55 protein-coding genes are annotated in these 56554 nt (G+C 60.8%); 28 read left to right on the plus strand and 27 right to left on the minus strand.

From position 1 onward, the window contains the following. Positions 1-126: 126 nt before the first annotated feature. Positions 127-882: a hypothetical protein gene (locus tag CAF63_RS08590; RefSeq protein WP_085684416.1), complete on the minus strand. Its 756-nt coding sequence runs from the start codon at positions 880-882 to the stop codon at positions 127-129. A 348-nt stretch (positions 883-1230) separates the two neighbouring features. Between CAF63_RS08590 and CAF63_RS08595 the strand changes: the two genes are divergently transcribed. Together CAF63_RS08595 and CAF63_RS08600 are read left to right on the plus strand one after the other, a co-directional pair. Then, positions 1231-1548, plus strand: a complete 318-nt coding sequence (locus CAF63_RS08595; RefSeq protein ID WP_085610837.1) for a hypothetical protein — start codon at positions 1231-1233, stop codon at positions 1546-1548. Positions 1549-1801: 253 nt separating this feature from the next. Continuing rightward, positions 1802-2431 carry a flavin reductase family protein gene (locus CAF63_RS08600; RefSeq protein ID WP_011335689.1) on the plus strand — a complete coding sequence of 210 codons (630 nt, stop codon included), beginning with the start codon at positions 1802-1804 and terminating at the stop codon, positions 2429-2431. Positions 2432-2435: 4 nt separating this feature from the next. Here the strand turns inward: CAF63_RS08600 and CAF63_RS08605 are convergent, their stop codons facing one another. Both CAF63_RS08605 and CAF63_RS08610 read right to left on the minus strand, forming a co-directional pair. Beyond that, entirely contained in the window at positions 2436-2678 is a 243-nt protein-coding gene (locus tag CAF63_RS08605; RefSeq protein WP_007960172.1) for a hypothetical protein, read from the minus strand. A gap of 43 nt (positions 2679-2721) precedes the next feature. Then, positions 2722-3075: a putative quinol monooxygenase gene (locus tag CAF63_RS08610; RefSeq protein WP_085684418.1), complete on the minus strand. Its 354-nt coding sequence runs from the start codon at positions 3073-3075 to the stop codon at positions 2722-2724. A 336-nt stretch (positions 3076-3411) separates the two neighbouring features. Here CAF63_RS08610 and CAF63_RS08615 point away from each other — a divergent pair, with 336 nt between their 5' ends. Next, positions 3412-4353 carry an AraC family transcriptional regulator gene (locus CAF63_RS08615; RefSeq protein WP_085684420.1) on the plus strand — a complete coding sequence of 314 codons (942 nt, stop codon included), beginning with the start codon at positions 3412-3414 and terminating at the stop codon, positions 4351-4353. A gap of 165 nt (positions 4354-4518) precedes the next feature. Here the strand turns inward: CAF63_RS08615 and CAF63_RS08620 are convergent, their stop codons facing one another. The 6 genes from CAF63_RS08620 to CAF63_RS08645 all read right to left on the minus strand — a co-directional run bounded on the left by CAF63_RS08620 (position 4519) and on the right by CAF63_RS08645 (position 11943). Next, positions 4519-5574: an ABC transporter ATP-binding protein gene (locus tag CAF63_RS08620; RefSeq protein ID WP_085684422.1), complete on the minus strand. Its 1056-nt coding sequence runs from the start codon at positions 5572-5574 to the stop codon at positions 4519-4521. A 16-nt stretch (positions 5575-5590) separates the two neighbouring features. Beyond that, positions 5591-6439: an ABC transporter permease gene (locus CAF63_RS08625; RefSeq protein ID WP_007960165.1), complete on the minus strand. Its 849-nt coding sequence runs from the start codon at positions 6437-6439 to the stop codon at positions 5591-5593. Continuing rightward, positions 6436-7344, minus strand: a complete 909-nt coding sequence (locus CAF63_RS08630; RefSeq protein WP_085684424.1) for an ABC transporter permease — start codon at positions 7342-7344, stop codon at positions 6436-6438. Before CAF63_RS08630 ends, CAF63_RS08625 begins: the two co-directional genes overlap by 4 nt. A gap of 192 nt (positions 7345-7536) precedes the next feature. Further along, the gene (locus CAF63_RS08635; RefSeq protein ID WP_085684427.1) at positions 7537-8640 is read right to left on the minus strand and encodes an extracellular solute-binding protein; all 1104 of its coding nucleotides are present in this window, start codon (positions 8638-8640) and stop codon (positions 7537-7539) included. 217 nt (positions 8641-8857) lie between these two features. Then, complete coding sequence (locus CAF63_RS08640; RefSeq protein WP_178081282.1) at positions 8858-10306, minus strand: aldehyde dehydrogenase family protein; 1449 nt, start codon at positions 10304-10306, stop codon at positions 8858-8860. Next, on the minus strand, positions 10306-11943 hold the full coding sequence (locus CAF63_RS08645) for a 5-guanidino-2-oxopentanoate decarboxylase (RefSeq protein WP_085684431.1): 1638 nt from the start codon (positions 11941-11943) through the stop codon (positions 10306-10308). The genes CAF63_RS08640 and CAF63_RS08645 overlap by 1 nt, the downstream gene beginning before the upstream one ends. 240 nt (positions 11944-12183) lie before the next feature. On the opposite strand from CAF63_RS08645, the gene CAF63_RS08650 reads away from it, so the two are divergent. Continuing rightward, complete coding sequence (locus CAF63_RS08650; protein WP_085684433.1) at positions 12184-13062, plus strand: LysR substrate-binding domain-containing protein; 879 nt, start codon at positions 12184-12186, stop codon at positions 13060-13062. Between the two features lie 122 nt (positions 13063-13184). On the opposite strand, the gene CAF63_RS08655 is transcribed toward CAF63_RS08650, so the two are convergent. Both CAF63_RS08655 and CAF63_RS08660 read right to left on the minus strand, forming a co-directional pair. Beyond that, positions 13185-13799, minus strand: coding sequence for an NAD(P)-dependent oxidoreductase (locus CAF63_RS08655; protein WP_085684435.1), 615 nt, complete (start codon positions 13797-13799; stop codon positions 13185-13187). Between the two features lie 46 nt (positions 13800-13845). Continuing rightward, positions 13846-14724 carry an MBL fold metallo-hydrolase gene (locus CAF63_RS08660; RefSeq protein WP_085684437.1) on the minus strand — a complete coding sequence of 293 codons (879 nt, stop codon included), beginning with the start codon at positions 14722-14724 and terminating at the stop codon, positions 13846-13848. A 115-nt stretch (positions 14725-14839) separates the two neighbouring features. On the opposite strand from CAF63_RS08660, the gene CAF63_RS08665 reads away from it, so the two are divergent. Together CAF63_RS08665 and CAF63_RS28810 are read left to right on the plus strand one after the other, a co-directional pair. Then, positions 14840-15745, plus strand: a complete 906-nt coding sequence (locus CAF63_RS08665; RefSeq protein ID WP_218191761.1) for a LysR family transcriptional regulator — start codon at positions 14840-14842, stop codon at positions 15743-15745. A gap of 86 nt (positions 15746-15831) precedes the next feature. Then, positions 15832-16008: a hypothetical protein gene (locus tag CAF63_RS28810; RefSeq protein WP_007953274.1), complete on the plus strand. Its 177-nt coding sequence runs from the start codon at positions 15832-15834 to the stop codon at positions 16006-16008. Between the two features lie 100 nt (positions 16009-16108). Here the strand turns inward: CAF63_RS28810 and CAF63_RS08675 are convergent, their stop codons facing one another. Beyond that, positions 16109-17005: a helix-turn-helix domain-containing protein gene (locus CAF63_RS08675; protein ID WP_085684444.1), complete on the minus strand. Its 897-nt coding sequence runs from the start codon at positions 17003-17005 to the stop codon at positions 16109-16111. 178 nt (positions 17006-17183) lie between these two features. On the opposite strand from CAF63_RS08675, the gene pobA reads away from it, so the two are divergent. Together pobA and CAF63_RS08685 are read left to right on the plus strand one after the other, a co-directional pair. Continuing rightward, the gene (pobA, locus tag CAF63_RS08680; protein WP_085684446.1) at positions 17184-18377 is read left to right on the plus strand and encodes a 4-hydroxybenzoate 3-monooxygenase; all 1194 of its coding nucleotides are present in this window, start codon (positions 17184-17186) and stop codon (positions 18375-18377) included. A 75-nt stretch (positions 18378-18452) separates the two neighbouring features. Further along, complete coding sequence (locus tag CAF63_RS08685; protein ID WP_085684449.1) at positions 18453-19970, plus strand: MDR family MFS transporter; 1518 nt, start codon at positions 18453-18455, stop codon at positions 19968-19970. Between the two features lie 150 nt (positions 19971-20120). On the opposite strand, the gene CAF63_RS08690 is transcribed toward CAF63_RS08685, so the two are convergent. The 4 genes from CAF63_RS08690 to CAF63_RS08705 form a co-directional block, all read right to left on the minus strand. Further along, positions 20121-20969 (minus strand): cache domain-containing protein, encoded by an 849-nt coding sequence (locus CAF63_RS08690; RefSeq protein ID WP_085684451.1) that lies wholly within the window; start codon positions 20967-20969, stop codon positions 20121-20123. A gap of 124 nt (positions 20970-21093) precedes the next feature. Beyond that, entirely contained in the window at positions 21094-21969 is an 876-nt protein-coding gene (locus CAF63_RS08695) for an ATPase (RefSeq protein WP_085684453.1), read from the minus strand. 116 nt (positions 21970-22085) lie between these two features. Beyond that, positions 22086-23078, minus strand: a complete 993-nt coding sequence (locus tag CAF63_RS08700) for an NAD(P)-dependent oxidoreductase (protein WP_085684455.1) — start codon at positions 23076-23078, stop codon at positions 22086-22088. 53 nt (positions 23079-23131) lie between these two features. Continuing rightward, positions 23132-24025, minus strand: a complete 894-nt coding sequence (locus CAF63_RS08705; protein WP_085684458.1) for a LysR family transcriptional regulator ArgP — start codon at positions 24023-24025, stop codon at positions 23132-23134. 96 nt (positions 24026-24121) lie between these two features. On the opposite strand from CAF63_RS08705, the gene CAF63_RS08710 reads away from it, so the two are divergent. The 10 genes from CAF63_RS08710 (at position 24122) to CAF63_RS08755 (ending at position 38110) form a co-directional block, all read left to right on the plus strand. Further along, positions 24122-24523, plus strand: a complete 402-nt coding sequence (locus CAF63_RS08710; RefSeq protein ID WP_085684460.1) for an ACT domain-containing protein — start codon at positions 24122-24124, stop codon at positions 24521-24523. Positions 24524-24528: 5 nt separating this feature from the next. Beyond that, a complete protein-coding gene (locus CAF63_RS08715; RefSeq protein WP_085684462.1) occupies positions 24529-25131 on the plus strand; it encodes a LysE/ArgO family amino acid transporter in 603 nt (200 codons plus the stop codon). Between the two features lie 176 nt (positions 25132-25307). Continuing rightward, positions 25308-25904 carry a superoxide dismutase gene (locus CAF63_RS08720; RefSeq protein ID WP_003227660.1) on the plus strand — a complete coding sequence of 199 codons (597 nt, stop codon included), beginning with the start codon at positions 25308-25310 and terminating at the stop codon, positions 25902-25904. A gap of 352 nt (positions 25905-26256) precedes the next feature. Then, on the plus strand, positions 26257-28308 hold the full coding sequence (locus tag CAF63_RS08725; protein ID WP_007953246.1) for a bifunctional diguanylate cyclase/phosphodiesterase: 2052 nt from the start codon (positions 26257-26259) through the stop codon (positions 28306-28308). 195 nt (positions 28309-28503) lie between these two features. Then, entirely contained in the window at positions 28504-29850 is a 1347-nt protein-coding gene (locus CAF63_RS08730) for an imelysin family protein (protein WP_085684464.1), read from the plus strand. Between the two features lie 287 nt (positions 29851-30137). Further along, entirely contained in the window at positions 30138-31565 is a 1428-nt protein-coding gene (locus CAF63_RS08735; protein WP_085684466.1) for a di-heme oxidoredictase family protein, read from the plus strand. A gap of 26 nt (positions 31566-31591) precedes the next feature. Further along, complete coding sequence (locus CAF63_RS08740; protein WP_007953243.1) at positions 31592-32656, plus strand: imelysin family protein; 1065 nt, start codon at positions 31592-31594, stop codon at positions 32654-32656. Positions 32657-32670: 14 nt separating this feature from the next. Next, positions 32671-33771, plus strand: a complete 1101-nt coding sequence (locus tag CAF63_RS08745; RefSeq protein WP_007953242.1) for a DUF1513 domain-containing protein — start codon at positions 32671-32673, stop codon at positions 33769-33771. A gap of 147 nt (positions 33772-33918) precedes the next feature. Further along, positions 33919-35067, plus strand: a complete 1149-nt coding sequence (locus tag CAF63_RS08750; protein WP_085684468.1) for an efflux RND transporter periplasmic adaptor subunit — start codon at positions 33919-33921, stop codon at positions 35065-35067. Between the two features lie 13 nt (positions 35068-35080). Beyond that, positions 35081-38110 carry a multidrug efflux RND transporter permease subunit gene (locus CAF63_RS08755; protein ID WP_085684470.1) on the plus strand — a complete coding sequence of 1010 codons (3030 nt, stop codon included), beginning with the start codon at positions 35081-35083 and terminating at the stop codon, positions 38108-38110. 84 nt (positions 38111-38194) lie between these two features. On the opposite strand, the gene CAF63_RS08760 is transcribed toward CAF63_RS08755, so the two are convergent. From CAF63_RS08760 to colR, 5 genes are all read right to left on the minus strand, one after another. Further along, positions 38195-38422, minus strand: coding sequence for a hypothetical protein (locus CAF63_RS08760; protein ID WP_011335717.1), 228 nt, complete (start codon positions 38420-38422; stop codon positions 38195-38197). A 2-nt stretch (positions 38423-38424) separates the two neighbouring features. Continuing rightward, a complete protein-coding gene (locus tag CAF63_RS08765; RefSeq protein ID WP_085684472.1) occupies positions 38425-39138 on the minus strand; it encodes a lipopolysaccharide kinase InaA family protein in 714 nt (237 codons plus the stop codon). 4 nt (positions 39139-39142) lie between these two features. Then, positions 39143-39811 carry a class I SAM-dependent methyltransferase gene (locus CAF63_RS08770; RefSeq protein ID WP_085684474.1) on the minus strand — a complete coding sequence of 223 codons (669 nt, stop codon included), beginning with the start codon at positions 39809-39811 and terminating at the stop codon, positions 39143-39145. A gap of 160 nt (positions 39812-39971) precedes the next feature. Next, positions 39972-41246 carry a HAMP domain-containing sensor histidine kinase gene (locus tag CAF63_RS08775; protein WP_085684476.1) on the minus strand — a complete coding sequence of 425 codons (1275 nt, stop codon included), beginning with the start codon at positions 41244-41246 and terminating at the stop codon, positions 39972-39974. After that, positions 41236-41919 (minus strand): two-component system response regulator ColR, encoded by a 684-nt coding sequence (colR, locus tag CAF63_RS08780; protein ID WP_085684478.1) that lies wholly within the window; start codon positions 41917-41919, stop codon positions 41236-41238. Before colR ends, CAF63_RS08775 begins: the two co-directional genes overlap by 11 nt. 218 nt (positions 41920-42137) lie before the next feature. Between colR and CAF63_RS08785 the strand changes: the two genes are divergently transcribed. After that, complete coding sequence (locus CAF63_RS08785; protein ID WP_085684480.1) at positions 42138-42881, plus strand: phosphatase PAP2 family protein; 744 nt, start codon at positions 42138-42140, stop codon at positions 42879-42881. 75 nt (positions 42882-42956) lie between these two features. Here the strand turns inward: CAF63_RS08785 and groL are convergent, their stop codons facing one another. The 4 genes from groL to CAF63_RS08805 form a co-directional block, all read right to left on the minus strand. Beyond that, positions 42957-44600, minus strand: a complete 1644-nt coding sequence (gene groL / locus CAF63_RS08790; protein ID WP_085684482.1) for a chaperonin GroEL — start codon at positions 44598-44600, stop codon at positions 42957-42959. Between the two features lie 51 nt (positions 44601-44651). Further along, a complete protein-coding gene (locus CAF63_RS08795; protein ID WP_007916610.1) occupies positions 44652-44945 on the minus strand; it encodes a co-chaperone GroES in 294 nt (97 codons plus the stop codon). A gap of 259 nt (positions 44946-45204) precedes the next feature. Beyond that, positions 45205-45681, minus strand: a complete 477-nt coding sequence (locus CAF63_RS08800) for an FxsA family protein (RefSeq protein WP_085684484.1) — start codon at positions 45679-45681, stop codon at positions 45205-45207. 65 nt (positions 45682-45746) lie between these two features. Then, positions 45747-46478, minus strand: a complete 732-nt coding sequence (locus CAF63_RS08805) for a HugZ family protein (protein WP_085684486.1) — start codon at positions 46476-46478, stop codon at positions 45747-45749. A 166-nt stretch (positions 46479-46644) separates the two neighbouring features. Between CAF63_RS08805 and CAF63_RS08810 the strand changes: the two genes are divergently transcribed. Then, positions 46645-47403, plus strand: coding sequence for an SDR family oxidoreductase (locus CAF63_RS08810; protein WP_011335726.1), 759 nt, complete (start codon positions 46645-46647; stop codon positions 47401-47403). A gap of 129 nt (positions 47404-47532) precedes the next feature. Here CAF63_RS08810 and apbC read toward each other — a convergent pair whose 3' ends face one another. Then, positions 47533-48627 carry an iron-sulfur cluster carrier protein ApbC gene (apbC, locus tag CAF63_RS08815; protein ID WP_064383825.1) on the minus strand — a complete coding sequence of 365 codons (1095 nt, stop codon included), beginning with the start codon at positions 48625-48627 and terminating at the stop codon, positions 47533-47535. A gap of 155 nt (positions 48628-48782) precedes the next feature. Here apbC and metG point away from each other — a divergent pair, with 155 nt between their 5' ends. The 8 genes from metG to CAF63_RS28815 all read left to right on the plus strand — a co-directional run bounded on the left by metG (position 48783) and on the right by CAF63_RS28815 (position 55812). After that, positions 48783-50834 carry a methionine--tRNA ligase gene (gene metG / locus CAF63_RS08820; protein ID WP_085684488.1) on the plus strand — a complete coding sequence of 684 codons (2052 nt, stop codon included), beginning with the start codon at positions 48783-48785 and terminating at the stop codon, positions 50832-50834. A gap of 131 nt (positions 50835-50965) precedes the next feature. Continuing rightward, positions 50966-51535 carry an electron transport complex protein RnfA gene (locus tag CAF63_RS08825; RefSeq protein ID WP_085684490.1) on the plus strand — a complete coding sequence of 190 codons (570 nt, stop codon included), beginning with the start codon at positions 50966-50968 and terminating at the stop codon, positions 51533-51535. Then, complete coding sequence (gene rsxB / locus CAF63_RS08830) at positions 51532-52746, plus strand: electron transport complex subunit RsxB (protein WP_085684492.1); 1215 nt, start codon at positions 51532-51534, stop codon at positions 52744-52746. The genes CAF63_RS08825 and rsxB overlap by 4 nt, the downstream gene beginning before the upstream one ends. Next, the gene (locus tag CAF63_RS08835; RefSeq protein WP_085684494.1) at positions 52733-53716 is read left to right on the plus strand and encodes an RnfABCDGE type electron transport complex subunit D; all 984 of its coding nucleotides are present in this window, start codon (positions 52733-52735) and stop codon (positions 53714-53716) included. The genes rsxB and CAF63_RS08835 overlap by 14 nt, the downstream gene beginning before the upstream one ends. Further along, positions 53713-54318, plus strand: coding sequence for an RnfABCDGE type electron transport complex subunit G (locus CAF63_RS08840; protein WP_085684496.1), 606 nt, complete (start codon positions 53713-53715; stop codon positions 54316-54318). The genes CAF63_RS08835 and CAF63_RS08840 overlap by 4 nt, the downstream gene beginning before the upstream one ends. Then, positions 54315-54896 (plus strand): Rnf-Nqr domain containing protein, encoded by a 582-nt coding sequence (locus tag CAF63_RS08845; protein ID WP_085684498.1) that lies wholly within the window; start codon positions 54315-54317, stop codon positions 54894-54896. Before CAF63_RS08840 ends, CAF63_RS08845 begins: the two co-directional genes overlap by 4 nt. Beyond that, a complete protein-coding gene (gene nth, locus CAF63_RS08850; RefSeq protein WP_085684500.1) occupies positions 54893-55531 on the plus strand; it encodes an endonuclease III in 639 nt (212 codons plus the stop codon). The genes CAF63_RS08845 and nth overlap by 4 nt, the downstream gene beginning before the upstream one ends. A 107-nt stretch (positions 55532-55638) precedes the next feature. After that, positions 55639-55812 carry a PA3496 family putative envelope integrity protein gene (locus CAF63_RS28815; RefSeq protein WP_178081279.1) on the plus strand — a complete coding sequence of 58 codons (174 nt, stop codon included), beginning with the start codon at positions 55639-55641 and terminating at the stop codon, positions 55810-55812. An 88-nt stretch (positions 55813-55900) separates the two neighbouring features. On the opposite strand, the gene CAF63_RS08855 is transcribed toward CAF63_RS28815, so the two are convergent. Further along, a complete protein-coding gene (locus CAF63_RS08855; RefSeq protein ID WP_007953203.1) occupies positions 55901-56527 on the minus strand; it encodes a response regulator transcription factor in 627 nt (208 codons plus the stop codon). Positions 56528-56554: the final 27 nt, after the last annotated feature.

Below are 56554 nucleotides of genomic sequence, written 5' to 3' on the forward strand. Positions count from 1 at the left end.
GGAGGAGGGGCGAAATCTCCCACGGATCTGTACTGCGCCAACAGTCAGAATCGAGCCTTGTCCCTCCTCCTCCCTTCAAGTACCAGCATACAAGCGAGCTTGCTCGCGATTGAAGTCACCTCGGTATCAGGTCAACTCGGCAACCTGCTGTTTGCCATAACGCTTCTGCGCATACGACGCCCCGACGATCATCACCAGCAGAATCCCCGCCAGCACCGCCGACGAACCGATGGTGCCGAAATCCAGCCCACCCTTCTCATGGGACTTGGTCATCAAGTCGCCCAAGGTCGCGCCAAACGGCCGGGTCAGCACGAACGCCACCCAGAAAAGCGCCACCGACGAAATCTTCGTGAAGTACTTGAGCAGCACGACCACGCCAATCGCCGAGCCGATCAACAGTGCGCCACCGGCAAAGCCCAGGCCCGAGTCGTCCGCCAGGTAATCGCCGAGTGCGGTGCCCAGGGTGTTGGAGAACAGGATCGCCATCCAATAGAACATCTCGCCGCGAAAGCTTTGCACCTTGGTGACGTTGAGCGAGTCACCGCTCAGGCGCCATGCCGCGAAAATCGCCAGCAGGATCGCGATCAGGATCATGGAGCCGGTGGCGTAACCCAGTTCCAGCGTGCGGTCCATGAAGTCGGACATGGTAGTGCCGGCGGTGCTGGTCGACAGGATCACGATCCAGTACAGCAGCGGCTTGTAGGTCTTGGCCATCAACTGCGTGATCAGCGTCAGGGCAAACACGCTGATCAGGATCAGCGAGCTGATGGCGTAACCGACGTTAAGGGTCATCGACAACAAATCCCCCGCGGTTTCCCCCAGGGTCGTCGCGCAGATTTTCATGACCCAGAAGGCCAGGGTGATTTGAGGCAGTCTATTCATCGCAGGCAACGCTCCAGTGTGTGACGGCCGGTTGTTGGCTTTATGGCCGTGGGCAGACTGGCGTTGCGCGGGTGAAAAACCGGTCGGGAATGTATGAAAAATCTGTCACACACCCCAAAAACGAAAATTAATCACCGGTTAATACCCCTGCGGCATCCTGCACCTACCTGATCGATGACCTGCGCGACGCTCGCTCCGACGACGAAAGCGATTTGAATGCGCCGCCCTTAACATCAAGTTAATCGATTGTTTTTAGCATTATTTTGCGCTTTTTAATCAATTTAGTTGGCGTAGCATGAACCCCATGCGAAACACATCGCCAACGAATTTCGAATCTGGAGAACGACCATGAAAACCAAACTGATTCTCGCCCTGACCCTGTCCGTACTGGCCGCCAACACTTTCGCCGCCGACGGTTCGGACAAAACCAAATCCGCCGACTTCATTTCCGGCGCCAGCGCTGCCATCGAAACCAGCCACACCGGCACCTACGCTGCCGACGGCTTCGACAAGACCAACGTCGGCAAAGCCGTTGCTGCCGATGGTTTCGATAAAACCGGCACCGCCAACGCCATCGCTGCAGACGGTTTCGATAAAACCGGCACTGCCAACGCCATCGCCGCCGACGGCTTTGATAAAACCGGTACCGCCGCTGCCATCAGCTGATTGCCAGAATGCAGACACCAAAGCCCGGCCATTGCCGGGCTTGTTTGTGTCTGCAGACATGGCATTCACAAACACCACAAATCCCTGTGGGAGCGAGCTTGCTCGCGAAAGCGTGGGATCATCCACCGCAGGCGTTGCCTGACACACCAACTTCGCGAGCAAGCTCGCTCCCACAGATTTTGCATTCGGCTGGAAATAAGTGGATCGTCCTTGCACTATTGGCCGCTGACAAACGCCTTCAGGACCACCCGCCATGCCCGACGACATCCATTTCTACGAACCGGCCAACGGCCACGGTCTGCCCCACGATCCGTTCAACGCCATCGTCGGCCCGCGCCCCATCGGCTGGATTTCTTCGCAGGATGCCGAAGGCCGGCTGAACCTGGCGCCCTACAGCTTTTTCAACGCGTTCAACTACATTCCGCCGATCATCGGGTTCTCCAGCGTCGGGCGCAAAGACAGCCTGAACAACATCGAGCAGACCGGCGAATTCGTCTGGAACCTCGCCACCCGCCCGCTGGCCGAGCAGATGAACCAGAGCTGCGCGATGGTCGGGCCGGAGGTCAACGAATTCGAACTCGCAGGGCTGACGCCGGTGGCGTCGAAGGTGATTGCCGTGCCACGCGTGGCCGAAAGCCCGGTGTCTTTCGAATGCAAGGTCACCCAGATCATTCAGTTGCAGCGCGCCGACGGCGAGACCGTGCCGAGTTGGCTGGTGCTCGGCGAAGTGGTCGCCGTGCATATCGCCAAGTGGCTGTTGAAGGACGGGATCTACGACACCGCCGCCGCCGAACCGATACTGCGGGGCGGCGGACCGGCGGACTATTTCCAGCTGGGGCCGGAGGCGCTGTTCAAGATGTGGCGCCCGGGGGCGACGAAGTAAGCGCTTACCAGATCAGCTCGGCGTCGTCGGTGACGCCCTTGAGCTTGTCCAGTTCGTTGATCGCGGCTTCATCGGCGGCGATGGCGCCGGGGAAAACCTGATCGTTCAGCAGTTTGTGAAAGCGCGGTGCGCCGCCGTCGACCAGGGCCTTGACGGCGATTGCCGCGTGATAACCCTTGTTACCGCCCAACTCGACGGGGACTACAGCGGAAACCGCTTCGAAGTGTTCGAACTCTTTACGTGCCATATCGCAGGTCCTGGCTCAGTCGGATAAGCCCGACATTAAACATTCAACCGGCGAGTTTGTGTATCGGCGCAGTGCATTGGCCTACGGCCTGTGCGGCCGAGACTTCCTTGAACGTGTGGAAATCCAGGCTATTGACCACCAGGTCCTGCACCAGCTCGGCAAAGATTTCCATCGACGGGCTGCTGAAATAGGCGGTCATCGATTGCTGGTTGATCCAGAACCCGGAGACCAGCCACAACTCCGGATCACACTGCGAATGCTGCAAGGAAAAGCTCAGGCAACCGGCGGCGGCACGGGACGGCTCGATCAGCGCGCTCAGGCGCATGCCGAGTTCCGCCGAGCGCCCGGCGCGCGCTCGAACGAAGGCCATATGACTGACGGGAATCTGCTTGGACATGTTCAACCCTCCCAGGGAGTCGCGTGGCAGCCGGGGACGGGCTGCGACAGGATCCAAGGTTAAGGGCCGGGCACTGCTCGCCGTTAGTCGATTCCTGCCGCCGCGTTGCACAATCCTGCGAGACTGCACTCAGGACCTGTAACAACCTGTAAAACCCGGTCACAGTCCTGTCATATCGGTTTCGAGCAATCATGACGCTCTGCATCCTGCTATGGCTGGCCGGCAAATCAACCCCATGCAGGATCAGGCAAGCATTTCGCAGGATGTGTCTACCGCTGCGGATTGCACAAACTTATGCTTTGCCCCACTCCACCGCCCTTGCCGAGGATGCCGCGCATGACGTCATTCGATCGTTTTCAAGTTTCGCCCGATGCCGACATGGAAGCCGACATGGAAAAGCAGCGCGCGGAACTGGCAGCCATCATTCGCCGCAACACGTCCGAAGATGGCAGTTATGCCACCGCCGTCGGCTCGCTGTTCATGTCGCGCCACACCCAGTCCCATGACTTCGCCCCGGTGCTCGCGCAACCGGCGCTGTGCATCATGGCCCAGGGGCGCAAAGAGGTACGGCTGGCGGACGAGTTCTTCAATTACGACCCGCTGAATTATCTGGTGGTGTCGGTTTCGATGCCGTTGAGCGGGCGGGTGGTGAATGTCTCGCCTCTGGAACCGATCCTCGCCGTGCGCCTGGACATTGATCCGGCGGAAATCACCGCGCTGATCGCCGACGCCGGCCCGATGGGCGTACCGACCCGGCCGACCGGACGCGGTCTGTATGTGGAGAAGATCGACAGCGCGATGCTCGATGCGGTGCTGCGTCTGGCCCGTCTGCTCGACACGCCGAAAGATATCGCCATGCTCGCGCCGCTGATCCGCCGGGAAATTCTCTATCGCCTGCTGCGCAGTCCGCAGGGCCATCGGCTGTACGAAATCGCCATCGCCAACAGCCAGAGCCACCGCATCAGCCAGGCGATCAAATGGCTCAACGGCAACTTCGAACAGCCGCTGCGCATCGATGATCTGGCGAAGGAAGTGAACCTCAGCGTCTCGACCCTGCATCACCGTTTCAAGGCGATGACGGCGATGAGTCCGTTGCAGTATCAAAAGCAGCTGCGCCTGCAAGAGGCGCGGCGTTTGATGCTGACTGAGGGGCTCGAGGCTTCGGCGGCCGGATACCGCGTGGGTTATGAAAGCCCTTCGCAGTTCAGTCGTGAGTACAGCCGGTTGTTCGGCGCGCCGCCGTTGCGGGATCTGGCGCGGTTGCGGCTGACGGTCTGATCTGGATTATTGCGTCGCGGCTACTGGCCTCTTCGCGGGCAAGCCCGCTCCCACAGTGACTGGTGTCTACTACAAAGCTTGTGTACGACGAATAACCTGTGGGAGCGGGCTTGGTCCGGGCGGCGATCCGACGAAGAGGTCGGCAGAGCCAGCATCAAATCTGGATCAGGCGCCCAACACCCGACACGCCTCACTCGGCAACGTCACCGACACCGGATGCCCGATTCCCAGACCGAAGCCCTGACACGGCGTGCTCAGCGCCGTGAAGGTTACCCCGGAGCATTCCACCGTGGTCTCGATGGTCGCGCCGATGTCGCGCACAAACGTCACCTTGCCCAGCAGACGATTACCTGCTGTGGCCTGCGGCGCCGACAGTTGCAGGTCTTCGGGACGAATCAGCATCTTCACTTTCTGCCCGACCACGATGCTGCTGCAGATCGGCACTTGCAGCGCATCGCCGCCCGGCAGCACGACCTTGCCATCGCCCAGCGCGGTGGCCGGGAATATGTTGCCGGAGCCGATAAAGTCCGCCACAAGCTCGTTGGCCGGATGCCGATAGATTTCAATCGGCGTACCCACCTGCTGCACCCGATGCTCACCGAGGACTACCACGATGTCAGCCATGGTCATGGCCTCGCGCTGATCGTGGGTGACCATGATCGTGGTGATGTTCAGGCGTTGTTGCAGCTGGCGGATTTCCACCTGCATCGACTCGCGCAACTTGGCGTCGAGCGCCGACAGCGGTTCGTCCAGCAGCAGGATTTTCGGGTGCGAGGCAATCGCCCGGGCAATCGCCACTCGCTGACGCTGGCCGCCGGAGAGCTTGGCCACCGGGCGATCGATCATCGGTTGCAGCTGGATCAACTCCAGCAACTCCACCACTCGCGCCTGTTGATCGGCCTTGCTGACGCCGCGCAGTTTCAGCGGATAGGCGATGTTTTCGCCCACGGTCATGTGCGGGAACAGCGCCAGCGACTGGAACACCATGCCGAAGTTGCGCAGGTGCGCCGGGGTGTGGCCGATGTCCTCGCCGTCCAGGCGAATCTCGCCGCCGGTGAGGGTTTCCAGCCCGGCGATCATTCGCAGCAACGTGGTCTTGCCGCAACCCGACGGGCCGAGGAAACACACCAGTTTGCCCTCGGGCAAATGCAGATTGACGTCTTTTACCGCGCAGGCCGAGCCGTAGTGTTTCTCGACGTTTTCCAGAATCAGACCAGACATAAATCACCTCAAGAAATCAAAAGGACACGCCGCCTTCACCGACCAGCTTCTCCAACGCCCAGATCAGGACGAAGTCGATCAACACGATCAGCACGGCAAACGAGAACACAGTAGGGTCGAGCGATGACACGGTGCGGCTGTACATCCAGATCGGCACGGTCATGACGTCGATGGTGTAGAGGAAATAGGTCACGGTGAATTCGTTGAACGAGACGATAAACGCCAGCAGCATCCCCGCCAGAATCCCCGATTTCATCAACGGCACCACCACATCGACAATGGCGCGCAGCGGCGAGGCGCCGAGCATCTGCGCCGCTTCTTCGACTTCGCTGCCGATGGAAAGCATGGCCGCCGTGCAGTTCTTCACCACGAACGGCAGCGCCAGAATCACGTGGGCGATCACCAGCCGCGAAGTGGTCATGTGGAACGGCAGGCTGTCGAACACCAACAGCAAGGCCAGCCCCAGCACCACCATCGGGAACACCAGCGGCAACGACATCAGTTGCAGCGCCACACCCTTGCCACGGAACTCGCAACGGGTCAGCGCGTAAGCCGCCGGCACCGCGATCAGCGTGGCGAAAATCATCGTCAGGCACGACACCAGCAAACTGGTGCCCATGGCCTGGCCGAGGCTCAGCACATCACTGGCATCGGGCGAGACGAAGGTGTGCCACGCCGCCTTGTACCACTGCAGGCTGTAGCTGCTCGGCGGAAAGTCGAGGTTCGACGCGCCGCTGAACGACATCACGATCATGGTCAGGATCGGCAACACCGCCAGGAACAAAATGATCCCGGACAGGATGCCGGCGAACTTGCCGGTGTCGCCCGGCAACAGCGACTGACGCTTCTTGATCAGGGCACTCATTGCGAAGCCTCCAGCAAACGGCGACGGCGGCCGGTGATGTATTCGGACAAGGTCATGATGGCGAGCGTGGTGACGATCAGCACCACCCCGGCGGCGGACGCGGCAGGCCAGTTCATCAGCGGGGCGATCTGGTCATGCACCATCACCGCGAGCATCGGCACGCGCCGACCGCCGAGCAGCAACGGCACCACGAAGCTGCTGGCGTTGTAAGCGAACACCAGGGTCGCGCCAGTGATGATCCCCGGCAGACTCATCGGCAACACAACCTGGCGAAACACTTGAAAACGACTGGCGCCGAGGGTCGCGGCAGCTTCTTCGTAGCTGCGGGAGACACCGCGCATGGCGCTGGCAATCGGCAGCACGGCGAGCGGAAACGCGGTTTGCACCAGGCCCATCAACACGCCGTTCTGGTTGTACAGCAACATGATCGGGCGCTTGATCAGACCGAGGCCCATCAGGGTCTGGTTGAGCATGCCGCCGGGGCCGAGGATCACCAGCCAGCCGTAGCTTTGCAGCAGCAGGTTGACCAGCAGCGGCAACAGTACCGCCGCCAGAAAAATCCGCCGCACGAACGGCGAGGTCAGTCGCGACATGGTGTAGGCCACCGGGATCGCCAGCACCACGGCGATCACCGCGCTGATCAGCGCCAGACGCAAGGTCAGCAGCAACGATTTGAGGTAGTAGGGTTCGAGCAACTGCGCGTAACTGGCCAGGCTGAAACCGGACCACTCCGCGCCCTTGGTGCCGACGCTCATGCGCAGCACCAGCAGGCTGGCGGCAATCAGCACGCCGAGAAGCAGCATCGACGGCGTGAGAAAAAACCACGCCCGCGCCGTCGGCGAAATACCGCGCGCCGGGCGCACGTCACCCGTGCCGACCGGTTGGGTCAGGGATTGATGTTCCATAGCAATGATCTCGTCAATGGAAAAACAACTGACAGACACTGCCTTCAAATTCACGGAGAAACCTGTGGGAGCGAGCTTGCTCGCGATAGCAATCTGTCAGTCGACACTGTCGGTGAATGTCAGTCCGCAATCGCGAGCAAGCTCGCTCCCACAGGTACTTCGGTGTTTGAAGAACCTGCGTCCATCACTCGATCAGGAAGAAAAGATTTCCGTGTAGCGACGAATCCACTGGTCATGCACGGTCGCCAGGAAAGCGTTGTCGTGCATGATCGCCTTCTCCGCGATCTGCTCCGGCGTGAGGATGAACGGGCTCTTGCGCGCTTCGGCGGAGATGATCGCCTTGGCGTTGACCGGGCCGTTGAAGATGTCTTCGGCCATCTTGCCCTGCACCAGCGGGTCGAGGGAGTGGTCGATGAAGGCATAGGCCAGATCGGTGTCGCCCGGACGGTTCTTCGGCATCACCGAGAGCATCAGGTCGGTATAGAAACCTTCCTTCATGCCGAACGTGGCGCCGAGGCCGTAGTTCGGATCGCGGATCTGCTTGGGGAAAAACGCCGGGGCGTAGAGGCCGCCCATGTCCAGAGAACCGGTGCGGAACAGTTCGGCAATCTGGTTGGGGTTTTCGCCCAGGGTCACCACACGCTCCTTGAGCTCGGCGAGTTTCTTGAAGCCCGGTTCGATGTTGTGCTCGTCACCGCCGGCCAGTTTGGCGGCGATGATGATCAGGTCCATCGCCTCGGTCCAGTTCGGCGGCGGCAGGAAAATGTTCGGCGCCAGATCGGCGTCCCACAGCGCGGCGTAACTGTCCGGCGCGGTGGTCTGGGTGCGAGTGCTGTAGACCAGGCTGTTGCACCACAGCAGGTAACCGATGCCGTGACCGTTGGCCCCGGTGCGGTATTTTTCCGGGACATCGACCAGGTTGGGAATGCGGTTGAGATCGGGTTTTTCCAGCAGTCCGGCAGCGGCCAGACCTTCGGCGCCAACGCCAGCCAGGGTGATGATGTCGTACTGCGGACGGTCACCGCCGGCCTTGAGTTTGGCGACCATTTCCGAAGTGCTGCCGGTACGGTCGGCAATCACTTTGGCGCCGGTCTTGGCTTCGAACGTTGCAGCGATGTTGCGCAGTGCGGCGAGGCCCGTGTCATCGGACCAGGTCAGCAGACGCAGGGTCTTGCCGGCAAAGCGGGTGTCGCTGGCACTGGCCCGGATGAAGGGCATGCTCATGGCCGCCGCAGCCACCGAGGCCACGCCGACGGTTTTGATGAATTGACGCCTGTTCAGATCGTGCTCGCCCATTTAGGACTCCCATTATTCTTGTAAGTATGAGATTGATCGCAACCCTTGCATCTGCCTGACCGATATCGCCCAAGCGCCCGGTTTCAAAGGGCTTGAGCGTGGTCTGCGGGTTCATCCTGAGGTCGTGCAAAACACCTGACTATCGATAAAAACTCATTGGAGCCATGAAGCCGGCGCATGCCTCCTTGCGAGGCATGCGCTGACCTTTTTCGGGCATTCAGAGCGCGCGAATCACGTGCTTGATTTCCTGAAATGCCGCCAGACCCCACGGCCCCAATTCACGGCCGATGCTGCTCTGTTTGTAGCCGCCCCACGCCGTCTGCGGGAAGATCACTTGCGGCGCGTTGAGCCACACCAGCCCCGCCTGCAAGGCGTTGGCAACCCGATCCGCGGTCTCGGCATTGCGCGTGACCACGCTGGCCACCAGACCGAACTGACTGTCGTTGGCCAGGGCAATCGCCTCGGCTTCCGAAGCGAAACTGCGTACGCAGATCACCGGCCCGAAGATCTCTTCACACCACAGCGCACTGTCGAGGGGCACTTCGGTGAAGATCGTCGGCTGCAAGAAATAGCCGCGCTGCAGATCGGCGGGACGATTGCCGCCACAGATCAGCTTGGCACCGGCGCTCAGACCACGGTCGATGTGACCGAGCACGCGCTGGTACTGCGCCTGATTGACCAGCGCGCCCATCTCGACTTCCGGGTCGAACGGATCGGCCACACGGATTTTCTCCGCACGGGCCTTCAAGCGGATCAGAAATTCATCGGCCAGTTCATCGGCAACCAGCACCCGGCTGGTGGCCGAGCACATCTGCCCGGCGTTGAAGAAACCGCCACCGCAGGCCAGTTCCACCGCCAGATCCAGGTCGGCATCTTCCAGAATCAGCAGCGAGGATTTTCCGCCCAGTTCCAGGCTCACACCCTTAACGGATTCGGCGGCGCGCTGCATCACTTGCACACCGACGGCGTTGCTGCCGGTAAAGGAAATCTTGGCGATACGCGGATCCGCCGACAGCGGCGCACCGACTGCCAGGCCGGTGCCGCACACCAGGTTGAACACGCCTTTGGGTAGACCGGATTCGGCGATGATCGCTGCCAACTCCAGCTCCGGCAACGGCGTGACTTCAGACGGTTTGAGCACCACGCAGCAACCGGCGGCCAGGGCCGGGGCAAGTTTCCACGCGGTGGTGACCATCGGGAAATTCCACGGCACGATCAGCCCGACCACACCGCACGGCTCGCGGCGCAGGCGCGCGCTGAAGTTGTCGCCCGGCAGCGGCACGTTGCTGTCCTGTTTCCCATCGAGGCCTTCGGCGAGTTCGGCGTAGTACTCGAAGGTGGCGATCACATCGTCGACATCAATGCCCGCTTCGAACTGCGGTTTGCCGTTGTTACTCGACTGCAAGTTCATCAGATGTTCGCGTCCGTTGCGCACGCCATTGGCGATGTTGCGCAGGATCGCAGCGCGCTCGGCGCCGGTAGTTTTCGACCAGCCCTTGAAGGCTTCGGTCGCCGCCGCTACAGCCTGGTCGACGGCGCTTTCATCACCGCCATTGACCGTGGTCAGCAGTGCTTCGGTGGCCGGGTTGATCACGCGCAAGTGTTCGCGGCCGGCGGACCATTGGCCGTTGATGTACAGGCCGTCGAGTGTGGTCGGGAAATTCATCATTGGGCCACCGCCTTCATCCATTGGGTCTGGTCGATCTCGATCAGGGTCGGGCCCTGACGATCCGTTGCGGCGCGCAGTGCACCGCGCAGGTGTGCGGCCGAGCTGATCGCTTCCGCCGCGCAACCCAGGGCCTTGGCCACACCGATGAAGTCCGGGGTGTAGATGTCCACGCCCACCGGCTCGATGGCGCGGTTGACCATGTATTTCTTGATCTCTTCGTAACCCTGGTTATTCCACAACAGGATGATCACCGGGGTGCGCGCTTCGACGGCGCTGGCCAGTTCCGGCAGGGTGAATTGCAGACCGCCGTCGCCGATCAGGCACACCACCGGCGGACGTGCGCCGTGTTCTAGGTTGCCGCCGAGCCACGCGCCAATCGCCGCCGGCAAGGCGTAACCGAGGGTGCCGTAACCGGTGGACGAGTTGAACCAGCGGCGCGGACGCTCCGGGTTGAAAGTCAGGTTGCCGGTGTACACCGGTTGCGTGGAGTCACCGACGAACACCGCGTTCGGCAACTCGTGCAGCACGGTTTCGAGGAAACGGGTCTGGGCCAAGGTCGGCGCGTCCCAGGTTGCCGCCAGGTCTTCACGCAGACGGGCGGCGCGTACCTGACCCCAGTCGTTGCGGCGCTCGGCCAGCGGTTTGTGCGACAGCGCGCTGAGCAATGCTTGCGCCGCATTGCGCGAGTCGGCGACCAGCGCCACGTGGGGCGGGTAGTTGCGCACGGTCTGGTCGGGATCGATATCCACGCGCAGCAACTTGCCGGGAATTTCGAAACCGCCGGCGAAGGTGACGTCGTAGTCGGTTTCCGCCAGTTCGGTGCCGATCGCCAGGATTACGTCGGCATCGGCCACCAGGGCGCGGGTCGCCACCAGGCTCTGGGTCGAACCGATCAACAGCGGATGGCTCGACGGCAGCATGCCTTTGGCGTTGATGGTCAGGGCCACCGGCGCGTCGAGCAGTTCGGCCAGTTCGGTGAGTTCGGCAGCCGCATCGATGGCACCGCCTCCGGCGAGGATCAGCGGACGCTGAGCGCCGGCCAGCAGTTCGGTCATGCGGCTCACGGCGACCGGCGCGGCACCGGCGCGGTCGATGTTGACCGGCACGCTGGTCAGCAGTTCGTCGGCTTCTTCGACCAGTACATCCAGCGGAATTTCGATGTGCACCGGACGCGGACGCCCGGCCTGGAACAGCGCAAACGCACGGGCCAATACGCCCGGCAATTCGGACGCCGACATCAGGGTGTGGGAGAACGCCGCCACACCGCCGACCAGTGCGCTCTGGTTCGGCAGTTCATGCAGCTTGCCGCGACCGCCGCCCAGTTGGCTGCGCGACTGCACGCTGGAGATCACCAGCATCGGGATCGAATCGGCGTAAGCCTGGCCCATGGCGGTGGTTATGTTGGTCATGCCCGGGCCGGTAATGATGAAGCACACACCCGGTTTGCCGCTGGTGCGGGCGTAGCCGTCGGCCATGAAGCCGGCGCCCTGTTCATGGCGCGGGGTGACGTGGTTGATGCTCGAACGGGCCAGCCCGCGATACAACTCCACGGTATGTACCCCGGGAATGCCGAACACCTGCTCGACCCCATAATCTTCGAGTAACTTGACCAGTACTTCGCCACACGTCGCCATGTCTTTGCCCTTCTTGTTCAATTGAGAAATCGGGGCCTTGTGGGAGCGAGCTTGCTCGCGAAAGCGGTAGATCAGTTACATCCATGCCGGATGTACCGACGCATTCGTCGGAACGCCGCCCGGGGCAAGCCCGCTCCCACAGGGATCCGGGAATGGCCTCATTGAAACGGGCGACCCGTAGCCGCAACAATCGATAAAAGCTCATACTAGCCATGTCCTCACGTCATACCTTGGATCCACATGAAACGACTGCCTCCCCTGCCCGCCCTGCACACGTTTCTGATTACCGCGCAGTGCTGCAACTTCACCCGGGCCGCCGAGCAGTTGCACATCACCCAGGGTGCGGTGAGCCGACAGATCGCCGGGCTGGAGGAACATCTGGGTTATGAGCTGTTCATTCGCCTGGCCCGGGGCCTGGAGCTGACGGCCGAAGGTCGCGAATGGCTGCCACGGGTGCAGCAGGTATTCAGCCTGATCGGCGACTCGGTGGAGCAGATCGGCGCCAAGCGCGAGACCCTGCAACTCAAGGCCCCGAGCTGCGTGATGCGCTGGTTGTTGCCGCGCCTGCTGCAATGGCAGCGCGAGCGCCCGGACGTGCCGGTGAAACTCACGGCATCGTTGCAACACGGTGTGGACTTTCATCGCGAGCAGTTCGACGCCGCAGTGATCTACGGCACCGCGCCCCACGACTCACCCGCGACCCTGCATCTGTTCGATGAGCAACTGACGCCGGTCTGCTCGCCTACGCTGCTCAACGGCGGTCCGGCCCTGCACACACCGGCAGACCTGCAACAACATCTGCTGCTGCATCCGACTCACACCGATGACGACTGGACGCTATGGCTTGAAGCCGCCGAACTGTACTTGAGCAACATCAGCAGCGGTCAGCATTTCGAGACGCTGGATCAGGCGATGTCGATGGCGTCCCACGGGACGGGGGTGGCGATTGGCGACTGGTCGTTGATCGGCGATGACTTGAACGCCGGGCGACTGGTGATGCCGTTCGATCTGAAGGTGAAGACGGGATTAGGCTATTACATCGTGGCGCCGGCGTCGGAGCCGTCGGCGAAGTTGCAGGAATTGATGGGGTGGTTGGTGGAGCAGGCTCATACGCGGTGAACACCCCAATATCCTGTGGGAGCGAGCTTGCTCGCGAATACGGTGTGTCATTCAACGTTGATGTCGACTGACACGCCCTCTTCGCGAGCAAGCTCGCTCCCACATTGGATCGGTGTTGAGATTCAGTAACCGACCGTAAACCGCTGACGCGAATGCTTCGGCGTTTCCACTTCGTCGATCAGCGCAATTGCGTAGTCGGCAAAGCTGATCGAGCTCTGGCCTTCAACACTCACCAGCAAGTCATCCTTGCCAACACGGAATTTACCGGTGCGCTCGCCTTCGACAAACAGCGCCGACGGCGACAGGAACGTCCAGTCCAGTTCCTTTTCCTGACGCAGGGCATCAAGGAATGCCGCACCGGCACTGGCCTCAGCCTTGTACTCGGCCGGGAACCCGGCGCTGTCGATCACGCGGGTGCCGTCCGGCAGCAACAGCGATCCGGCACCGCCGACCACCAGCAGACGTTTTACGCCCGCCTGTTTCACCGGACCGATCAGCGCGCTGGCCGGCACCGTGGCGAAATGCGCGGCGCTGATCACCACATCGTGACCGGCGACGGCGTCCTGCAACGCAGCGGCATCCAGCACGTCGACATTCTTGCTGACCACACCGGCGCGGGCGCCGATCTTCGAGGTATCCCGGGCGATGGCGGTGACACTATGGCCGCGACGCAGGGCTTCTTCCAGCAATTGGCTGCCGGCACGGCCGGTGGCACCAATGATTGCGATCTTGCTCATGACATTCTCCAGTTGGCTTGAGAGTGCTGCGTTTTTCAGAATCGGGTTACCACTGCATTTCGCCCTTGGCGACTTTGGCGCTCAGCTCCAGGGAGCTTTCCTCGCCCAGTGTCGGGTAGCGTTTTTTCATCGCGGCGATCAACGCGGCAGAATCCTTGGCCTTGGCGGTTTCTGCGTCGAATGCCTTGATGTAGTCGGCAGTGAATTTCACGGCCGCCAGCGAACGGGCGCTGTCACCCAGGTAGTGACCGGGCACCACGGTTTTCGGTTTCAGGGTTTCGATCGAGTGCAGGGTTTCCAGCCAGTCGGCGTGGGATTGCGCGGTCTGGGTGTCGGCCATCCACACGTGGATGTTCTCGGCGACAACCACACCGCCGACCACGGCTTTCAGCGACGGGATCCACACGAAGCTACGATCCGGTTGTTTGCCTTCCAGGCCGACCACCTGCAACTTCTGCCCTTCGAGCATCAGGCTGTCACCCTTGAGCACGCCCGGCACGATGGTTTTGGTCGGCACGTCGGCGCCCATTTTCGGACCCCAGAATGCGAGTTTGCCGTCGACAGTTTTTTTGATGTGATCAACGGTCGGTTGCGAGGCCAGCACCTTGGCCTCCGGGAAGGCTTTGGTCAGGGTGTCGAGACCGAAGTAGTAATCCGGGTCACCGTGGCTGATGTAGATGGTGGTCAGTTGCTTGCCGCTGGCGCGGATCTTTTCCACCACTTGCTCGGCCTGGGATTTGCCGAACTGGGCGTCCACCAGAATCGCGTCCTTCTCGCCGCTGACCAGCACCGAGGTCACCGGGAAGATCGCGTTGGTGCCCGGATTGTAGACGTCGAGAGTCAGGTTCGCAGCCGCTGCGTGGGCAGCAAAGCCGAGGGTGGCGGTGGCCAGTAAAACGCGCTTGAGGGTGGTGAAGCCGATCATGGGTTGCTCCGCTGTTCGAATGCCGTGCTTGGCGATGGGGACAGAGCTTAGTTGCCAGACTCGTTACAAAAAATGCGATGCTTGGACATAGTTTGTTTCTGAAAGCGGGCAAATCATGGATCGTCTCCAAGCAATGCGGGTATTTGTCACGGTAGTGGATCTGGGCAGCCAGTCGGCGGCGGCCGATCATCTGGACCTGTCGCGGCCGGTGGTGTCGCGCTATCTGGCGGAACTGGAGGACTGGGTCGGCGCGCGCCTGATGCACCGCACCACGCGCAAGTTGAGCCTGACTGCCGCCGGCAACGAAATCCTGCCGCGCTGCCGGCAGATGCTGGAGCTGTCCGGCGACATGCAGGCCGCCGTCAGCGAACCCACCGATGCGCCTCGGGGCTTGTTGCGGATCAGCGTCAGCACCTCGTTCGGCCAGGCGCAACTGGCCGACGCCATGGCGGCGTTCGTCAAAGCGTATCCGGGGGTGAACATTGACCTGCAAATGCTTGATCGCACCGTGAACCTGGTGGACGAGCGCATCGACCTGGCGATCCGCACCAGCAACGATCTGGACCCCAACCTGATCGCCAGGCGCCTGACGGTCTGCCGCTCGGTGGTCTGCGCGGCGCCCGCCTATCTGCAGGAACATCCGCAGCCACAACGGGTGGAGGAACTGAGCCGGCACAACTGCCTGACCCATTCCTACTTCGGCAAAAGCCTGTGGCATTTCGAGGAAGATGGCGAACCCGTCTCGGTGCCGGTGCAGGGCAACATCAGCGCCAACGAGGCCAGCACCCTGTTGCGCGCAACCCTGGCCGGCGCCGGGGTGGCGATGCTGCCGACCTATCAGGCCGGGGTGCATGTGCACAGCGGCGAACTGGTTCGCCTGCTGCCCCACGCCGAGCCCCGGCAGATGAACATCTACGCCGTGTATGCCTCGCGCAAGCACATGCCGGCAGCGTTGCGCTGCATGCTGGATTTTCTGGTGCAGCGTTTTCCCGAAAACCCGCAGTGGGATATCGGGCTGTAATCCTGTTCGCAGAGCCGCTGGCAACTCCACGGCGCTGACCTATGCTGAAAACAGTACCCAAGGGTATTCGTTCAGAGGTCAACGCCATGAACACCAGAACAAGAAGATACCTCGCGATTTTCATCACCTGCGCGGCCACGCTGGCGCTGTACGGCACCGCAGCGTGGCGCGTGGAACAGTTGCGGCAACTGCCCCGTGAGTACGCGAGCTGCAACTTCGAGCGCTGCATCCCTCACAACGCCACCCTCAACGCCCTGCGCTGATACAGGACGTCAGTGGGACTGAGCTTGCTCACGAACGCGGCGTGTCAGGTGGCAAAGTTGCCGGCTGATACACCGTCTTCGCGAGCAAGCTCGCTCCCACCTATTCACTCTCTTGTTGCTCGGATTTGAGTCGGTCGCGGAACGCCTTTGGCGAGATCCCCACCCGGCGCCGGAACAGGCGCGTGAAGTTGGTCGGATCGGAAAACCCCAACACTTCGGACATCTCGTAAATGGTCATGCTCGTATAAGTCAGCAGGCGCTTGGCTTCCAGTAACTGACGCTCGTGCATGATCTGCAACGCCGGCTGCCCCGCCAGTTCACGGCAGGTGCCGTTGAGGTGCGAGACGGAAATCCCCAGCCGATGGGCCAGGTCTTCGACCTTGACGTGCTGGCGGTAGGTTTCTTCCACCAGTTGAATGAACCCGTTGAGGTATTCGCGCTGACGTTGCGGGCGTTGCGTGGCGTTGTGACGGTGGATCGCCTGACGGCTGACCCAGACCATGATCACGCTGACCAGCGAATGCATGAGCATTTCCCGCGCCGGCTGATGACCGTTGTACTCCGCCTGCAACGCGGCAAACAGACTGTTGAGGTAATCCGCGTCCTTGCCCGCCGGATAACTTTCGGCCTGGGCCAGGGCCTGCACCGCGCTGCCCAGTTGCGCCTGCAAATGGTTGATCAACGGTGTGGCGAGGGTGACGACAAATCCTTCGACGTCCTCGGAAAAACGGAATCCATGCACCGATAACGGCGGCAGGATCTGGATCGCGGCTTCGTTCAGTTGCGTGCGTTGGCCTTCGATTTCAAGCTCTGCCTGACCTTTGAATACGAAGAGCAACTGGCACAAATCGGCGTGGCGGTGGGGTTTGATTTCCCATTGGTGTTCGCGGCTGCGTTTGGAAATGGTTTCACAGTGCAGCAAGTCAGGGGTCGGCCAGTCCAGGCTTTCACCGTAGAGCTTGAACACCGGAATCGAAGGCAGGTCAGGCTTGTTCATCACTTCAATCCAGGCCTCGAGGTTTGCGGGCGATAATCGCACCGATTGGCAGAATGTACAGGTATCGGCTCAGTTTTCACCTTCAATTGACAGACCCGCAAGGGAAAAATGCAAGCACTCGAATCCTCAAACTCATTCACCGGCCGTTGTCGCGTGAAGCTTGCGAGTCATAAAAACAATGAAAACGCTGAAAACCCAAGTCGCCATTATCGGCGCCGGTCCGTCCGGATTATTGCTCGGCCAACTGCTGCACAACGCCGGCATCGACACCCTGATTCTGGAGCGTCAGACACCTGACTATGTACTCGGCCGAATCCGCGCCGGTGTGCTTGAACAAGGCATGGTAGAGCTATTGCGCGAGGCTGGCGTGGGTCAGCGGATGGACGCCGAAGGGCTGGTGCATGGCGGGTTCGAACTGGCCCTGGACGGGCGTCGGGTACACATCGATCTGCAGGCGTTGACCGGTGGAAAAACCGTGATGGTCTACGGCCAGACCGAGGTCACCCGCGACCTGATGGCCGCTCGTCGGGAGACCGGCGGACAAACCATCTACGAAGCCAGCCATGTCGTTCCCTGTGGCATGAAAAGCGACGAAGCCTATGTCACCTTCGAAAAGGACGGCGAAACCTGGCGCGTCGATTGCGACTACATCGCCGGTTGCGACGGGTTCCACGGTGTGGCCCGGCAGTCGATTCCCGAGGACTGCCTGAAAGTCTTTGAGCGGGTTTATCCGTTCGGCTGGCTGGGCATTCTCGCCGATACGCCACCGATTCACGACGAACTGGTCTACGCCCGCCACGAGCGCGGCTTCGCCCTGTGCAGCATGCGTTCGGCGACCCGCACCCGCTATTACCTGCAAGTGCCGGCCGAGGAAAACGTCGACGACTGGTCGGATCAGCGTTTCTGGGATGAACTGCGCAATCGTCTGCCGAAGGATCTGGCGCAGAAACTGGTGACCGGTCCGTCGATTGAAAAGAGCATCGCGCCGCTGCGCAGTTTTGTGGTCGAGCCGATGCAGTACGGGCGGATGTTTCTGGTCGGGGATGCAGCGCACATCGTTCCGCCGACCGGCGCCAAGGGTCTGAATCTGGCGGCCAGCGATGTCAGCACGCTGTTCAGGATTTTGCTGAAGGTCTATCGCGAAGGTCGCACTGACTTACTGGAGAAATACTCGGAGATCTGCCTGCGCCGGGTGTGGAAAGCCGAGCGGTTTTCCTGGTGGATGACTTCGATGCTGCACCGCTTCGATGAGCATGATGATTTCAGCCAGCGGATCTGCGCTTCGGAACTGGACTACTTTGTCAGTTCAGAGGCGGGTCAAAAAACCATTGCAGAAAATTACGTCGGGCTTCCGTATGAGGCTATCGAATAGCCTGCTATCGACTTACACTGGCGAGCACTGATCCGCTCGCCACGGCGGATATCATCTCTGCCCACAGGTTTGCCCGTGACCACTCTCAACCATCCCGAAACGCCCAAACCGGCCATTCGCAGCGTGCTGGTCGCGCTGATGATGGCGATCTTTCTCGGCGCGCTGGACCAGACCATCGTCGCCGTTTCCATGCCGGCCATCTCCGCCCAGTTCAAGGACGTCAGCCTGCTGGCTTGGGTGATTTCGGGCTACATGGTGGCGATGACCGTGGCGGTGCCGATCTACGGCAAGCTCGGCGATCTATACGGGCGGCGCAAACTGATGCTGTTCGGCATGGGCCTGTTCACCCTCGCCTCGCTGTTCTGCGGCATGGCCCAGAGCATGGAGCAACTGGTACTGGCGCGGATTTTCCAGGGCATCGGTGCCGGCGGGATGATTTCGGTAAGTCAGGCGATCATCGGCGACATCGTCCCGCCTCGCGAACGCGGGCGCTACCAGGGCTATTTCTCCAGCATGTACGCGGTGGCCAGCGTTGCCGGCCCGGTGCTCGGCGGCTACATGACCGAGTACCTGTCATGGCGCTGGGTGTTCCTGATCAACTTGCCGCTGGGCCTTGGCGCGTACTGGGTGGCGCGACGCAATCTGATCGGCCTGCCGATTCCCCAGCGCAAACCAATCATCGATTATCTCGGCACGCTGCTGATGATCATCGGCCTGACCGCGCTGTTGCTGGCGATCACTCAGGTTGGCCAGGGCCACGCGTGGCGCAGCAGTGAAGTGCTCGGTTTGTTCGCTTGCGCGGTGGCGGTGTTGGCGGTGTTTGTCTGGCATGAACGACGCGTCCGGGAGCCGTTGCTGCCGATGCACCTGTTCACCAACCGCAGCGCGCTGCTGTGCTGGTGCACGATTTTCTTTTGCAGCTTCCAGGCGATTTCGCTGATTGTGCTGATGCCGCTGCGCTTCCAGAGCGTGACCGGTGCTGGGGCGGACAGCGCTGCATTGCACTTGCTGCCGCTGGCGATGGGATTGCCGATCGGCGCGTATTTCGCCGGACGCCGCACTTCGATCACCGGACGCTATAAACCGCAGATTCTGAGCGGCGCGCTGCTGATGCCGATCTCGATCCTCGGCATGGCCTTCAGCCCGCCCGATGCGACGCTGCTCAGCAGCCTGTTCATGCTGCTCAGCGGGATCGCCGGTGGCATGCAGTTCCCGACCTCGCTGGTCGGCACGCAGAATTCGGTCGAGCAAAAGGACATCGGCGTCGCCACCAGCACCACCAACCTGTTCCGCTCCCTGGGCGGCGCGGTGGGTGTGGCGTTGATGTCGGCGCTGTTGCTGGCGTTGTTGCAGGACTCCAGTTTCGCCCACCTGGCTGGCAGCTCGCTGATGAGCGAAGGGCATTCCGGCAACGTGCTGCTCGATGGCCTGAACGCGGCGCCCGGCGATGCGCAGAACGCCTTGCGCGCCGAGCTGCTGGTGACATTCCGGCATTTGCTGATGGTCAGCGCGGCAGTGTCGCTGCTCGGGCTGGCGGCGGCGATCGCGATGCCGAACCGGTTGTTGCGCGGGCGTGAACACGGCGCCCGCTGACTAACGAACACCGCGTGACCTGTGGGAGCGACGGTGCGACGACTCGACTTGCTCGCGATGGGAGCGTGTCAGTCAACGATATTGGTGAATGACACATTGCATCGCGAGCAAGTCGAGTCGTCGCACCGTCGCTCCCACAGGGATGTGCACTCAAGCACTGTAATAACCGACCGCCACCAGCATGTTCCCGACCTTCTTCAGGTAGGCATGTTTGTTCTCGACCTTGCCGGTCACCGGGTTTTTCCAGCGGTACTCGTACTCCCCCTCATCCTGTTTGCCAATCAGCGCGAGAATCGGTTCGCCCACCGGTTTGCCTTCCGGGTCATCGACCTTGGCGAAATCGGTGTTGATCAGGCGCAAGTTGGTGCCGTGGGCGACGTAGCGGTGGTTGTCGAGATTGACGACGAACACATACAGGTCGTCCTGCAAGTAACCGCCCTTGAGCGAGTTGATCGCGGACAACGTGCCCTTCTCGTCTTTGGTCAGGTCGGTGGCCGCTTTGTCGAGCAATGCTTTCGCCTGTTCAGCCGACGCGCGCGGCAAGTAATAACCCACTGCCAGAATCCGCTGACCGATGCGTTGATAGTAAACATGCTTGCGCTCGACCTTGCCGTCGGACCAGTTCTGCCAGCGGTATTCGGCCTGCTGGATGCCGTTGCCTTCCGGCACTTTCAAGGCGTCCTTGAAGGACTTCTGCAAGTCCGGCCCGAGGACTTCGCTGACGTCGCGACCGATCAATGCCGACGATGGCCCACCGCTGGCGAGCATCACGCCCTTGGTGTCGACCACGAACACGTAGCGATCCTTGTCGACGAATTCGCCCTGGCGGCTGAACGCCGCGAACGCCTTGTCGCCGTTGTCGTGGTAGTAGGCCAGAGCCTTTTCCAGCAGGGCGATGGCGGCCTTGCTGTCGTCTTTTTCCGTGGCGGCCGCGTTGGCCTGACCGAAACTCAACAGCAGCACCGCGCCGAGCCAGGCCAGCTTGTGCACAAACCCCATGACGCATCCCTCGTTCTTGTTGGTGTTTCAAGAGCGTAGACGGCCTGAAGGCATGTATGGATATTCAGAAAGCTTCTGAATGTTGCTGCGGCGAGGGTGTTCGCGCCCTCGCCATGCGACAAACTTACGGACGGGCGTTGATTTGCTGTTGCAGATTCTGGATCTGCGCTTGCAGGGTGTTGATGTTGCGGGTCATCTGCCCACGGAATGCGTCGAACTCGGCGGTGTTGGTGCCGCCCTGCGCAGCGGCCGGACGATTGTCCTGCTCGCTCTTGAGAATGACGATTTCCTGCTCCAGACGCTCGATGGCGGCGTTCGAACTGCCCTGTTTTTTCAGGGCCGTGATGTCGGCACCGAGGCTCTTGAACTGTGCATCGAAACCCTTCACCTGTGCATCGAAGCTCTTGAGCTGGGCGTCGACTTTGCTGGTGTCGGCCGGTGTGCTTTTCAGCGTGGCCAGTTCGGCGCTCAGGGCTTTGACCTGGGCCTGCAACTGGGTGTTGGCGTTCTGTTGTTCAGTGGTCTGGGCGGTCATCTGCGCCAGGCGCTTGTCCAGATCCGTCGCCTGCCCGGCCACGCCCTGCTGCTGTTTGCTCTGATCCTGAAGCGCGCTTTGCAGCTGTTTGATCTGCAGCTTCAAAGCTTCGCTGTCGGTGGTGACGTTGGTCTGGCTGGCCACGACCTTGCCGGAAATGTCCTGCAGCCGCCCAGCCGCTTCCTCACTGATACGCGCGAAACTTTCCTGGGTCGCCACCAGTTGCTGCTCCATCAGCGAAATCTGCTGGAAGCTCCACCAAGCCAGACCAATGAAGGCGAAGAACAATGCGCCGACCAGTGCCCACAACGGCCCGGTGCTGGCAGCCTTGACCTTGACCACCGGCGGCGTGCGCGAATGCACGGAGGTGCGGGCGGTGGCCGGAAAGTCGTCGTCATCGAGGGCGTCGGCGCGCAGGCTCGGTACATCGTCGAAATCGTCGTGGGCATCGTTACGCATGGACATTGAGGCAACCTTTGTGAAACTCGGTGATGGCAGATTGGGGCGAAGTATAAACCCCGCGGCCGCTGGGGTTGACCCTCAAGCCGTGGCGCGGTTCAGTGCCGGCCGGCAGATTCGTGTCAACGAATGTCCTGGGCCTTCCACCAGCCACAGAACTCATCGAGGGCCGTCCACAGACTGACTTTCGGATCGTAGTCCAGATAATGCCGGGCGCGACTGATGTCGAGGGTGAAATTTTTGTTCATCACCTGCATGCCCAGGCGCGACAGGGTCGGCTCGGGACGCCCCGGCCAGAGCTTGCACACACCTTCGTTGAGCGCCGCCACGCTGTAGGCCAGGCCGTAGGAACGGTATTTGGTGACCTGTGGGACTTCCATCTTGCGCATCACGTAATTGACTACATCCCACAGCGGCACCGGAGCGCCGTTGCTGATGTTGTAGGCCTTGCCCAGCGCTGAGGCGTCGGCCAGCAGGCTGCTGAGCAACGCTTCGTTGAGGTTGTGCACGCTGGTGAAATCGACCTTGTTCAGACCGTTGCCGATGATCGCCAGACGGCCCTTGCGCTGCATGTTCAGCAAGCGCGGGAAGATGCTCATGTCGCCGGCGCCGGTGACGAAACGCGGGCGCAGGGCGAGGGTTTCGAGGCCGAATTCCTGGGCGCCGAAAACCTTTTGCTCGGCCAGGTATTTGGTCGCTGCGTAGTGATGCTTGAAGCGCTTGGGCACTTGCTCTTCGGTCAGGCCGAGATGGTCGCGACCGTCAAAGTAGATCGAGGGCGACGACAGATGCACCAGCCGCCGAACCCGTTGTTTCAGGCAGGCCTCGACCACGTTTTCGGTGACCTGCACGTTGCCCTGATGGAAGTCCTGATACCGACCCCACAAGCCGACCGCGCCGGCGCAATGCACCACAGCTTCGACATCACTGCATAGCGCACGCACCAGATCCGGGTCGCTCAAATCGCCTTGAACGAACTCGGCACCGCGACGCACCAGATGCTCGACACCCTCGGCCCGGCGACCGTTGACCCGCACGTCCAGGCCCTGCTCCAGGGCGAAACGCGCAAAGCGTCCGCCAATGAAGCCGCTTGCGCCGGTGACCAGAATTTTCATGTAAAGCTCCGCTGTCTTTCGTTTGCCTGATTCGTGAGTCTTGACGCTGGCCGTCAGTCCAACGGCACGAGCCATTGCGCCGACGAGCGCACCAATTGCTCGGTCAACAGGCCGAGCAACTGACCGCCATTGCGCCAATGATGCCAGTACAAGGGCACATCGATCGGTTTATCTGGCAACAGTTCGCGCAGCACGCCGCGCTCCAGTTGTTCGCGCACCTGTAATTCCGGCACCAGTCCCCAGCCGAGCCCGGCTTCGGTCAGGCGAATGAAACCTTCGGACGACGGACACAGGTGATGTTCGAAACCGCCATCGACGCCGAGGGATGCGAGATATCGATGCTGCAGAAAATCGTCCGGGCCGAACACCAGCGCCGGGGTGCGCGGTAATTGCTCGGCCCGCACGCCGTCGGGAAAGTGCCGTTCAATGAACGCCGGACTGGCCAGTGCCCGATAACGCATCGCGCCAAGTAACACGCTGCGCGCGCCTGCTACCGGCCGCTCGCTGGCGCACAGGCAACCGGCCACTTCACCGGCGCGCATGCGTTTGAGGCCGACGGTCTGGTCTTCGACGATCAGGTCCAGCAATAGATGTTGTTCGGCGCAGAAATCGCCCACCGCCTCGGCCCACCAAGTGGCGAGGCTGTCGGCATTCAGGGCGATGCGCAGGCGCTCCGGCAGGCCTTCTTCGTCCAGCGCCGGCACCAGCGTCTGCAAATCCCGTTCGAGCAGGCGCACCTGCTGCACATGGTTGAGCAGGCGCCGGCCAATCTCGGTCGGCGAAGGCGGCGTGCCGCGCACCAAAACCGGCTGACCGATCCGCGCCTCCAGCAGTTTGATCCGCTGGGAAATTGCCGATTGCGAAAGGCCCAGCACCTGCGCCGCCCGTTCGAATCCGGCCTGCTCGACCACGGCGGCCAGAGCGGAAAGCAATTTGTAGTCGAACATCAGTTTTCCTAATGAGCGATCAGCACTATTGGTTTTTCTTATACAGCGTCAACCGGGAGAATAGCCAGCGAGCACTCTTTATCAAGGACCACCTCCATGGCTGGCGAAACCTCGTTGACCACCCTGCTGCGCAGCATGAGCCCGCAGCTCAATGCTGGCGAATACGTATTCTGTACCTTGCGCGACGGGCATTTGCCGAGTGGCCTGGAAATCGTCGGCAGTTTCCGTGAACAGGAAGGCCTGACGGTGATTCTCGAACGCTCCCACGCCGAGCGCGCCGGTTTCGGCTTTGACTATGTCGCGGCGTGGATCACGTTGAACGTGCATTCGGCGCTGGAGGCCGTCGGCCTGACCGCCGCGTTCGCCACCGCACTGGGCAAGGCCGGTATCAGTTGCAACGTGATTGCCGGCTACTACCACGATCATTTGTTCGTCGGTCAGGCCGACGCCGAACGCGCCATGCAAGTGCTGCGCGATCTCGCAGCCAACGCGGAGTAACGATCATGTGGCAAAGCTATACCAACGGTTTGCTGGTGGCGTTCGGGCTGATCATGGCGATCGGCACGCAGAATGCCTTTGTCCTGGCGCAGAGCCTGCGGCGTGAGCATCACCTGCCGGTCGCCGCACTGTGCGTCGCCTGTGATGCGTTGCTGGTGGCGGCAGGTGTTTTCGGTCTGGCCACTGTGCTGGCGCAGAATCCGACCCTATTGGCGGTCGCCCGCTGGGGCGGCGCGGTGTTTCTGATCTGGTACGGCAGCCAGGCGTTGCGCCGGGCTTGCTCGAAGCAAAGTCTGCAACAGGGAGAAAACCAGACCGTACGTTCGCTGCGCGCGGTGATGCTCAGCGCACTGGCAGTGACGCTGCTCAACCCGCACGTCTATCTGGACACCGTTCTGCTGATCGGCTCTCTCGGCGCACAACAGTCGGTGCCCGGCGCTTATGTCATCGGTGCGGCGAGTGCTTCGCTGCTGTGGTTCTTCACCCTGGCGTTCGGCGCGGCATGGCTCGCACCATGGCTGGCGCGGCCGAGTACGTGGCGGATTCTGGATCTGTTGGTGGCGGTGATGATGTTCACGGTGGCGGGGCAATTGATATTGGCTTCCTGAATTATTCCAAAAGGCTCTGGAACCTCTATCCCACACAGTTGTTGCGTGGTTAACCCGCCCCCCCGGTGCTATGATCCGAACCCTGCGCCGCAAAGAGTAAAAACTCGCCGGTGCATTTCTGGCCGCCCGTGATCGGCCTTGCGCTCACCGCAACAGACCTGATTAGGAGAATCATCATGGCTTTCGAATTGCCGCCGCTGCCTTACGCACACGATGCCCTGCAGCCGCACATTTCCAAGGAAACCCTGGAATTCCACCACGACAAGCACCACAACACCTACGTCGTGAACCTGAACAACCTGGTGCCAGGCACCGAGTTCGAAGGCAAGACCCTGGAAGAAATCGTCAAGACTTCCTCGGGCGGCATCTTCAACAACGCCGCTCAGGTCTGGAACCACACCTTCTACTGGAACTGCCTGGCGCCAAACGCCGGCGGTCAACCAACCGGCGCACTGGCTGAAGCCATCAACGCGGCGTTCGGCTCGTTCGACAAGTTCAAGGAAGAGTTCAGCAAAACCTCGATCGGCACCTTCGGTTCCGGCTGGGGCTGGCTGGTGAAAAAGGCTGACGGTTCCCTGGCTCTGGCCAGCACCATCGGCGCCGGCAACCCGCTGACCAGCGGCGACACCCCGCTGCTGACCTGCGACGTATGGGAACACGCTTACTACATCGACTACCGTAACCTGCGTCCTAAGTACGTCGAGGCGTTCTGGAACCTGGTCAACTGGAAGTTCGTGGCCGAGCAGTTCGAAGGCAAGACCTTCACCGCTTAAGCTGCGTCCCCGAAAAAACCCGGCATTGCCGGGTTTTTTTCTGCCCGCAAAAATCATCGTGGGTGCGTCGCATCACAAACAGGGCCTTTTCCCACACGTAAAGAAGCCCTTCTCGCCTTGCTCCCAAGCCACAGCGGACTAACATCAAAAATGGAAAAATTGTCCGACACCCTCAAGTTGGAGAGCAAAACTACCGACACAGTACAAATAGGGCAAATACTCCAGACAGCAGCATTTCGGCCAAGGCCACGGACAAATTTTCCAGGGCTCGAATGTCCCTTTGACTGCCAACACGGGATTGCCAATACTCATGGCAACTTGACGCTACCCGCACGGAACAAGGAATAACCCTTTGAAGCTGGAACTCAAGAACAGCTTGTCGGTGAAGTTGCTCCGGGTCGTGCTCCTGTCGGCATTGATCGTCGGCGTGGTCTTGAGCTGCGCGCAGATTGTTTTCGATGCCTATAAAACACGCCAGGCCGTCGCCGGCGATGCCGAACGCATCCTCGACATGTTCCGCGATCCCTCCACCCAGGCTGTTTACAGTCTGGATCGGGAAATGGGCATGCAGGTGATCGAAGGACTGTTCCAGGACGACGCCGTGCGTCAGGCCTCCATCGGCCATCCCAACGAAGCGATGCTCGCGCAGAAATCCCGTGAGCTGCAGCATTCCAACAGCCGCTGGCTGACCGACCTGATCCTCGGCCAGGAACGCACTTTCACCACCCAACTGGTGGGACGCGGGCCGTACAGCGAGTATTACGGCGACCTGAGCATCACCCTCGACACGGCCACCTACGGTCAGGGATTCATCGTCAGCTCGGTGATCATCTTCATTTCCGGCGTGTTGCGCGCTTTGGCCATGGGCCTGGTGCTGTATCTGGTCTATCACTGGCTGCTGACCAAACCGCTGTCGCGGATCATCGAACACCTCACCGAGATCAACCCGGACCGCCCCAGCGAACACAAGATTCCGCAGCTCAAGGGCCACGAGAAGAACGAACTCGGAATCTGGATCAACACCGCCAACCAGTTGCTCGAATCCATCGAACGCAATACCCACCTGCGCCACGAAGCGGAAAACAGCCTGCTGCGCATGGCCCAGTACGACTTCCTCACCGGCCTGCCGAACCGCCAGCAATTGCAACAGCAACTGGACAAGATTCTGGTGGATGCCGGCAAGCTGCAGCGGCGGGTCGCCGTCCTTTGCGTAGGTCTGGACGATTTTAAAGGCATCAACGAACAATTCAGCTACCAGACCGGCGACCAATTGCTGCTGGCCTTGGCTGACCGCCTTCGCGCCCACAGCGGTCGCCTCGGCGCCCTCGCCCGTCTCGGCGGCGATCAGTTCGCGCTGGTGCAGGCCGATATCGAACAGCCTTACGAGGCGGCGGAACTGGCGCAAAGCATCCTTGATGACCTGGAAGCGCCGTTCGCCCTCGATCATCAGGAAATCCGTCTGCGCGCGACCATCGGCATCACTTTGTTCCCGGAGGACGGCGACAGCACCGAGAAGCTGTTGCAGAAAGCAGAACAGACCATGACCCTGGCCAAGACCCGCTCGCGCAACCGCTATCAGTTCTATATCGCCAGCGTCGACAGCGAGATGCGCCGCCGTCGCGAACTGGAAAAAGACCTGCGCGACGCCTTGCTGCGCGATCAGTTCTACCTCGTCTATCAGCCGCAGATCAGCTACCGCGATCATCGCGTGGTCGGGGTCGAGGCATTGATCCGCTGGCAGCATCCGGAACACGGTCTGGTGCCGCCGGACCTGTTCATCCCGCTGGCCGAGCAGAACGGCACCATCATAGCCATCGGCGAATGGGTGCTGGATCAGGCCTGCAAGCAACTGCGCGACTGGCACGATCAGGGCTTCGTCGATCTGCGCATGGCGGTCAACCTGTCCACCGTGCAGTTGCACCATGCCGAGCTGCCACGGGTGGTCAACAACCTGTTGCAGATGTACCGCCTGCCGCCGCGCAGCCTGGAGCTGGAAGTCACCGAAACCGGCCTGATGGAAGACATCAGCACCGCCGCCCAGCACCTTCTGAGCCTGCGTCGCTCCGGTGCCTTGATCGCCATCGACGACTTCGGCACTGGCTACTCCTCGCTGAGTTATCTCAAAAGTCTGCCGCTGGACAAGATCAAGATCGACAAGAGCTTCGTCCAGGACCTGCTGGATGACGACGATGACGCGACCATCGTTCGCGCCATCATTCAACTGGGCAAGAGCCTGGGCATGCAGGTGATCGCCGAGGGCGTGGAAACCGCCGAACAGGAAACCTACATCATCTCCGAAGGCTGCCACGAAGGTCAGGGTTACCACTACAGCAAACCGCTACCGGCGCGCGAGCTGAGCGTTTATCTCAAGCAGGCCCAGCGCAGCAACGCGGCCATCCTCTGACATCTCCCTGCGAAGCCCGGCAAAACCCTTGATCCGCCGGGTGTGGTCTACGCTGTTGATCCAGCGCAAACCCCGCGCAAATAGGAAATATTTCCAGCTACAACCCTTTACACATAATGCGAAAGATTTGCATTATGTCGCAGCTTTGCGCACCCCCGCGCCTGTCCACTCAATTACCGAAGCAGGATGTTCGCCATGATTCGTATGCCTCTGGCTACCGCCAGTCTGCTGGCCATCGCTATTTCCCTCGCCGGTTGCGGCGAAGGTAAAGACAAAGAAAAGGCCGCCGCTCCTGCGCCGACTCCGGCTGCGAGCACCGCTGCACCGGCTGCACCTACTGCTGCCGGTAAAGTCGACGAGGCCGCCGGCAAAGCCGTTGTCTCGCACTACGCCGACATGGTCTTCGCCGTTTACAGCGATGCCGAATCCACCGCGAAAACCCTGCAAACCGCCATCGACGCGTTCCTCGCCAAGCCGGACGCCGACACTCTGAAAGCCGCCAAGGCTGCCTGGGTTGCCGCCCGCGTTCCTTACCTGCAGAGCGAAGTGTTCCGCTTCGGCAACACCATCATCGACGACTGGGAAGGTCAGGTTAACGCCTGGCCTCTGGACGAAGGCCTGATCGACTACGTCGACAAGTCCTATGAGCACGCTCTGGGCAACCCGGGCGCCACCGCCAACATCATCGCCAATACCGAAGTACAGGTCGGCGAAGACAAGGTCGACGTCAAGGACATCACGCCGGAAAAACTCGCCAGCCTGAACGAGCTGGGCGGCTCCGAGGCCAACGTTGCCACCGGCTACCACGCCATCGAATTCCTGCTCTGGGGCCAGGACCTGAACGGCACCGGCCCTGGCGCCGGCAACCGTCCGGCCTCGGACTACCTGGAAGGCAAAGGCGCCACCGGCGGTCACAACGATCGTCGTCGTGCCTACCTGAAATCCGTGACCCAGCTGCTGGTCAGCGACCTGGAAGAAATGGTCGGCAACTGGAAGCCGAACGTGGCCGACAACTACCGCGCCACCCTGGAAGCCGAACCGGCTGAAAGCGGCCTGCGCAAAATGCTGTTCGGCATGGGCAGCCTGTCCCTGGGCGAGCTGGCCGGCGAGCGCATGAAAGTGTCCCTGGAAGCCAACTCCCCGGAAGACGAACAGGATTGCTTCAGCGACAACACCCACAACTCGCACTTCTACGATGCCAAAGGCATTCGTAACGTTTACCTGGGCGAGTACACCCGCGTCGACGGCACCAAAATGACCGGCGCAAGCCTGTCGTCGCTGGTGGCCAAGGTTGACCCGGCTGCCGACACCGCGCTGAAAGCCGATCTGGCCGCCACCGAAGCCAAGATCCAGATCATGGTCGATCACGCCAACAAGGGTGAGCACTACGACCAGTTGATCGCGGCCGGCAACACTGCCGGCAACCAGATCGTCCGCGACGCCATCGCTTCGCTGGTCAAGCAGACCGGCTCGATCGAAGCCGCTGCCGGCAAACTGGGCATCAGCGACCTGAACCCGGACAACGCCGATCACGAGTTCTGATCACAGCGTCCGCGTTAAAAAAGGCGACCTTCGGGTCGCCTTTTTTATGCCTGCCATACACAAAACCCGTGGGAGCGAGCTTGCTCGCGAAAGCGTCCTGTCAGGCAATGCATCAGTGGCTGAACCAGCGCTTTCGCGAGCAAGCTCGCTCCCACAAGGTTTGCACCCAGCCTTAAGATTTGTGAAACCCCTGCCCTGCATCAAGCAAACGATAATTCCTCTTATTCAAACCCCCTCGCCCTGTTAGACTTTGCGCCTTTAAATTCGCCCCTCTTGCAGGAAGTCTGATGCCCTCGCTGCCTCTTCGCTTGTCCGCACTGTTTCTGGCCCTGGGCCTGAGTGCCTGCGATGACGCCCCGCGTTTCACCAAGGCCGAGCCGGGTGAGGCCCGTTCCGGCGGCGCGGCGACCGTGCGCAAGAGCGATCAGAATGCGTTCTCCCTGCCGTCGGCCAACTTGCCGCCCTCGCGCCGTGTGGACTTCAGCGTCGGCAACAGTTTCTTTCGCAGCCCGTGGGTGATCGCGCCGTCGACCACCACCGCCCGCGATGGCCTCGGCCCGCTGTTCAATACCAACGCCTGCCAGAACTGCCACATCAAGGACGGCCGCGGCCATCCGCCGACGCCGGATGCGGCCAACGCGGTTTCAATGCTGGTGCGTCTGTCGATTCCCGATTCGCCGGCCTATGCCAAGGTCATCGAACAGGTGGGCGTGGTGCCCGAGCCGGTTTATGGCGGCCAGTTCCAGGACATGGCAGTTCCCGGCGTCGCGCCGGAAGGCAAGGTGCGGGTCGATTACACGCCTGTGCCGGTCCGCTTCAAGGACGGCACTGAAGTCGAGCTGCGCAAACCGGCCTTGCAGATCACCCAGCTCGGCTACGGCCCGATGCACCCGGACACACGTTTCTCGGCCCGCGTTGCGCCGCCGATGATCGGCCTCGGCCTGCTCGAAGCGATCCCGGAAGAAGCGATCCTCGCCAACGCCGCTGCGCAGGCCAAAGCAAACAACGGCATCAACGGCCGGCCAAACCGGGTCTGGGACGATGAGCAGCAAAAGACCGTCATCGGTCGATTTGGCTGGAAAGCCGGCCAACCGAACCTCAATCAACAAAATGTTCACGCGTTTTCTGGTGATATGGGCCTCACGACCAGCCTGAGACCGTTTGATGACTGCACCGACGCGCAAACCGCCTGCAAACAGGCACCGAACGGCAATGGCCCGGACGGCGAACCTGAAGTCAGCGACAACATCCTGCGCCTGGTGCTGTTCTACAGTCGTAACCTCGCCGTTCCCGCCCGCCGAGGGGTCAACGATCCGCAGGTGCTGGCCGGCAAGAATCTGTTTTTCCAGGCGGGCTGCCAGTCCTGTCACACACCGAAATACACCACCGCCGCCAACGCGGCCGAACCTGAACTGGCCAATCAAGTGATTCGCCCGTACAGCGATCTGCTGCTGCATGACATGGGCGAAGGCCTGGCGGACAACCGCACCGAATTCCAGGCCTCCGGCCGCGACTGGCGCACCCCGCCGCTGTGGGGCATCGGCCTGACGCAGGCGGTCAGCGGCCACACCCAGTTTCTGCATGACGGCCGCGCCCGCAACCTGCTCGAAGCCGTGCTCTGGCACGGCGGCGAAGCGAAAGCGGCGCAGCAACAGGTTTTGTCTTTCAATGCCGAGCAGCGTGCCGCGCTGCTGGCGTTCTTGAACTCACTTTAAACACTTGAAAGAATCGGGAGCCCGACATGTTCCGTCCCAAGCTGTTGTTCACCAGCCTTGCCGCACTGGCCCTCGGCGCGTGCTCGCCGCAGGATCCGCAAGCCGTCACCTCGGCAGCCATCGCCAAATCGGTGATCCTGCCGACCTACACCCGCTGGGTTGAAGCCGACAAGCAACTGGCCGTCAGCGCCCTCGCCTACTGCCAGGGCAAAGAGTCGCTGGACACCGCCCGTGCCGACTTCCTGCACGCGCAGAAAGCCTGGGCCGAGCTGCAACCGCTGCTGATCGGCCCGCTGGCTGAGGGCAACCGTTCGTGGCAGGTGCAGTTCTGGCCGGACAAGAAAAACCTGGTCGGCCGTCAGGTCGAGCAACTGGTCACCGCGCAGCCGCAGATCGATGCCGCCGCACTGGCCAAGTCCAGCGTCGTGGTTCAAGGCCTGTCCGCTTACGAGTACATCCTGTTCGACGCCAAACCTGACGTGGCCAACGACGCACAGAAAGCCAAATACTGCCCACTGCTGGTGGCCATCGGCGAGCGTCAGAAACAACTGGCCGAAGAAATTCTCAGCAGCTGGAACAACACCGACGGCATGCTCGCGCAGATGAGCAAGTTCCCGAACCAGCGCTACGCCGACTCCCACGAAGCGATCGCCGATCTGCTGCGGGTACAGGTCACGGCCCTCGATACCCTGAAGAAAAAACTCGGCACGCCGATGGGCCGTCAGAGCAAGGGTGTGCCTCAGCCGTTCCAGGCCGACGCATGGCGTAGCCAGTCGTCCATGGAGTCGCTGGAAGCCAGCCTCGCAGCGGCCAAAACCGTCTGGGAAGGCGTCGACAACAAAGGTCTGCGCGGCTTGCTGCCAGCCGAGCAGAAACCGCTGGCGGACAAGATCGATGCAGCCTACGCGGCGTCGCTCAAACTGTTTGGCAGCACTCAGCGCTCGCTGACCGAAATGCTCAACGATGACGCCGGTCGCCAGCAGCTCAACGACATCTACGACAGCCTCAACGTCGTCCACCGCCTGCACGAAGGCGAGCTGGCCAAGGCGCTGGGCATCCAACTGGGCTTCAACGCCAACGACGGTGACTGATGAGGGCACGTGCCATGCTGCGACGCCAGGCTCTGACTTTAGGTAGTTTGCTGCTGGGAGCAGTGACACTGGGCGGCTGGACGCTGTTCAAACGCAAGGACCAAAGCCCGCTGCTGTTGTCGGCACGGGACGACACCGACGGCAAGCATTACGCCGTCGGTTATCGGCTGGACGGCACTCAGGTATTTGCCACCGAAGTCGGCCAGCGCTGCCACGACATCATCAATCACCCGACGCTGCCGATCGCGCTGTTCGTGGCCCGCCGGCCGGGCACCGAGAGCTACCTGATCGACCTGCGCAACGGTGCATTGCTGCAAACCGTGACGTCGCAGCCAAACCGGCATTTCTACGGACACGCGGTGATCCACCACAGCGGCGACTACCTGTACGCCACCGAAAACGACACCACCGATCCGGGCCGTGGCCTGCTCGGGGTGTACAAATTCGAAGGCGAACGGCTGGTGCACAGCGGCGAGATTTCCACCCACGGTCTCGGCCCGCATCAGGTGTCGTGGATGCCCGACGGTGAAACCCTGGTGGTGGCCAACGGCGGGATCCGCACCGAGGCCGAAAGCCGGGTCGACATGAATCTCGACGCCATGGAACCGAGCCTGGTGCTGATGCAGCGCGACGGCACCCTCCTGAGCAAGGAAACCCTCGCCCAGCAGATGAACAGCGTGCGCCACCTGGGGATCGCCAGCGACGGCACCATCGTCGCCGGCCAGCAATTCATGGGGCCTTCCCACGAGCGCTCGGAGCTGCTGGCGATCAAGCGTCCGGGCCAGCCATTCGTGGCGTTCCCGGTGCCGGAGCATCAGTTGCAGTCGATGGGTCATTACACCGCCAGCGTCGCCGTGCACAGCGACCTGCGTCTGGTGGCACTGACCGCACCGCGCGGCAACCGCTTCTTCATCTGGGACCTGGACAGCGGCGAAGTGCGCCTCGACGCGCCATTACCCGACTGCGCCGGCGTCGGTGCGGTGAAGGACGGTTTTGTCGTGACCTCCGGTCAGGGACGCTGCCGATACTACGATTGCCGTCAGGACGATCTGCTGGCCAAACCGCTGGATTTGCCCGCAGGGCTCTGGGACAACCATCTTCATCTGATGGCCTGAAATTCGCCGCCGACCGTTCGGTCGGCGGCCCCGCTTTCCTCCACCCTCTTCCCTTACACCCGGTAAAAACTGGCAGTTGGAATCCCTGCCGGACTCGGGGTAATGTGCCCGCCTGTCTCGCCTGATTTTCTCCAAGGAACTGGAAATATGCTGCGTCGCCGCATGCTGATCATGTTGGGTGTTGTACTGCTGATCGTTCTGCTTCTCGCCGGTTACAAGGCCTTCTCGATCTATACGATGATCCAGGGCTTTTCGAAACCGAAGCCGCCGATCAGCGTCGCCGTGGCCACGGCCGTCGAGCGCCCGTGGCAGATGCGCCTGCCCACCGTCGGCACGCTGAAGGCATTGCAAGGCGTCGACCTGAGTCTGGAGAACGCCGGCACCGTCACCGAGCTGAAATTCGAATCGGGGCAGAAGGTCAAGGCCGGCCAGCCCTTGCTGCAACTGGACAGCGCCGTCGAAGCCGCCTTCCTGGAAACCGCCAAGGCCGATCTCGGCCTCGCGCAGCTGGATTACGGTCGCGGCAGCCAACTCGTCGGCAGCAGCGCCATCTCCAAAGGCGAATTCGACCGGCTCTCGGCGCAGTTGCAAAAGAACAAGGCCACGGTCAATCAACTCAACGCAGCGCTGGCCAAAAAACGCATCGTCGCGCCCTTCAGCGGCACCATCGGCATCCGCCTCGTCGACATCGGCGACTACCTCGCCAGCGGCACCAAGATCGCCACCCTGCAGGATCTGAGCAGCCTCTACGCCGACTTCTATGTGCCCGAACAGTCAGTGCCGAAACTGGCCATCGGTCAGCCGGTACAGATTACGGTCGCGGCGTATCCCGGCCAGAACTTCACCGGCACCATCACGGCGATCAACCCGATCGTCGAAAGCACCACCCGCAACATTCTGGTTCGCGCCACCCTGGCCAACCCCGACGGCAAGTTGCTGCCGGGCATGTTCACCAGCGTCGAGGTGCTGCTGCCAGACCCGCAGAAACACATCGTGGTCCCGGAAAGCGCGATCACCTACACCCTCTACGGCAACTCGACGTACGTGGTCACCCAGAAGAAAGCCGAAGACGGCACCGTCGAAAAGGACGACAAGGGCCAGCCTGTGCTGATCGCCGAACGTCGGTTCGTCGAGACCGGTGAACGCCGCGATGGCCAGGTAATGATCAACAAGGGCGTGCAGAGCGGCGAACAGGTGGTGACAGCCGGCCAGATCAAACTGGACAACGGCGCCCACATTGCCATCAGCGACGACAAGACCCTCGGCGAGCAGAACAGTCCGCCCCGCGCCGACTGATCAAGGAAACCCCATGGCTTTTACCGATCCGTTCATCCGCCGCCCGGTGCTCGCCACCGTGGTCAGCCTGCTGATTGTGCTGCTGGGCTTCCAGGCCTGGAGCAAACTGCCGCTGCGCCAATACCCGCAAATGGAAAACGCCCTGATCACGGTGACCACCGCGTACCCCGGGGCCAACGCCGAAACCATCCAGGGCTACATCACCCAGCCGATGCAACAGAGCCTGGCCAGCGCCGAAGGCATCGACTACATGACCTCGGTCAGTCGCCAGAACTTCTCGGTGATTTCGATCTACGCGCGCATTGGCTCCAACAGCGACCGCTTGTTCACCGAACTGCTGGCCAAGGCCAACGAGGTAAAAAACAAACTGCCGCAAGATGCCGAAGACCCGGTGCTGAGCAAGGAAGCCGCCGACGCCTCGGCGCTGATGTACATCAGCTTCTTCAGCAAAGAGCTGAACAACCCACAGATCACCGACTACCTGTCGCGGGTGATCCAGCCGAAACTGGCGACCCTGCCGGGCATGGCCGAGGCGGAGATTCTCGGTAACCAGGTGTTCGCCATGCGCCTGTGGATCGACCCGGTAAAACTGGCCGGCTTCGGCCTCAGCGCCAGCGACGTGACCAACGCCGTGCGCCAGTACAACTTCCTCTCCGCCGCCGGCGAAGTGAAAGGCGAGTACGTGGTCACCAGCATCAACGCCAACACCGAACTGAAGTCCGCCGAAGCCTTCGGCAAGATCCCGCTCAAGGTCAGTGGCGACAGCCGGGTGTTGCTCAGCGATGTGGCGCGGGTCGAGATGGGCGCGGAAAACTACAACTCGATCAGTTCGTTCGGCGGCACGCCTTCGGTGTACATCGGGATCAAGGCCACGCCCGGGGCCAACCCGCTGGAAGTGATCAAGGAAGTGCGCAAGATCATGCCGGAGCTGGAAGCCCAGTTGCCGCCCAACCTCAAGAGCGAGATCGCCTACGACGCCACGCTGTTCATCCAGGCCTCAATCGACGAAGTGGTGAAAACCCTGTTCGAAGCGGTGCTGATCGTGATCGTGGTGGTGTTCCTGTTCCTTGGTGCGCTGCGTTCAGTGGTCATTCCAGTGGTGACCATTCCGCTGTCGATGATCGGCGTGATGTTCTTCATGCAGATGATGGGCTACTCGATCAACCTGCTGACGCTGCTGGCGATGGTGCTGGCTATCGGGCTGGTGGTGGATGACGCGATTGTGGTGGTGGAAAACATTCACCGGCACATAGAGGAAGGCAAGACACCGCTGGACGCCGCGCTCGAAGGCGCCCGGGAAATCGCCATGCCGGTGGTGTCGATGACCATCACCCTGGCGGCGGTGTACGCCCCGATCGGTTTCCTCACCGGGCTGACCGGGGCGCTGTTCAAGGAGTTCGCGTTGACCCTGGCCGGCGCAGTGGTGATATCCGGGATCGTCGCCCTGACCCTGTCGCCGATGATGTGCGCCGTACTGTTGCGCCATGACGAAAACCCCACGGGGCTGGCGCACCGCCTCGACCGGATTTTCGAAAGCCTCAAGCAGCGCTATCAGAGCATGCTGCACGGCACGCTCAATACCCGGCCGGTGGTGCTGGTGTTTGCGGTGATCGTGCTGTGCCTGATTCCGGTGCTGCTCAAGTTCACCAAATCGGAACTGGCGCCGGACGAGGACCAGGGCATCATTTTCATGATGGCCAACGCCCCGCAGCCGACCAACCTAGATTACCTGAACACCTACACCGACGAGTTCATCAAGATCTTCAAGGAGTTCCCGGAGTACTACTCCTCGTTCCAGATCAACGGCTATAACGGCGTGCAGAGTGGCATCGGAGGTTTCCTGCTCAAGCCTTGGAACGAGCGCAGTCGCACGCAAATGGAAATCCTCCCCGAAGTGCAGGGCAAACTCGAGGGCATTCCCGGCCTGCAAATTTTCGGCTTCAACTTGCCATCCCTGCCCGGCACCGGTGAAGGCCTGCCGTTCGAGTTTGTAATCAACACCGCCAATGACTACGAGCTATTGCTGCAAGTGGCCGACCGGATCAAGAAGCGTGCGATGGAGTCGGGCAAGTTCGCCTTCGTCGACCTTGACCTGGCTTTCGACAAACCGGAAGTCGTGGTCGACATCGACCGCGCCAAGGCCGCACAGATGGGCGTGTCGATGCAGGATCTGGGCGGCACCCTCGCCACCCTGCTGGGCGAAGCCGAGATCAACCGGTTCACCATCGAGGGCCGCAGCTACAAGGTTATCGCCCAGGTCGAACGAGCCTACCGCGACAACCCGGACTGGCTGAACAATTACTACGTGAAAAACACCGAGGGCGAACTGCTGCCTCTTTCGACCCTGATTACCGTGACCGACCGCGCACGACCGCGCCAACTCAACCAGTTCCAGCAACTCAATGCGGCGAAGCTGTCCGGGTTCCCGCTGGTGAGCATGGGTGAAGCCATCGACAGCGTGTTGCAGATCGCCCGGGAAGAGGCCCCGGCCGGGTTTGCCTTCGATTACGGCGGCGCCTCCCGCCAGTTTGTGCAGGAGGGCAGCGCGCTGTGGGTAACCTTCGCGTTGGCCCTGGCGATCATTTTCCTGGTGCTGGCGGCGCAGTTCGAGAGCTTCCGCGATCCACTGGTGATTCTGGTGACCGTGCCGTTGTCGATCTGCGGGGCGCTGATTCCACTGTTCCTCGGCTGGTCGAGCATGAACATCTACACCCAGGTCGGGCTGGTGACACTGATCGGACTGATCAGCAAGCACGGGATCCTGATCGTCGAGTTCGCCAACCAGTTGCGCAAGGACAAAGGCCTGACACCCCGCGAGGCGGTGGAGGAAGCGGCAGCGATTCGCCTGCGCCCGGTACTGATGACCACGGCGGCGATGGTCTTCGGCATGGTGCCGCTGATCGTGGCGACCGGCGCCGGTGCGGTCAGCCGCTTCGACATCGGGACGGTGATTGCCACGGGGATGTCGATCGGCACCCTGTTTACGCTGTTTGTCCTGCCGTGCGTTTACACCGTGCTGGCGAAACCCGATCCCAAGGCATGACGCAGTAAAAAAAGCCATGACGCAATAAAACAGGCCCCGCATCAGCGAGGCCTTTGGCTCTTGTAGAAAGAGATTTCAATCGATTCAACTCTGCGGCCTCATCCCTTGAGAAAGTCCGAACATGAACAGCAACAGATCATGATCGGGTTGTGTGGCCACGGCGGCTTTCGCCACCCGTGGCATCGGGCAATGCGGGTCGCTCGCCGAGGCGCCGATCACCTGCATGCGTGGCTGTTCCCAGGCCGCCACCGCCAATGATGCAACTGCCAAGGCTCCTACCAGAAACAAACCTCGAGCAATTTCTAGTTTCATCGCTATAAACCTTTGATAGCGCTGCCAAACGCCGTCTCGTAAAAATAGACGAGTTTTTTCCAGTCCGTCGCGCTGAACGACGAGTGGCGGCGCAATTGCTTCATGTCATGGGCGGCCGCACGATAAGCGGTCAGACGTTGACGACATTTTTCCAGATCGATCAGGGCGACTTCGACCTTGGCAGACTCGCCGTCGCCGGTGACCCGCACAAACACGTGCTTGATGTAGATGCAGCTGTGCTGCCAACGGCCCTTGTGCATGCGCGCCAGGTTTTCGGCGAGGTCCTTGAGCACGCGCTCATAGACGGCTTCGCCATATTGCTCGCGACCGCCGCCGGCTTCCCAATGCTCAAGCTCCTGAAAGCCATCGAGGGATTTGGTCACCAGCAGCGCCCGCCATTTGAACTGCGGATCGGGTTGGGCACCACAGAAAACGATTTCGGGAACCCGAACGCCGAGCCGGGAAACCCCCGTCAGCGCATCAAGCTCCCGCAACACGGTCGGCCGCCCGAACGGGTGCAGCCAGCTGCGATAGATATGTCCGGTCTGGCGTTTGGCATACAGCAGTTGGCCCTCGCGCCCCATGACTCGTTGCACACCACTTTCGCCACCACGGCGCACATTGGGTTCCTCGACCCATTCGCCGCGCTGGTTCCAGTAGTAGTCGAAGCGATCCTTGGGAGCGACTTCCGTTTCTGCTGCAAATTGCACTGCCATCCTCTTACCTCTTGCGTAATACGTAGACTCGCCACATGGCATAGAGCGGAATAAAGTCCAGTTGTTCCTGGATCCGGAATCCGGCTTCCTCGAATTCCTTTTCAACTGTTGCCGCCGGTAACACAAACCGGTTCTGGTAACCCTCCTGGCCACGCTTTTGCTCGGCGCGCTTGCGTTTCCAGGCCTTGAAATTGCCGTCCACCCACAGCGAAATGATCACGCTGTCACGGGTGACACGCTCGAATTCGCGCAGAATCGCCCGGCGGTGCTCGGCTTCGCCGATGTGATGCAGCAGTCGCATGCAGAAAATGCTGTCGACGGCGTTATCAGGCAAGGCAATGTCGAACGCAGACGTGCGCAAGGGTTGTACCCGTTTCACCACATCCGCCGGTTGTGCCTGCATCGCGGTCTTGATCATCGACTCGGAGTTGTCCGCCCCGATGATCACCCGGTTGGGTTTTTCCGCCAGCATCGGCCAGAAACGCCCCGCACCGCACGGCAGGTCGAGGACCAGTCCCGGCTCACCGACCAGGGTCAGCGCCTTGCGGGCCAGTTGCAGATCCCGCCAGTTGGACAACCGACGCCCCAGACCGTCCTGGTGTTTGCGCAGATATTTTTGCGCATGTTTGTCGTCGTACTTTTCGGAAAAATCGAGTTTGATCGGGCCGGCCATCACCAAGACTCCTGAATTACGGATGACACCACCTTAGGTAGTGCCATGTCAGTGTCAGGTCATCTCTTTGTGAAAAAAACGTCATGTAAATCGACAAACTATTTCAAGTTTATACAGGATTCAGACAGGTTGGCGGTATTCATCGTGTATTGAAAAACGTTCAGTGCTTGCCGAGATCAACTTCGAAGTGGCAGCCATTGGGCTCCATCGTGCTCAAGGTGACGCTCCAGCCCTGGTTCTCGCAAATACGCTGAACCAGTGACAGCCCCAACCCGAGACCATCGCCGCGTTTTTCGTTGCCGCGCACGAAGGGCTGGAACATGGCCTCGCGTTTTTCCTCGGGAATGCCGACACCCGAGTCCTCAACGACAAAACCGTTTTCGTTGAGCGTGAGGCGAATGAAGCCTTGCTCGGTGTAGTGCAAGGCGTTGCGCAACAAATTACCCATCACCGCGTTCAGCAGCGTGGCGTTGTAACGGGTATCGGGCGGGTTGCCCGGTTCGAAAATCAACTGCAAGCCCTTGGATTCGATGGGCTCGCGCCACAGGCACAACAGACTGTCGGCGACTTGCGCGAGGGTGTGCTGAGGCGCCGCCCCGGCGTCTTCACGCTGGGCGCGTGCCAGCATCAGAAAGGTCTGCACCAGTTCCCGCATTTCTTCGCTGGCCCGCGCAATCCGCTGGACCTGAGCACGGCCACGCTGATCGATAGCCGGATTTTCCAGCAGCAGTTCACAGGAGCTGGCCAGCACCATCAACGGCGTACGCAACTCGTGGCTCACGTCGCTGGTGAACAAACGCTCCCGCGTCAACGCCTGACGCAAACGCCCAAGCGTCGCATCGAACGCCACTGCCAGTTCGCCCACTTCATCGGCTGCGTAGTCCGGCGCCAGCGGTGGCGCCAGTCCCAGCAATTGATCGCGGTGCCGCACCTGGCGGGCCAGCCGTACCACCGGGGCCATCACCCTGCGCGCCAGCACCCAGCCAAGAAACACCGCCAGCGCCAGACTGAGGACAAAACCCACCAGCACGACGGCGAACAGTACCCGCTCGCGCTCTTCAAAATCGCTTTGGTCCTGCAGCAACACGTAGCGCCGGCCGTCGACTATTTCGACCATCGCGTGATAGGACAGCTGTTCGCGAAATACCTCGTGAAAGCCCGAATCCAGATGTCGCAGGTCCTTGGGCAGTTCGAAATCGCCCGGCCCGCCACTGAAATAAAACAACTGATCTGGCTCTGGCCGATGACTCCAGTCAGAGACATTGTCCATCAGCAACAGACGCTGCAAGTCGCCGCCCAGTCCGGCGGAAATCAGCTTCTCTTCAACCAGGTGCACGGTCGCCACGATGCCCATGGCAAATGCCCCGGCCACCAGCGCGCTCATCAACGCAAAAGCGATGATGATCCGTTGGGAAAGGCTTTGCTTAAACTCCATCGCGGCCCTCGGCCAGGCGATAACCCACGCCATGCACGGTGTGCAGCAATGGTTTGGCGAACGGTTTGTCGATGACCTGGCGCAATTGGTGAACATGACTGCGCAGGCTGTCGCTGTCCGGGCAATCGTCGCCCCATAGAGCCTCTTCGAGAATTTCCCGACGCAAGACATGCGGGCTCTTTTGCATCAGCACGGCGAGCAGTTTCAGACCGACCGGGTTCAGTTTCAGCAGCTTGCCTTCACGGGTCACTTCCAGGGTATCGAGGTCGTAGCTCAGATCAGCGACTTGCAGGGCGCGGCGTCCGCCGCCCTGTGTGCGGCGCATCACGGCTTCGACCCGTGCCGCCAGTTCGGACAAGGCGAAGGGTTTGATCAGGTAATCGTCAGCCCCGGACTTGAAGCCCTGCAAGCGATCGTCGAGCTGATCCCGCGCGGTCAGCATGATCACCGGCGTATCACGACGAGCATCTTCGCGCAGGCGCTTGCACAGGGTGTAGCCGTCAATGCCCGGCAACATGATGTCGAGCACGATCAAGTCGTAATGCTCCGTTGCCGCCAGATGCAGGCCCGACAGACCGTCCTGCGCGCAATCGACGGTATAGCCTTTGAGCCCCAGATAATCGGCCAGATTGGCCAGAATATCGCGGTTGTCTTCGACCAATAGAATTCGCATGGGCACCTCCTACGTACACAGTAACGGCCGTCATGGCCCGCGCAGCTTACGGCCAAGTGTGGCTCACGGCTAGGCGCCGGGTGGGTTGATTTGACTTAATTGCAAGGATTGCCGGACTTGACGAGTTTTTCACGAGCGGCCGACAAATCGCCGACAGAACCGGGCGCAGACTCACGCGGTTGTGCTTCTTTGCAGACCTTACCGATGAAGGAATTGCCATGGTTTCGATCTCTGCCCGCCCTGCTTCAAGGCCTTTGAATGTATGGCTTTGCCTGGGCATTCCCGCCGTCGCGGCGGTCATTCTGGTGTTGCTGGAGCTGACCGACCTGGACATGGATCTGGCCCGGCTGTTTTACGATCCGGTCGCAGGCGACTTCATCGGCCGGCACAGTTACTTTCTCGAGGACATCCTCCACGACCGCGCCAAACAAATGGTGATCGCCTTTTCGGTGTTTGCCATCCTCGGGTTCATCGGCGCGTTTTTCATCGAGCGGCTCAAACCGTTCAAGCGTGAGCTGGGCTGCCTGGTGTTGTCGCTGGGTCTGGCTACCTCGTTTGTCACGCCGGTGAAAGCGGTGACAGCGGTGCAATGCCCATGGAGCCTCGAACAGTTCGGCGGCCACGAAACCTACAGCAAACTGCTGGATCATCGCCCGCCGACCGACAAGCCCGGTCGTTGCTGGCCGGGTGGTCATGCGGCCACCGGGTTTACCTTGTTTGCGCTGTTCTTCGTGCTGCGTGACCGTCGCCCACGGCTGGCCCGTCAGGCGTTCATCTTCGCCTTCGCGCTGGGTTCGGTATTCTCGATCAGCCGGATGATGCAGGGCGCGCACTTCTTTTCCCACAACGTGTGGACGGCGATCTTTTGCTGGCTGATCTGTCTGGGTTCGTATTACTGGGTTTTGTATCGCCCGGCAACCAAGAACCAGGCCACGGCGCTGGCACAACCCGCCAACGCCTGAACCCTGAAACGCGGGCAATAAAAAAACCCGTCTGCTCACGCAGACGGGTTTTTTCGTTACCGGGGAAAGGCTGGCTTACATCATGCCGCCCATGCCACCCATGCCGCCCATGTCTGGCATACCGCCCATGGCTGGCTTGTCTTCGGCAATGTCGGCAACCATCGCTTCAGTGGTAATCATCAGGCTGGCAATCGACGAAGCCGCTTGCAGAGCCGAACGAGTCACTTTAGCCGGGTCCAAAATGCCCATTTCGATCATGTCGCCGTATTCGCCGGTAGCAGCGTTGTAACCGAAGTTACCCGAACCCTGCTTGACCTTGTCGACAACCACGCTTGGCTCGTCACCGGAGTTGGCAACGATCTGGCGCAGAGGCGCTTCGACAGCGCGACGCAGCAACTGAATACCAACGTTCTGGTCTTCGTTGTCGCCTTTCAGATCAGCAATGGCTTGCAGCGAGCGAACCAGCGCAACACCACCGCCAGGTACCACGCCTTCTTCAACGGCTGCGCGGGTTGCGTGCAGGGCGTCTTCAACGCGGGCTTTCTTCTCTTTCATTTCAACTTCGGAACCAGCGCCAACCTTGATCACCGCAACGCCGCCGGACAGTTTGGCCAGACGCTCTTGCAGTTTTTCACGGTCGTAGTCCGAAGAGGTTTCTTCGACTTGGGCGCGGATCTGTACAACGCGAGCCTGAATTTCGCCTTCGTTGCCAGCACCGTCAACAATAACGGTGGTTTCCTTGTTCAAGGTCACGCGCTTGGCGTTGCCCAGGTGTTCCAGGGTGGTGCTTTCCAGGCTCAGGCCGATCTCTTCGGAGATAACGGTACCGCCGGTCAGAACGGCGATGTCCTGCAGCATGGCCTTGCGACGGTCGCCGAAGCCTGGAGCCTTGACGGCTGCGACTTTAACGATGCCACGCATGTTGTTCACGACCAGAGTCGCCAGGGCTTCGCCTTCAACGTCTTCGGCAACGATCAGCAGCGGACGGCCGGCTTTGGCAACAGCTTCCAGCACTGGCAGCATTTCGCGGATGTTCGAGATCTTCTTGTCGACCAGCAGGATCAGCGGGCCGTCGAGCTCGGCAACCATGGTGTCCGGCTTGTTGACGAAGTACGGGGACAGGTAGCCACGGTCGAACTGCATGCCTTCTACAACCGACAGTTCGTTTTCCAGGCCCGAGCCTTCTTCGACGGTGATCACGCCTTCTTTACCGACTTTTTCCATGGCTTCGGCAATGATGTCGCCGATGGAGCTGTCGGAGTTGGCGGAAATAGTGCCGACCTGGGCGATTGCCTTGGTGTCTGCACATGGCTTGGACTGAGCTTTCAGCTCTTTGACGATGGCGATGGTCGCCTTGTCGATGCCGCGCTTCAGGTCCATCGGGTTCATGCCGGCAGCGACGGCTTTCAAGCCTTCGTTGACGATGGCCTGGGCCAGTACAGTAGCGGTGGTGGTGCCGTCGCCTGCGTCATCGTTGGCGCGCGAAGCAACGTCTTTGACCAACTGAGCGCCCATGTTTTCAAAGGCGTCTTTCAGTTCGATTTCCTTGGCAACGGAAACGCCGTCCTTGGTGATGGTCGGAGCGCCAAAGCTTTTTGCCAGGATCACGTTACGGCCTTTCGGGCCCAGGGTCGCTTTTACCGCGTCAGCCAGGACGTTTACGCCAACCAGCATTTTCTTGCGGGCGGAATCGCCGAATTTAACTTCTTTAGCAGCCATGATCGATATTCCTTGAATACTTTGTAGTAGCGGGAAAATGAACGGGGGTTATCAGCCTTCGATAACGGCGAGGATTTCGTTCTCGCTCATTACCAGCAGGTCTTCACCGTCGACTTTCACAGTGTTGCTGCCGGAGTACGGACCGAACACAACCTTGTCGCCTTCCTTCACGGACAGAGCGCGCACTTCGCCGTTTTCCAGGGCTTTGCCCGGGCCTACAGCGAGAATCACACCGTGGTTGGCCTTTTCAGCAGCCGAACCTGGCAGGACGATACCGCCAGCGGTTTTCTTTTCTTCTTCGCTGCGACGGATAACGACGCGGTCATGCAGAGGACGAAGCTTCATTGTCGATCTCTCCTAATTGTGGTTTTCATCGGCCGGTGTAGTCCCGGCGGGTTTAACAAATCCGGCCTGCGCCGGTTGCGGCTCGTCGAGCGAACCGCGGAAGTCTGTCCGGTTCAAATACCGGAAACCTTTCGGTGACCGATACATAAGGGCGCATAAGCTTATTACAAGGGCGGGGCTAAAAAAATTTCACGGTGGGTTTAATGAATTGGCCCCACAAACGAACACGGCACCCGAAGGTGCCGTGTGAGTGCAGAAGTTACTTGGTGTCGCGGTGTTCGAATTCGCCTTCGATCACATCACCTTCGCGACCCAGCGGTTGGCGCGGTGCAGGACCGCCGCGAGGTTGCAGGTCATCGGCGAACGCTCGCTGGCGCATGGCCTGCTCTTCGGCGCGCTGGCGCATTTTGTTGGCGACCAGTCGACGACTGAACGGCAACAGCAGCACCAGACCGATCACGTCGCTGATGAAGCCCGGCAGGATCAACAGACCACCGGCCAGGGCCAGCATCAGGCCTTCGAGCATGGTTTGCGCAGGCAGTTCGCCGCGGTTCAGGCTTTCACGGGCACGCAGTGCGGTGGCCAGCCCGGCGACGCGCAGCACGAATACGCCGAACATCGAGCCGAGAATGATCAGCAGCAGGGCTGGGAAAAATCCGATCGAACCTGCCACTTTGACGAATACGAACAGCTCCAACACCGGGAACAGCAGAAAGAGCAACAAAAAAGGGCGCATCAAAGTTTCCTCAACGCAAGAAATGCCTTGCAGTAAGCCTTAGATGACGTCGCCCTTTCGTGAATTCAAGCGTCGGCCACCGCATTTTTTGGCCAGACCTCGGCGTGAGCCAGAGAAACCAAGGCCTCGCGCACTTGTATCGGCGTATGACAAGGTGCTTGAAACGGCAGCCAGTACAGCGCCTGACCGATGCGCAGGTGCATGCCTTCGGTGTCGATCCCGGCCAGTTGCGCCGGTACGGTTTTCGGCAGACCGGCGAGGTCGACGTAATGGGCGATGGCCTTGGCGTGGTCGCTGTTCATGTGCTCGACCATGCTGATTTCGGCCTTGCCGGCGAACGGGTTGGCCAGGGTCAGGTGATCGACCCAATGGATCGCGCCAAAACCGCCGATGTAGCGATGGCGCACCGGTTTGAGCACCCAGAAATCGAAATCGTGGGCTTTGTGGTAATTCTGCGAATCGGGGAAATAACGGTAGTAGCGCTCGGCGGCGGCTTCGATCGCTGCGGCGTCTTCGAGTTTTTGCGCCTCGGCCAGATAGGTCAGGCGACCAACGGCTTGCACATCATCGGCCTCGCGCTCGCCCACCAGCAGCGAACATTTCGGGTCCTTCTGCAGGTTGTGGGTGTGCTGGGCGATGCGGCTGATCAGGATCAGCGGCCGGCCCTGCTCGTCCAGGCAGTAAGGAACCACGGAGCCGAACGGGAAACCGGGCATCGATTTGGAGTGGGTCGACAATACGCCACGGTATTCCTTGAGAAGCAATTCTCGGGCATTCTTGGCCGCTTCAACGCTCAATTTATGACTCCTTAAATAGAATCCGTCGAAAAAACGGACGGGCGATCGGGATCAAGTCCCGGTTACGCCATCGGGCAATTCTCATGTGCAACCAGTCCCCGGCCGGTGCGGATCGAGAGGCGCTCTATAAGGAACACCACTCAGACCTGCTCTCGGGGGCATGCGAATGCAACTCAACGACAAAGTAATCATTATCACTGGCGGTTGCCAAGGCTTGGGCCGCTCGATGGCCGAGTATTTCGCAGGCAAGGGCGCGAAGCTGGCGCTGGTCGACCTGAACCAGGAAAAACTCGATGACGCCGTCGCGGCCTGCAAGGCCAAGGGTGTCGAGGCGCGCAGCTATCTGTGCAACGTCGCCAACGAAGAGCAGGTGACGCACATGGTTGCCCAGGTCGCCGAAGACTTCGGCGCAATCCACGGCCTGATCAACAATGCCGGGATTCTGCGCGACGGCCTGCTGCTCAAGGTCAAGGACGGCGAGATGACTAAGATGAGCCTGGCCCAGTGGCAGGCGGTGATCGATGTCAACCTGACCGGCGTGTTCCTCTGCACCCGTGAAGTCGCGGCGAAAATGGTCGAGCTGAAGAACAGCGGCGCGATCATCAACATCTCGTCGATCTCCCGCGCGGGCAACGTCGGCCAGACCAACTACTCCGCCGCCAAGGCTGGCGTCGCTGCGGCGACCGTGACCTGGGCCAAGGAGCTGGCGCGCTACGGCATTCGCGTGGCCGGCATTGCACCGGGCTTCATCGAAACCGAGATGACCCTGGGCATGAAACCCGAAGCGCTGGAGAAAATGACTTCTGGCATTCCGCTCAAGCGCATGGGCAAGCCGGAAGAGATCGCCCACTCGGCGGCGTACATCTTCGAGAACGACTACTACACCGGCCGGATTCTGGAGATGGACGGCGGGTTGCGCATTTAAGCCCTGCCACAAACTCTGTGGGAGCGAGCTTGCTCGCGATAGCGGTACAACAGTCACCATCAATAGTGAATGTCATGGCCTTATCGCGAGCAAGCTCGCTCCCACAGTTTTTTTAGCGCCGCGGCAAAATCAATCGTCGCTGATGGTGATGTTCGGCATCGCCGGCGAGGCTGCTTCCTGCAATACGATCCGCGCGCCGACATGGCGAGCCAGTTCCTGGTAAACCATGGCGATCTGGCTGTCCGGCTCGGAAATCACCGTCGGTTTGCCGCCATCGGCCTGTTCGCGGATCAGCATCGACAGCGGCAACGAGGCCAGCAGCTCGACGCCGAACTGGGTCGCCAGCTTCTCGCCACCGCCCTCACCGAACAGATGCTCGGCATGACCGCAGTTCGAGCAGATGTGCACGGCCATGTTTTCCACCACGCCCAGCACCGGAATGTTGACCTTGCGGAACATCTCCACGCCCTTGCGCGCGTCGAGCAGCGCCAGATCCTGCGGTGTGGTGACGATCACGGCGCCAGCCACCGGGACTTTCTGCGCCAGGGTCAGCTGGATGTCGCCAGTGCCTGGCGGCATGTCGATCACCAGATAGTCCAGGTCGCCCCACGCCGTTTGCGTGACCAGTTGCAGCAGCGCGCCGGACACCATCGGCCCACGCCAGACCATCGGCGTGTTGTCGTCGGTCAGGAACGCCATCGACATCACTTCCACCCCATGGGCCTGCAGCGGCACGAACCATTTCTGATCCTTGACCTGCGGACGGGTGCCCTCGGGGATGCCGAACATGATGCCCTGGCTCGGGCCGTAGATGTCGGCGTCGAGAATCCCGACCTTCGCACCTTCGCGAGCCAATGCCAGCGCCAGGTTCGCGGCGGTGGTGGATTTGCCCACACCGCCCTTGCCCGACGCCACGGCGACCACGTTCTTGACGTTGGCCAGCCCCGGAATCTGCGCCTGGGCCTTGTGCGCGGCGATCACGCTGTTGACCTCGACCTTGGCAGTCACCACGCCGTCGAGGTTTTCGATGGCCAGTTGCAGCAATTGCGCCCAGCCGCTCTTGAACAGACCGGCGGCATAACCGATTTCCAGCTGCACGCTAACGCGATCGCCGGTGATTTCGATGTTGCGCACGCAACCGGCGCTGACCGGATCCTGGTTCAGATAAGGGTCGGTGTATTGGCTGAGGACGGCTTCCACCGCTGCGCGAGTGACGGCGCTCATGGGCAACTCCGATAACAAGACTGAGAAAAGATGGCGGGTATCCTACCCCTTCTGTCCTCCGCACGGCATGTCCGGCAACGATTTGCAGAGGTGAAATATCTTTCCCGGCGCTTTATAGTGGCCGACCTCCGTTTCATCAAGTAGCGAAGCCCCACATGTCCGAACCACGCAAGATTCTCGTCACCAGCGCCCTGCCCTACGCCAACGGTTCGATCCACCTTGGCCATATGCTGGAATACATCCAGACCGATATGTGGGTGCGCTTCCAGAAGCATCGCGGCAATCAGTGCATTTATGTCTGCGCCGACGACGCCCACGGTTCGGCGATCATGCTGCGCGCGGAAAAGGAAGGCATCACCCCGGAACAACTGATCGCCAACGTCCAGGCTGAACACAGCGCCGACTTTGCCGACTTCCTGGTGGACTTCGACAATTTCCACTCCACTCACGCCGAAGAAAATCGTGAGCTGTCGAGCCAGATCTACCTGAAGCTGCGTGACGCCGGGCACATCGCCCAACGTTCGATCACCCAGTATTTCGACCCGGAAAAGAAAATGTTCCTGGCCGACCGCTTCATCAAGGGCACCTGCCCGAAATGCGGCACCGAAGACCAGTACGGCGACAACTGCGAAAAATGCGGTGCGACCTACGCGCCGACCGACCTGAAGGATCCGAAGTCGGCGATCTCCGGCGCCACCCCGGTGCTCAAGGATTCCCAGCACTTCTTCTTCAAGCTGCCGGACTTCCAGGAAATGCTGCAGGCCTGGACTCGCAGCGGCACCCTGCAGGACGCCGTGGCCAACAAGATCGCCGAATGGCTGGACGCCGGCCTGCAACAGTGGGATATCTCCCGCGATGCGCCGTACTTCGGCTTCGAGATCCCCGGCGAGCCGGGCAAGTATTTCTACGTGTGGCTGGACGCGCCGATCGGCTACATGGCCAGCTTCAAGAACCTCTGCAACCGCACGCCGGAGCTGGACTTCGACGCGTTCTGGGGCAAGGACTCCACCGCCGAGCTTTATCACTTCATCGGCAAGGACATCGTCAACTTCCACGCCCTGTTCTGGCCGGCAATGCTTGAAGGCGCGGGTTTCCGCAAGCCGACCGGGATCAACGTGCACGGCTACCTGACCGTCAACGGTCAGAAGATGTCCAAGTCCCGCGGCACCTTCATCAAGGCCCGTACCTACCTGGATCACCTGTCGCCGGAATACCTGCGCTACTACTACGCGGCCAAGCTGGGCCGTGGCGTGGACGACCTCGACCTGAACCTCGAAGACTTCGTGCAGAAGGTCAACTCCGACCTGGTCGGCAAAGTCGTGAACATCGCCAGCCGTTGCGCCGGTTTCATCCAGAAGGGCAACGCCGGTCTGCTGGTGGACACCAACGCCGCACCGGAACTGACCGAAGCATTCCTGGCTGCCGCGCCGAGCATCGCCGACGCCTATGAAGCCCGCGACTTCGCCCGTGCCATGCGCGAAACCATGGCTTTGGCCGACCGCGCCAACGCCTGGATCGCCGACAAGGCGCCATGGTCGCTGAACAAGCAGGAAGGCAAGCAGGATGAAGTCCAGGCGGTCTGCGCCACGGCGATCAACCTGTTCCGTCAGTTGGTGATCTTCCTCAAACCGGTGCTGCCAGTGCTGGCCGCCGATGCCGAGGCGTTCCTCAACGTCGCTCCGCTGACCTGGAACGACCACACCACGCTGCTGGCCAACCACCAGTTGAACGAATTCAAACCGTTGATGACCCGCATCGACCCGGTAAAAGTGCAAGCCATGACCGACGCCTCGAAAGAAGACCTGACCGCCAGCCAGACCGACACCGGCGCCGCCGCGCCTGCCGGCAACGGCGAGCTGGCCAAGGATCCGCTGTCGCCGGAAATCGACTTCGATACCTTTGCCGCCGTCGACCTGCGCGTCGCGCTGATCGTCAAGGCCGAACACGTTGAAGGGGCGGACAAGCTGCTGCGTCTGACCCTGGATATCGGTGACGAACAACGCAACGTGTTCTCCGGGATCAAGAGCGCTTACCCGGATCCGTCCAAGCTCGACGGTCGCCTGACCATGATGATCGCCAACCTCAAGCCACGGAAAATGAAGTTCGGCATTTCCGAAGGCATGGTGATGGCAGCCGGCCCTGGCGGTGAAGAAATCTACCTGCTGAGTCCGGACAGCGGCGCCAAGCCGGGTCAGCGCATCAAGTAAGGTTCTGCCCAGATCGATCCCACAGGCGTGCTCCGTGCGCCTGTGGGATTTTTCATATCTGGCCCGCGCTCCACGGCTGCCGGATAATGCCTAACCTTAAGTGATACACGCCCGTTCCTGCCGGCAGAACCATGACCGAACTCGTGCTTACGCTCTTCAGTGCTGCGCTGATCAACAACTTCGTGTTGCACTGGCCGCTGGGCGTCGATCCGCTGTTGGCGGGCGAACGCCGCCAAGTCCACGCACTGGGGCTGGCAACGCTGTGTCTGATGCTGATTGTCGGCGTGGCGGGTTATGCGATCTGGCATTGGCTGCTGGTGCCGTTGCAACTGGAATTCCTGCGCCTGTTTGTGTTTCTGCCGTTGAGCGTCCTGCTGATCGCGCCGTTGTTGAAACTGCTCGTGCGTTGGCAGCCCACGCTGCCATTCGATGGCTTGTGGCCGTTGCTGCTGGGCAATGCCGGCGTACTGGGCCTGACGCTGATTAACACGCAAGCGGACAAAGGCCTGTTTCATTCGATTGCGCTGAGCCTTGGCGCCGGCCTGGGTTTCTGGCTGGTGTTGAGCCTGTTCAGCGATTTGCGTGAGCGCACGGCCGACAACGACATTCCCCTGCCCTTTCGTGGCTTGCCGATCCTGTTGATCGGCGCCGGACTGATGGCCGTGGCTTTTCTCGGATTCAGTGGACTGATCAAAACATGAGTCTGATTCAACGCATCGATGCCCTGCTACCGCAGACCCAATGCGGCAAATGCGGCCATCCCGGATGCAAACCCTACGCTGAAGGCATTGCCGACGGCGAGCCGATCAACAAGTGCCCGCCGGGTGGTGACGAAACCATCGCGGCGCTGGCCGAGCTGTTGAAAATCCCGGTGCTCGAACTGGACATCAGCCGTGGTTCGGCGCCGCCGCAAGTGGCGTTCATCCGCGAGGCCGAATGCATCGGCTGCACCAAGTGTATTCAGGCCTGCCCGATCGACGCGATTGTCGGCGCAGCGAAGCTGATGCACACCGTCATCATCGACGAATGCACCGGATGCGATCTGTGCGTGGCACCCTGCCCGGTCGATTGCATCGAGATGCATCCGCTGCCGCTGGGGATCCTGCCGGTAGTCGGTGGTCTGGCCGCCAGCCTTGAAGAACAGCAGGCCCGCGCAGCCAAACGCGATCACGCCCGCAAGCGCTTTGAACGGCGCAATGCTCGTCTGCAACGCGAAGAACAGCAGAAACAGGCCGAACGCGAAGCCCGGGCGCAGCGCGCGGCACAGGTCGAAGTCGCCGCCACCACGCTCGATCCGGTGCAGGCGGCGCTGGAACGGGTGCGCGCGCAAAAAGCCGCGACCGCCGACGCCGCGCTGAAAAAAGCCAAGATCGATGTGGCCATGAGTCGGGCGCAATTGAACAAGTCGCTCAAGGCATTCGGTCATCCGCCGACCTTCGATCAACAATCGCAGCTGATTGTCCTGCAGCAGCAATTCGAAGCCGCCGAGCGGGCACTGGCGAAGCTGGAAAGCAGCGCGGCATCTGCGCCGGTTGTAGCAGCCCCGGCAAAGGACGCCGATCTGAAACGGGCGAAGATCCAGTTGGCAATGCGCCGCGCCGAGCTGAAAAAGGCGCAAACCGCAGAGGCCCCGCCAACCGAGATCGCCTTACTGGAACAATCGCTGCGTGACGCCGAACAGGCGCTGCACAGCGCCGAAGCCGCCAGCGATCAACCGGCACCGGAGCTTGTGCGCGTCGAGAAACGCCCGATCGACGACCGGCTTCGCCAACTGAAAACCGAACTGGCCTACGCTCGCGCCGACCTGAACAAGCTGCAACGGCGCGACGGCACGCCCGCCGACATCCTCGAAAAGGCCCGCGCCCGCCTGCAAGAAGCAGAGCGGCAGGTACAAGCCCATGTCGTCCATTGAAACCAGAGACGAGCGCCTGCAACAGGCAATGAAGCTGGTTTTGCTGGCGACATTGCCGGGATTACTGGCGTTGTTCTGGTTTTACGGTTGGGGCGTGTTGATCAACCTGATCCTGTCCGTCATCACAGCTTTGGGCGTTGAAGCCGCCGTGATACAGCTGCGTCGGCAGCCGCTTCAAGCCACATTGACCGATGGCAGCGCGGTGGTCAGCGCCACGCTGCTGGCAATTGCCCTGCCGCCTTACTGCCCTTGGTGGCTGACGGTCACGGCGATCGCCTCGGGCCTGCTACTGGGCAAACATCTTTACGGTGGTGTTGGCCGAAATCCATTTAATCCGGCCATGCTCGGCTTCGCGCTGGCCATGGTGATGTTCCCGCAACCGATGACCCATTGGCCGGCCCATGGCCTGGATCTGACGGCAGCTTTTAGCCAGGTGTTCAATCTGGGCGCGCAACCGGATGCGTGGGTTCAGGCCACCGCGCTGGACAGTCTGCGCATCAATAAAAGCCTGACCATGGACGAACTGTTTGCCGGCAATCCGGCATTCGGTCGTTTTGGCGGGCACGGCGCTGAGCGGGTGAACCTGGCGTTCCTCGCCGGTGGGCTGTTCCTGTTGCAGCGTCGGGTGTTTGGCTGGCACGCGCCGGTCGGCATGCTCGCCAGCCTGTTCGTGATCAGCCTGTTGTGCTGGAACGGTTCGGGGTCCGACTCCCACGGCTCGCCACTGTTTCACCTGCTGAGCGGCGCGACCATGCTGGGGGCGTTCTTCATCGTTACTGAACCGGTGTCGGGGGCAAAAAGTCCGCTCGCCCGCCTGCTGTTCGGTGTCGGCGTGGGGTTGCTGACTTACGTGATTCGCACCTGGGGCGGTTACCCCGACGGCGTGGCGTTTGCGGTGCTGTTGATGAACCTGTGCGTGCCGGCGCTGGAGCGCTTCGCGATGGCCCGTCAGGCGCAGGTGACACCATGAACCGAACGAACAGCCTGATCACACTGGCGTTGATTACCGCGCTGGGCATCGGCGTGACGTGGCTGGTGCAACGCAGCAACGCACCGCAGATTGCCGCCGAACAGCGTCTGCTTGAGAGTCGTAAATTGCTGGACGTGCTGCCGGTCGACGCTTACGACAATCAGCCGCTCGAACAACCTCTGACGCTGACCGACATCAACCTGAGCCATAGTCAGCTACTGGACGGTTATCGGGCGACCAAAGGCAGCCAGTCCGTGGCGATCCTGCTGCGCAGCCAGACCCAAGGTTATGCCGGCAATATCGAGTTGCTGATTGCCATCGACGCCAACGGCCGACTGCTCGGTGTCAAAAACCTTGAGCAAAACGAAACGCCTTCGCTGGGTGGACATATCGGCGACTGGCCAAATAGCTGGCTTCAGACCTTTAGCGGAAAATCGAGCAACCAACCGACGGACGCCGGGTGGGCCTTGAAGAAGGATCAGGGGCAATTCGACCAGATCGCTGGCGCAACCATTACGTCTCGCGCGGCCATCAATGCCATCCACGATGCCCTGCGTTACTTCGATGAACACCGGACGACCCTGCTCGGGAGCGCGCCATGAACACGTCAGCGACACTGTCGAACTCGATGATGCTGGTGCTGTTGATCGGTGCCACCGACTCTGTGGCGGGCGCGCTGGCGACTCTGATGATGTTCACCGTTGTCGTGGGCGTTTACGGTTTGTGCATGACACCGCTGCGCTCGCGCCTGAGCAGCGAGAGCCTGTTGCCGGTCAGCCTGGTGCTGACCGCGACCCTGGCGGGCTGCGCCGATATTGTTCTGCAACGCAGTGCGCTGCAGTGGCATCAACTGATCAGTCTTTATGCCGGGTTGATTGCCTTGCAATGCGTCGTGCTGGAGCACAATGGCTTTTTTCGCCAGCCTGTCCGTAAGCGGCTGAAACTGTGCGGCCTGTTTGCAGCGCTGGTGATCGTGCTCGCGGTGTTGCGTGAACTGATCGGTCAGGGCAGCATCGGCCATCATTTGTCGGAACATTGGCAAGGTTTGATTCTGTTCGGCGACGGCCTGCATTTCGCGACGCTGGCGCCCGGCGCCTTCATATTGCTTGGACTATTACTGGCCGCCCGTCAGGCCTGGACTCGCCCCTGCGACCTACCCGAGGAAACGCATCACCCATGAATGCCGCAAAACGACTGGAGATCTTCCGCAGGCTTCACGAGGACAACCCCGAGCCCAAGACCGAATTGGCCTACTCCTCGCCTTTTGAACTGTTGATTGCGGTGATTCTGTCCGCGCAATCGACAGACGTCGGAGTGAACAAGGCGACGGCAAAGCTGTTCCCTGTGGCCAATACGCCAGCGGCCATTCATGCGTTGGGCGTCGAAGGTCTGTCCGAGTACATCAAGACTATCGGCCTCTATAACAGCAAGGCCAAAAACGTGATCGAGACCTGTCGCATGCTGGTCGAGTTGCACAATGGCGAAGTCCCGCAGACGCGCGAAGAACTGGAGGCATTGCCTGGCGTAGGCCGCAAGACCGCCAACGTCGTGCTCAATACCGCTTTTCGCCAATTGACCATGGCCGTGGACACCCACATTTTTCGGGTCAGCAACCGCACCGGCATTGCACCGGGTAAAAATGTGGTCGAAGTGGAAATGAAGCTGATGAAGTTTGTGCCGAAGGAATATCTGCTCGATTCGCATCACTGGCTCATTCTTCACGGGCGCTACGTGTGTCTGGCACGCAAACCCCGTTGCGGCAGCTGTCGGATCGAAGATCTGTGCGATTACAAGCACAAAACTTCTGACGATTGAGCGGCTATTGGTTTTATTGATTTATCGATTGAAAAAATCTTTTTTACCATCTGCTGGAATATCGATATAAGGAGCGCCAAAGGCAGTCTTAGCCTGGAGTTGACCTTATGAGCACCAGCAAAGAGCAAGTGGATGTAGAAGACGATTTCGTCGCAGAAGCTGACGACGAACCGGTAGTCGAAGTTGCCAAGACCAACCTGAGCAAACGTCGCACCATCGACAATCTGCTTGAGGAGCGGCGACTGCAGAAGCAATTGGCCGATTACGATTTTGATCTCTGACATTTGAAAGCCTCCCGAAACGGAGGCTTTTCACTTTCTGCCGCAAGCTGATTTCCGATCTGCCCTTGCCCCGTCAGCGCCCGAGCGATCAGACAAGGCCGTTTCGCTGCGCCAGTTCAATCAGATCCACCAGCGAACGAGCGTTAAGCTTCAACAACAGTCGGGTCTTGTAGGTACTTACGGTCTTGTTGCTGAGGAACATGCCATCGGCAATTTCCTTGTTGGTCTTGCCGCGCGCCAATTGCTGCAACACCATCATCTCCCGGCCAGACAGGCGATCGACCATATCGGCTTCGCTGGCATTCCCCAGACTGGTTCGCACGGTGTGCAGCGCCTGATTCGGAAAATAACTGTATCCGGACAGTACCGCCTTGATAGCGCTCAGCAACTCCGTCAGATCCTGTTGCTTGCAAACATATCCCGCGGCCCCCGACTGCATGCAACGCATGGAGAAATGACCCGGCGACTGGGATGTCAGCACAAGTACTTTCAACGGCATGGCACTTGTTGTGAGACGGGCAATGACTTCCAGTCCGTCCAGTTTCGGTATGCCGATATCCAGTATCACGATATCGGGCATCTGGTCGCGCGCAAGTTGTAACGCATCCACTCCATTGTCGGTTTCTGCAATGACTTCGTAGCCATGACGCTCCATCAGCATACGTACCGCAAGACGAATGACGGGGTGATCATCCACGATCAGCACTTTATTCATGGGCAAGTCCAGTTTCGCTGTTCGAAT

Origin of the sequence: Pseudomonas sp. B20(2017), assembly GCF_002113125.1 — a bacterium.
In the GTDB taxonomy this organism is placed as follows: Bacteria; Pseudomonadota; Gammaproteobacteria; order Pseudomonadales; family Pseudomonadaceae; genus Aquipseudomonas.

Coding starts and splice junctions, on each gene's coding strand:
- CAF63_RS08750 (WP_085684468.1), top strand. CDS start 33,919: ATGCTGCGTCGCCGCATGCTGATCATGTTGGGTGTTGTACTGCTGATC.
- CAF63_RS08760 (WP_011335717.1), bottom strand. CDS start 38,422: ATGAAACTAGAAATTGCTCGAGGTTTGTTTCTGGTAGGAGCCTTGGCA.
- CAF63_RS08715 (WP_085684462.1), top strand. CDS start 24,529: ATGTGGCAAAGCTATACCAACGGTTTGCTGGTGGCGTTCGGGCTGATC.
- CAF63_RS08645 (WP_085684431.1), bottom strand. CDS start 11,943: ATGGCGACGTGTGGCGAAGTACTGGTCAAGTTACTCGAAGATTATGGG.
- CAF63_RS08810 (WP_011335726.1), top strand. CDS start 46,645: ATGCAACTCAACGACAAAGTAATCATTATCACTGGCGGTTGCCAAGGC.
- CAF63_RS08775 (WP_085684476.1), bottom strand. CDS start 41,246: ATGGAGTTTAAGCAAAGCCTTTCCCAACGGATCATCATCGCTTTTGCG.
- CAF63_RS28810 (WP_007953274.1), top strand. CDS start 15,832: ATGAACACCAGAACAAGAAGATACCTCGCGATTTTCATCACCTGCGCG.
- rsxB (WP_085684492.1), top strand. CDS start 51,532: ATGAGTCTGATTCAACGCATCGATGCCCTGCTACCGCAGACCCAATGC.
- CAF63_RS08785 (WP_085684480.1), top strand. CDS start 42,138: ATGGTTTCGATCTCTGCCCGCCCTGCTTCAAGGCCTTTGAATGTATGG.
- CAF63_RS08635 (WP_085684427.1), bottom strand. CDS start 8,640: ATGGGCGAGCACGATCTGAACAGGCGTCAATTCATCAAAACCGTCGGC.
- CAF63_RS08770 (WP_085684474.1), bottom strand. CDS start 39,811: ATGGCCGGCCCGATCAAACTCGATTTTTCCGAAAAGTACGACGACAAA.
- CAF63_RS08740 (WP_007953243.1), top strand. CDS start 31,592: ATGTTCCGTCCCAAGCTGTTGTTCACCAGCCTTGCCGCACTGGCCCTC.
- CAF63_RS08665 (WP_218191761.1), top strand. CDS start 14,840: ATGGATCGTCTCCAAGCAATGCGGGTATTTGTCACGGTAGTGGATCTG.
- CAF63_RS08675 (WP_085684444.1), bottom strand. CDS start 17,005: ATGAACAAGCCTGACCTGCCTTCGATTCCGGTGTTCAAGCTCTACGGT.
- colR (WP_085684478.1), bottom strand. CDS start 41,919: ATGCGAATTCTATTGGTCGAAGACAACCGCGATATTCTGGCCAATCTG.
- CAF63_RS08590 (WP_085684416.1), bottom strand. CDS start 882: ATGAATAGACTGCCTCAAATCACCCTGGCCTTCTGGGTCATGAAAATC.
- nth (WP_085684500.1), top strand. CDS start 54,893: ATGAATGCCGCAAAACGACTGGAGATCTTCCGCAGGCTTCACGAGGAC.
- CAF63_RS08840 (WP_085684496.1), top strand. CDS start 53,713: ATGAACCGAACGAACAGCCTGATCACACTGGCGTTGATTACCGCGCTG.
- CAF63_RS08855 (WP_007953203.1), bottom strand. CDS start 56,527: ATGAATAAAGTGCTGATCGTGGATGATCACCCCGTCATTCGTCTTGCG.
- CAF63_RS08655 (WP_085684435.1), bottom strand. CDS start 13,799: ATGAGCAAGATCGCAATCATTGGTGCCACCGGCCGTGCCGGCAGCCAA.
- CAF63_RS08795 (WP_007916610.1), bottom strand. CDS start 44,945: ATGAAGCTTCGTCCTCTGCATGACCGCGTCGTTATCCGTCGCAGCGAA.
- CAF63_RS08660 (WP_085684437.1), bottom strand. CDS start 14,724: ATGATCGGCTTCACCACCCTCAAGCGCGTTTTACTGGCCACCGCCACC.
- CAF63_RS08745 (WP_007953242.1), top strand. CDS start 32,671: ATGCTGCGACGCCAGGCTCTGACTTTAGGTAGTTTGCTGCTGGGAGCA.
- groL (WP_085684482.1), bottom strand. CDS start 44,600: ATGGCTGCTAAAGAAGTTAAATTCGGCGATTCCGCCCGCAAGAAAATG.
- CAF63_RS08710 (WP_085684460.1), top strand. CDS start 24,122: ATGGCTGGCGAAACCTCGTTGACCACCCTGCTGCGCAGCATGAGCCCG.
- CAF63_RS08615 (WP_085684420.1), top strand. CDS start 3,412: ATGACGTCATTCGATCGTTTTCAAGTTTCGCCCGATGCCGACATGGAA.
- CAF63_RS08595 (WP_085610837.1), top strand. CDS start 1,231: ATGAAAACCAAACTGATTCTCGCCCTGACCCTGTCCGTACTGGCCGCC.
- CAF63_RS08630 (WP_085684424.1), bottom strand. CDS start 7,344: ATGGAACATCAATCCCTGACCCAACCGGTCGGCACGGGTGACGTGCGC.
- CAF63_RS08800 (WP_085684484.1), bottom strand. CDS start 45,681: ATGCGCCCTTTTTTGTTGCTCTTTCTGCTGTTCCCGGTGTTGGAGCTG.
- metG (WP_085684488.1), top strand. CDS start 48,783: ATGTCCGAACCACGCAAGATTCTCGTCACCAGCGCCCTGCCCTACGCC.
- CAF63_RS08755 (WP_085684470.1), top strand. CDS start 35,081: ATGGCTTTTACCGATCCGTTCATCCGCCGCCCGGTGCTCGCCACCGTG.
- CAF63_RS08735 (WP_085684466.1), top strand. CDS start 30,138: ATGCCCTCGCTGCCTCTTCGCTTGTCCGCACTGTTTCTGGCCCTGGGC.
- CAF63_RS08610 (WP_085684418.1), bottom strand. CDS start 3,075: ATGTCCAAGCAGATTCCCGTCAGTCATATGGCCTTCGTTCGAGCGCGC.
- CAF63_RS08605 (WP_007960172.1), bottom strand. CDS start 2,678: ATGGCACGTAAAGAGTTCGAACACTTCGAAGCGGTTTCCGCTGTAGTC.
- CAF63_RS08705 (WP_085684458.1), bottom strand. CDS start 24,025: ATGTTCGACTACAAATTGCTTTCCGCTCTGGCCGCCGTGGTCGAGCAG.
- CAF63_RS08765 (WP_085684472.1), bottom strand. CDS start 39,138: ATGGCAGTGCAATTTGCAGCAGAAACGGAAGTCGCTCCCAAGGATCGC.
- CAF63_RS08690 (WP_085684451.1), bottom strand. CDS start 20,969: ATGGGGTTTGTGCACAAGCTGGCCTGGCTCGGCGCGGTGCTGCTGTTG.
- CAF63_RS08620 (WP_085684422.1), bottom strand. CDS start 5,574: ATGTCTGGTCTGATTCTGGAAAACGTCGAGAAACACTACGGCTCGGCC.
- CAF63_RS08720 (WP_003227660.1), top strand. CDS start 25,308: ATGGCTTTCGAATTGCCGCCGCTGCCTTACGCACACGATGCCCTGCAG.
- CAF63_RS08625 (WP_007960165.1), bottom strand. CDS start 6,439: ATGAGTGCCCTGATCAAGAAGCGTCAGTCGCTGTTGCCGGGCGACACC.
- CAF63_RS08695 (WP_085684453.1), bottom strand. CDS start 21,969: ATGTCCATGCGTAACGATGCCCACGACGATTTCGACGATGTACCGAGC.
- apbC (WP_064383825.1), bottom strand. CDS start 48,627: ATGAGCGCCGTCACTCGCGCAGCGGTGGAAGCCGTCCTCAGCCAATAC.
- CAF63_RS08640 (WP_178081282.1), bottom strand. CDS start 10,306: ATGAATTTCCCGACCACACTCGACGGCCTGTACATCAACGGCCAATGG.
- CAF63_RS08845 (WP_085684498.1), top strand. CDS start 54,315: ATGAACACGTCAGCGACACTGTCGAACTCGATGATGCTGGTGCTGTTG.
- CAF63_RS08600 (WP_011335689.1), top strand. CDS start 1,802: ATGCCCGACGACATCCATTTCTACGAACCGGCCAACGGCCACGGTCTG.
- CAF63_RS08835 (WP_085684494.1), top strand. CDS start 52,733: ATGTCGTCCATTGAAACCAGAGACGAGCGCCTGCAACAGGCAATGAAG.
- CAF63_RS08700 (WP_085684455.1), bottom strand. CDS start 23,078: ATGAAAATTCTGGTCACCGGCGCAAGCGGCTTCATTGGCGGACGCTTT.
- CAF63_RS08650 (WP_085684433.1), top strand. CDS start 12,184: ATGAAACGACTGCCTCCCCTGCCCGCCCTGCACACGTTTCTGATTACC.
- CAF63_RS08730 (WP_085684464.1), top strand. CDS start 28,504: ATGATTCGTATGCCTCTGGCTACCGCCAGTCTGCTGGCCATCGCTATT.
- CAF63_RS28815 (WP_178081279.1), top strand. CDS start 55,639: ATGAGCACCAGCAAAGAGCAAGTGGATGTAGAAGACGATTTCGTCGCA.
- CAF63_RS08825 (WP_085684490.1), top strand. CDS start 50,966: ATGACCGAACTCGTGCTTACGCTCTTCAGTGCTGCGCTGATCAACAAC.
- pobA (WP_085684446.1), top strand. CDS start 17,184: ATGAAAACGCTGAAAACCCAAGTCGCCATTATCGGCGCCGGTCCGTCC.